General features: G+C 32.7%; 51 protein-coding genes (2 of these 51 running past the window's edge). 32 read left to right on the top strand and 19 right to left on the bottom strand.

Features of this window, described 5'->3' with window-relative positions:
- From WN975_RS01515 to WN975_RS01530, 4 genes are all read right to left on the bottom strand, one after another.
- Positions 1-1,000, bottom strand: the 5' portion of a protein-coding gene (locus tag WN975_RS01515; protein ID WP_337964894.1) for a TIGR00341 family protein. 311 nt of this gene lie to the left of the window's left edge; the window shows 1,000 of its 1,311 coding nt (coding positions 1-1,000); the start codon lies at positions 998-1,000; the stop codon falls past the left edge of the window.
- A gap of 207 nt (positions 1,001-1,207) precedes the next feature.
- Positions 1,208-1,981 carry a carboxypeptidase-like regulatory domain-containing protein gene (locus WN975_RS01520; RefSeq protein ID WP_099711520.1) on the bottom strand — a complete coding sequence of 258 codons (774 nt, stop codon included), beginning with the start codon at positions 1,979-1,981 and terminating at the stop codon, positions 1,208-1,210.
- 238 nt (positions 1,982-2,219) lie between these two features.
- Positions 2,220-4,139 carry a DEAD/DEAH box helicase gene (locus WN975_RS01525; protein ID WP_099711521.1) on the bottom strand — a complete coding sequence of 640 codons (1,920 nt, stop codon included), beginning with the start codon at positions 4,137-4,139 and terminating at the stop codon, positions 2,220-2,222.
- A 204-nt stretch (positions 4,140-4,343) separates the two neighbouring features.
- The gene (locus WN975_RS01530; RefSeq protein WP_099711522.1) at positions 4,344-4,922 is read right to left on the bottom strand and encodes a non-canonical purine NTP diphosphatase; all 579 of its coding nucleotides are present in this window, start codon (positions 4,920-4,922) and stop codon (positions 4,344-4,346) included.
- An 84-nt stretch (positions 4,923-5,006) separates the two neighbouring features.
- Between WN975_RS01530 and WN975_RS01535 the strand changes: the two genes are divergently transcribed.
- Positions 5,007-6,785, top strand: a complete 1,779-nt coding sequence (locus WN975_RS01535) for an ABC transporter ATP-binding protein (protein ID WP_337964895.1) — start codon at positions 5,007-5,009, stop codon at positions 6,783-6,785.
- A 211-nt stretch (positions 6,786-6,996) separates the two neighbouring features.
- Here the strand turns inward: WN975_RS01535 and WN975_RS01540 are convergent, their stop codons facing one another.
- Positions 6,997-7,311 (bottom strand): DUF2809 domain-containing protein, encoded by a 315-nt coding sequence (locus tag WN975_RS01540; protein WP_337964896.1) that lies wholly within the window; start codon positions 7,309-7,311, stop codon positions 6,997-6,999.
- Positions 7,312-7,493: 182 nt separating this feature from the next.
- Here WN975_RS01540 and WN975_RS01545 point away from each other — a divergent pair, with 182 nt between their 5' ends.
- From WN975_RS01545 to WN975_RS01555, 3 genes are all read left to right on the top strand, one after another.
- Positions 7,494-8,672 (top strand): glycoside hydrolase family 88 protein, encoded by a 1,179-nt coding sequence (locus tag WN975_RS01545; RefSeq protein WP_337964897.1) that lies wholly within the window; start codon positions 7,494-7,496, stop codon positions 8,670-8,672.
- A gap of 5 nt (positions 8,673-8,677) precedes the next feature.
- Positions 8,678-9,082, top strand: coding sequence for a hypothetical protein (locus WN975_RS01550; protein WP_337964898.1), 405 nt, complete (start codon positions 8,678-8,680; stop codon positions 9,080-9,082).
- A 197-nt stretch (positions 9,083-9,279) separates the two neighbouring features.
- Entirely contained in the window at positions 9,280-9,717 is a 438-nt protein-coding gene (locus WN975_RS01555) for a hypothetical protein (protein WP_337964899.1), read from the top strand.
- Between the two features lie 72 nt (positions 9,718-9,789).
- Here the strand turns inward: WN975_RS01555 and WN975_RS01560 are convergent, their stop codons facing one another.
- Both WN975_RS01560 and WN975_RS01565 read right to left on the bottom strand, forming a co-directional pair.
- Positions 9,790-11,301 carry an FMN-binding glutamate synthase family protein gene (locus WN975_RS01560; protein ID WP_337964900.1) on the bottom strand — a complete coding sequence of 504 codons (1,512 nt, stop codon included), beginning with the start codon at positions 11,299-11,301 and terminating at the stop codon, positions 9,790-9,792.
- A 37-nt stretch (positions 11,302-11,338) separates the two neighbouring features.
- Entirely contained in the window at positions 11,339-12,121 is a 783-nt protein-coding gene (locus WN975_RS01565; RefSeq protein WP_337964901.1) for an NYN domain-containing protein, read from the bottom strand.
- Between the two features lie 200 nt (positions 12,122-12,321).
- On the opposite strand from WN975_RS01565, the gene WN975_RS01570 reads away from it, so the two are divergent.
- The 4 genes from WN975_RS01570 to WN975_RS01585 all read left to right on the top strand — a co-directional run bounded on the left by WN975_RS01570 (position 12,322) and on the right by WN975_RS01585 (position 15,469).
- A complete protein-coding gene (locus WN975_RS01570; RefSeq protein ID WP_337964902.1) occupies positions 12,322-12,771 on the top strand; it encodes an Rrf2 family transcriptional regulator in 450 nt (149 codons plus the stop codon).
- A 37-nt stretch (positions 12,772-12,808) separates the two neighbouring features.
- Complete coding sequence (azu, locus tag WN975_RS01575) at positions 12,809-13,324, top strand: azurin (protein WP_337964903.1); 516 nt, start codon at positions 12,809-12,811, stop codon at positions 13,322-13,324.
- 108 nt (positions 13,325-13,432) lie between these two features.
- Entirely contained in the window at positions 13,433-14,155 is a 723-nt protein-coding gene (gene ric / locus WN975_RS01580; protein WP_337964904.1) for an iron-sulfur cluster repair di-iron protein, read from the top strand.
- A gap of 99 nt (positions 14,156-14,254) precedes the next feature.
- Complete coding sequence (locus tag WN975_RS01585) at positions 14,255-15,469, top strand: hypothetical protein (RefSeq protein ID WP_337964905.1); 1,215 nt, start codon at positions 14,255-14,257, stop codon at positions 15,467-15,469.
- Positions 15,470-15,509: 40 nt separating this feature from the next.
- Here the strand turns inward: WN975_RS01585 and WN975_RS01590 are convergent, their stop codons facing one another.
- From WN975_RS01590 to nirK, 3 genes are read right to left on the bottom strand one after another with little or no spacing between them, the layout of a single operon-like run.
- On the bottom strand, positions 15,510-16,112 hold the full coding sequence (locus WN975_RS01590) for an SCO family protein (protein WP_337964906.1): 603 nt from the start codon (positions 16,110-16,112) through the stop codon (positions 15,510-15,512).
- Between the two features lie 16 nt (positions 16,113-16,128).
- A complete protein-coding gene (locus WN975_RS01595; protein ID WP_337964907.1) occupies positions 16,129-16,899 on the bottom strand; it encodes a formylglycine-generating enzyme family protein in 771 nt (256 codons plus the stop codon).
- 13 nt (positions 16,900-16,912) lie between these two features.
- A complete protein-coding gene (gene nirK / locus WN975_RS01600; protein ID WP_337964908.1) occupies positions 16,913-18,361 on the bottom strand; it encodes a copper-containing nitrite reductase in 1,449 nt (482 codons plus the stop codon).
- A 291-nt stretch (positions 18,362-18,652) separates the two neighbouring features.
- On the opposite strand from nirK, the gene WN975_RS01605 reads away from it, so the two are divergent.
- Positions 18,653-19,915, top strand: a complete 1,263-nt coding sequence (locus WN975_RS01605; protein ID WP_099711537.1) for a pyridoxal phosphate-dependent aminotransferase family protein — start codon at positions 18,653-18,655, stop codon at positions 19,913-19,915.
- A gap of 133 nt (positions 19,916-20,048) precedes the next feature.
- Positions 20,049-20,522, top strand: coding sequence for a hypothetical protein (locus WN975_RS01610; RefSeq protein WP_337964909.1), 474 nt, complete (start codon positions 20,049-20,051; stop codon positions 20,520-20,522).
- 341 nt (positions 20,523-20,863) lie between these two features.
- Here WN975_RS01610 and WN975_RS01615 read toward each other — a convergent pair whose 3' ends face one another.
- Together WN975_RS01615 and WN975_RS01620 are read right to left on the bottom strand one after the other, a co-directional pair.
- Positions 20,864-21,982 carry a GTP cyclohydrolase gene (locus WN975_RS01615; RefSeq protein ID WP_337964910.1) on the bottom strand — a complete coding sequence of 373 codons (1,119 nt, stop codon included), beginning with the start codon at positions 21,980-21,982 and terminating at the stop codon, positions 20,864-20,866.
- Positions 21,983-22,033: 51 nt separating this feature from the next.
- Positions 22,034-23,011, bottom strand: coding sequence for a transporter (locus WN975_RS01620; protein WP_337964911.1), 978 nt, complete (start codon positions 23,009-23,011; stop codon positions 22,034-22,036).
- A gap of 124 nt (positions 23,012-23,135) precedes the next feature.
- Between WN975_RS01620 and WN975_RS01625 the strand changes: the two genes are divergently transcribed.
- From WN975_RS01625 to WN975_RS01660, 8 genes are all read left to right on the top strand, one after another.
- Positions 23,136-23,420 (top strand): DUF4834 family protein, encoded by a 285-nt coding sequence (locus WN975_RS01625; RefSeq protein ID WP_089352697.1) that lies wholly within the window; start codon positions 23,136-23,138, stop codon positions 23,418-23,420.
- A 51-nt stretch (positions 23,421-23,471) separates the two neighbouring features.
- Positions 23,472-25,907, top strand: coding sequence for a YfhO family protein (locus WN975_RS01630; RefSeq protein WP_337964912.1), 2,436 nt, complete (start codon positions 23,472-23,474; stop codon positions 25,905-25,907).
- A gap of 74 nt (positions 25,908-25,981) precedes the next feature.
- Positions 25,982-26,149 (top strand): hypothetical protein, encoded by a 168-nt coding sequence (locus WN975_RS01635; RefSeq protein WP_337964913.1) that lies wholly within the window; start codon positions 25,982-25,984, stop codon positions 26,147-26,149.
- Complete coding sequence (locus tag WN975_RS01640; RefSeq protein WP_099711542.1) at positions 26,146-26,610, top strand: DUF6036 family nucleotidyltransferase; 465 nt, start codon at positions 26,146-26,148, stop codon at positions 26,608-26,610. Before WN975_RS01635 ends, WN975_RS01640 begins: the two co-directional genes overlap by 4 nt.
- A 45-nt stretch (positions 26,611-26,655) precedes the next feature.
- A complete protein-coding gene (locus tag WN975_RS01645) occupies positions 26,656-27,942 on the top strand; it encodes a glycosyltransferase family 4 protein (RefSeq protein WP_337964914.1) in 1,287 nt (428 codons plus the stop codon).
- Between the two features lie 81 nt (positions 27,943-28,023).
- Positions 28,024-29,493, top strand: coding sequence for a polysaccharide biosynthesis C-terminal domain-containing protein (locus tag WN975_RS01650; protein ID WP_337964915.1), 1,470 nt, complete (start codon positions 28,024-28,026; stop codon positions 29,491-29,493).
- A 96-nt stretch (positions 29,494-29,589) separates the two neighbouring features.
- Positions 29,590-31,245 (top strand): mechanosensitive ion channel family protein, encoded by a 1,656-nt coding sequence (locus WN975_RS01655; RefSeq protein ID WP_337964916.1) that lies wholly within the window; start codon positions 29,590-29,592, stop codon positions 31,243-31,245.
- A gap of 245 nt (positions 31,246-31,490) precedes the next feature.
- Positions 31,491-31,790: a hypothetical protein gene (locus tag WN975_RS01660; RefSeq protein WP_099711546.1), complete on the top strand. Its 300-nt coding sequence runs from the start codon at positions 31,491-31,493 to the stop codon at positions 31,788-31,790.
- Between the two features lie 218 nt (positions 31,791-32,008).
- Here the strand turns inward: WN975_RS01660 and uvrA are convergent, their stop codons facing one another.
- Positions 32,009-34,804, bottom strand: coding sequence for an excinuclease ABC subunit UvrA (uvrA, locus tag WN975_RS01665; protein ID WP_337964917.1), 2,796 nt, complete (start codon positions 34,802-34,804; stop codon positions 32,009-32,011).
- Between the two features lie 353 nt (positions 34,805-35,157).
- Between uvrA and WN975_RS01670 the strand changes: the two genes are divergently transcribed.
- The 9 genes from WN975_RS01670 to WN975_RS01710 all read left to right on the top strand — a co-directional run bounded on the left by WN975_RS01670 (position 35,158) and on the right by WN975_RS01710 (position 49,586).
- Entirely contained in the window at positions 35,158-37,926 is a 2,769-nt protein-coding gene (locus WN975_RS01670; protein ID WP_337968976.1) for a triple tyrosine motif-containing protein, read from the top strand.
- A 241-nt stretch (positions 37,927-38,167) separates the two neighbouring features.
- The gene (locus WN975_RS01675; RefSeq protein WP_337964918.1) at positions 38,168-41,233 is read left to right on the top strand and encodes a TonB-dependent receptor; all 3,066 of its coding nucleotides are present in this window, start codon (positions 38,168-38,170) and stop codon (positions 41,231-41,233) included.
- A gap of 11 nt (positions 41,234-41,244) precedes the next feature.
- Positions 41,245-42,744 (top strand): RagB/SusD family nutrient uptake outer membrane protein, encoded by a 1,500-nt coding sequence (locus WN975_RS01680; RefSeq protein WP_337964919.1) that lies wholly within the window; start codon positions 41,245-41,247, stop codon positions 42,742-42,744.
- Positions 42,745-42,756: 12 nt separating this feature from the next.
- Positions 42,757-44,310 carry a hypothetical protein gene (locus WN975_RS01685; protein WP_337964920.1) on the top strand — a complete coding sequence of 518 codons (1,554 nt, stop codon included), beginning with the start codon at positions 42,757-42,759 and terminating at the stop codon, positions 44,308-44,310.
- Between the two features lie 12 nt (positions 44,311-44,322).
- Complete coding sequence (locus WN975_RS01690) at positions 44,323-45,984, top strand: family 16 glycosylhydrolase (RefSeq protein WP_337964921.1); 1,662 nt, start codon at positions 44,323-44,325, stop codon at positions 45,982-45,984.
- Between the two features lie 84 nt (positions 45,985-46,068).
- The gene (locus tag WN975_RS01695; protein ID WP_337964922.1) at positions 46,069-46,827 is read left to right on the top strand and encodes a glycoside hydrolase family 16 protein; all 759 of its coding nucleotides are present in this window, start codon (positions 46,069-46,071) and stop codon (positions 46,825-46,827) included.
- A 328-nt stretch (positions 46,828-47,155) separates the two neighbouring features.
- Entirely contained in the window at positions 47,156-47,740 is a 585-nt protein-coding gene (locus WN975_RS01700; RefSeq protein WP_121325886.1) for a sigma-70 family RNA polymerase sigma factor, read from the top strand.
- A 50-nt stretch (positions 47,741-47,790) separates the two neighbouring features.
- A complete protein-coding gene (locus WN975_RS01705) occupies positions 47,791-47,934 on the top strand; it encodes a hypothetical protein (protein WP_165877215.1) in 144 nt (47 codons plus the stop codon).
- A 587-nt stretch (positions 47,935-48,521) separates the two neighbouring features.
- Complete coding sequence (locus WN975_RS01710; RefSeq protein WP_337964923.1) at positions 48,522-49,586, top strand: tetratricopeptide repeat protein; 1,065 nt, start codon at positions 48,522-48,524, stop codon at positions 49,584-49,586.
- Between the two features lie 24 nt (positions 49,587-49,610).
- Here the strand turns inward: WN975_RS01710 and nth are convergent, their stop codons facing one another.
- Complete coding sequence (gene nth, locus WN975_RS01715; RefSeq protein WP_337964924.1) at positions 49,611-50,261, bottom strand: endonuclease III; 651 nt, start codon at positions 50,259-50,261, stop codon at positions 49,611-49,613.
- A 224-nt stretch (positions 50,262-50,485) separates the two neighbouring features.
- Between nth and WN975_RS01720 the strand changes: the two genes are divergently transcribed.
- Together WN975_RS01720 and bcp are read left to right on the top strand one after the other, a co-directional pair.
- Positions 50,486-51,166, top strand: coding sequence for a hypothetical protein (locus WN975_RS01720; RefSeq protein WP_337964925.1), 681 nt, complete (start codon positions 50,486-50,488; stop codon positions 51,164-51,166).
- An 11-nt stretch (positions 51,167-51,177) separates the two neighbouring features.
- The gene (bcp, locus tag WN975_RS01725) at positions 51,178-51,630 is read left to right on the top strand and encodes a thioredoxin-dependent thiol peroxidase (protein WP_337964926.1); all 453 of its coding nucleotides are present in this window, start codon (positions 51,178-51,180) and stop codon (positions 51,628-51,630) included.
- 538 nt (positions 51,631-52,168) lie between these two features.
- On the opposite strand, the gene WN975_RS01730 is transcribed toward bcp, so the two are convergent.
- A complete protein-coding gene (locus WN975_RS01730) occupies positions 52,169-53,629 on the bottom strand; it encodes a TonB-dependent receptor (protein WP_337964927.1) in 1,461 nt (486 codons plus the stop codon).
- A gap of 90 nt (positions 53,630-53,719) precedes the next feature.
- Between WN975_RS01730 and WN975_RS01735 the strand changes: the two genes are divergently transcribed.
- From WN975_RS01735 to WN975_RS01745, 3 genes are read left to right on the top strand one after another with little or no spacing between them, the layout of a single operon-like run.
- Positions 53,720-54,484 carry an MBL fold metallo-hydrolase gene (locus WN975_RS01735; RefSeq protein ID WP_337964928.1) on the top strand — a complete coding sequence of 255 codons (765 nt, stop codon included), beginning with the start codon at positions 53,720-53,722 and terminating at the stop codon, positions 54,482-54,484.
- Positions 54,485-54,497: 13 nt separating this feature from the next.
- Positions 54,498-55,001 carry a hypothetical protein gene (locus WN975_RS01740; protein WP_337964929.1) on the top strand — a complete coding sequence of 168 codons (504 nt, stop codon included), beginning with the start codon at positions 54,498-54,500 and terminating at the stop codon, positions 54,999-55,001.
- Positions 55,002-55,049: 48 nt separating this feature from the next.
- A complete protein-coding gene (locus tag WN975_RS01745; RefSeq protein WP_337964930.1) occupies positions 55,050-55,481 on the top strand; it encodes a hypothetical protein in 432 nt (143 codons plus the stop codon).
- A 120-nt stretch (positions 55,482-55,601) separates the two neighbouring features.
- On the opposite strand, the gene WN975_RS01750 is transcribed toward WN975_RS01745, so the two are convergent.
- The 4 genes from WN975_RS01750 to WN975_RS01765 form a co-directional block, all read right to left on the bottom strand.
- On the bottom strand, positions 55,602-56,171 hold the full coding sequence (locus tag WN975_RS01750; protein ID WP_337964931.1) for a cysteine hydrolase family protein: 570 nt from the start codon (positions 56,169-56,171) through the stop codon (positions 55,602-55,604).
- Between the two features lie 147 nt (positions 56,172-56,318).
- Positions 56,319-56,468: a hypothetical protein gene (locus WN975_RS01755; protein WP_337964932.1), complete on the bottom strand. Its 150-nt coding sequence runs from the start codon at positions 56,466-56,468 to the stop codon at positions 56,319-56,321.
- A gap of 59 nt (positions 56,469-56,527) precedes the next feature.
- Positions 56,528-57,172, bottom strand: coding sequence for an alpha/beta hydrolase-fold protein (locus WN975_RS01760; protein WP_337964933.1), 645 nt, complete (start codon positions 57,170-57,172; stop codon positions 56,528-56,530).
- 228 nt (positions 57,173-57,400) lie between these two features.
- Positions 57,401-57,671 carry the 3' portion of a hypothetical protein gene (locus tag WN975_RS01765; RefSeq protein WP_099711565.1) on the bottom strand. 56 nt of this gene lie beyond the right edge of the window, so 271 of the gene's 327 nt are visible here — the last part of the coding sequence; its start codon lies off the right edge, out of view — the gene reads right to left on this strand; its stop codon occupies positions 57,401-57,403.

The raw sequence follows: 57,671 nt of genomic DNA on the forward strand, positions 1-57,671 counted from the left end.
GATTCATCATATCTTTTCTTAAGTTAATTGTGTCTTGTCTAATAATCAATTTTGTATTTGGTAAATCATAATTGACTAGTTTTTTATTAAGATCAGCAATTTCGATGTCACTAAATTTTTTTGCTAAAAAAGCCAATTCGATTCTTTTTGGATCTGTATTGTATCTTATTTTTTTATAAATAATAGGATAATCATTGTCAAGAAATTCTTTTTGGATAAAAACTTCTGTTCTGGAATTATAGCTTTTTTGAATGTATAATTGGTATGCAAAATAAATACTGGGAATTATCAAAAGTAAAATCATAATGGTAATGCCATATTTTACACGCTTTTGATGTTTTAGATTTAGTTGTTTTGTAATTGGATAATTCAGATATTTTACGATAACAAAAGTGGCAATACAAATAAATACACAATTGATTGTATAAAGATATAATGCGCCAAAAAAATAAAGATAATTACCTAAAGCCAAACCATAACCGGCGGTACAAAGCGGAGGCATTAATGCGGTTGCAATGGCAACACCAGGAATTGGATTTCCTTTTTCGACACGAGTTACAGCAATTACACCTACTAAACCGCCCAAAAAGGCAATTAAAATATCATAAATATTGGGAGAAGTTCTGGCTAATAACTCAGATTGTGCTTCTTTAAAAGGACTTATATAAAAATAGATCGCCGACGTTGTTAAACTAACAACTGTCGCGATCAATAAATTTTTGACTGATTTTTTGACAAGTTCAAAATCATACATTCCTAAACCAAAACCAGCGCCAACAATTGGCCCCATTAATGGTGAAATTAACATAGCGCCAATAATCACTGCCGTAGAATTTACATTTAATCCTACTGATGCAATAATAATTGCGCAAGCTAAAATCCAAATGTTAGAACCTCTAAAAGATACAGCACTTGTAATATTTTCAATTACTAGTTTTTTATTTTCTTCGCCTTTATGAAGATCAATAAAGTTTAGGATTTTTTGTGTAATATCAGTCATTGTAAGCTTTGTAATTATATTCGGAATCTAAAATTTGATAGAAGTAAGGGAATCTAATTTAGTCAAAAAAAACGTGAAAGCCTACATTTATTAAGCTAAGTGTTAAAATGTAATAAAGTGAGATGTTTTTATTATTTCGAAAAAGGCATAAAAAAATCCTCAATTTTAAAGATTGAGGATTTGTATATTTTGATTTAAAAGTAAAGTTTAATTCCTTTTCAAGACTTTATATTGTTCGTAACAACCACTAATTGCATCCATAATTTGTAAATCATTTGCTGATTGAATAAAAGAATCAGAATAATTACAACGCTGTAAAATTTCAGGGATTTCATCTTTGCTAATACCTAAAAGTACAGAAATGGTTTCGCGATCATACTTTGATTCTAATAAATTTCGAATCGTATCATCTTTCTTCATATCCTTTAATTTCCTGAGTTCTTTTCCATTTTTTCCGAAGAAACCATAAAGTACATCGGCAGGATTAAAGATAGATCCTAATACTTTTCCAAATGCATTTGGAGAATATTCACCCGCTTCATAACCTTGTGTAAGACCAGAAATACTATAACGATAGTTTTCTTTTGTTGGAATCAATTTTGAATCGACTTCAAGATATCCTGTTAGATTAAAAGGAGCAATTACAACTTCTTCAAGTGCGATTGCTTTTTCAGTAAGCTGAATTCGCGTTACTTTATTTTTTATCCAGTCATTCGTAACTCTAATTCTTAGAGATTGAAATCCAAGTATAGAAAAATGAATAGTATCATTTGGTTGTACATCAATTTCAAAATATCCTTTAGCATCAGACATAGCACCCCGCACTTTGTTAGTGTTGATGATATTTACGTTGGCAAGAGGTTGTTTACTATTATCGTTAATGATGTAGCCGGACACTCTTTGCGGAACTGTAGATTCTGTGTCTTGCGCAAAACCAACGGCTGATAGTAGTGTGAAAAAGAAAACTGCGAAATATTTCATATCCTGATTTAAAGCACTAAAAGTAGTAAATCAGGATTAAATATTTTGCAGTCTTCGAATATAATTATCAGAAAATTAACAAAGGTTGTGGCGTTACTTTTAGTATTTCGATAAAAGGGATAAGGAAGATTAAAATACAAAACTCATTTATAGAGCGTAAGATTCTTAATGTAAAAAAAAATCCCAAATTCCAATTATGTCTGGAATTTGGGATTTTGTATTTTAAGATATTAAAGAATTAATCTCTTCTTGGTCTTCTTGGTCTTGGTGAATCACCAAAGCTTTCAGAACGTCTTGGAGCTCTGTCTGAACTTCCTTCGCTTCTTGGAGCTGAACTTCTAAAACCACCTTCTCTTTTTGGAGCAGATGAATTTCTGTCGCTTCTGAAACCACCTTCTCTAGGAGCAGAGTTTCTGTCGCTTCTGAATCCGCCACCACCAGAACCTTCACGTCTTGGACCGAAACTTCCTCCGCCTTCACGTCTTGGACCTCCAGAAGAACGTCCGCCACCGCTACGACCATTATGGTCACGTCTTCCGCCACCATCATTTTTAGAAATTTCAACATTAATACGACGTCCTTCTAATTGTACGTTGTTTAATACTTCCATTACTTTATCAGTATGCTCAGGATCAGTGTTAAAGAAAGAGAAACCTTCTTTTACATCTACTTTGAAAACGTCATCACGACCTAAGTCTAATGTTTCTTTCAAGTAATCTTTAAGTGTCATCCAATCGAAGTTGTCTCTTGAACCGATGTTTACAAAATAACGAACTGCTCCGTTATTATTGAATTCTCTTGGCTCAGAATCAGTTCTTTCACGTCTTTCAGAAGATTGATTAGAGATATCTCTGTTCTTTTTGTAGTAAGCAATAAAACGGTTAAATTCTACTGAAACCATTTTCTTGATCAACTCTTCTTTAGATAAACCTTCAAGAACATTGTTGATAGCTGGTAAATAGTTGTCAATTTCGTGATCAACTTCAGTATCTTTAATTTTGTTTGCTAAGTGCAACAATTGAATTTCGCAGATTTCGATTCCAGAAGGAATAGATTTTTCTTCGAATTTTTGTTTGATGATTCTTTCGATAGAAGAAATTTTACGCAACTCACTTTTTGTAACAATTACAATAGAAGTTCCTAATTTTCCAGCTCTACCAGTACGTCCAGAACGGTGATTGTAAGTTTCAATTTCGTCAGGAAGTTGGTAATTTACTACGTGAGTAATATTATCAACGTCAATACCACGTGCAGCAACGTCAGTAGCAACAAGCATCTGAATTTGTCTTCCACGGAAAGATTTCATTACACCATCACGTTGCGCCTGAGATAAATCTCCGTGCAATGCAGCAGCGCTGTATCCATCTTCAATTAATTTTTCAGCTACAGCTTGTGTATCTCTTTTAGTACGACAGAAAACCACAGAGAAAATATCTGGATTAGCATCGGCTAAACGTTTCAAAGCTTCGTAACGATCACGTGCATTTACTAAGTAAAATTCGTGAGAAACTGTTGCAGAACCTGAGTTTTTAGCTCCAACAGTAATTTCAACTGGTTCGCTCATGAATTGTTTTGCAATTCTGGCAACCTCTTGTGGCATAGTTGCAGAGAACAACCATGTACTTTTTTGATCTGGAGTATCTGATAAAATAGATACGATGTCTTCATAGAATCCCATGTTCAACATCTCATCAGCTTCATCAAGAATACAGTAATCTATATTTTTAATGTTAACCAAACCTCTGTTGATCATGTCTTGCATTCTCCCCGGAGTTGCCACAATAATTTGTGCACCTCTTTTAATTTCTCTGGCTTGCTCTGTAATACTAGCCCCGCCGTAAACTGCTACCACATTAATACCTTTTTCGTATTTTGAGTAGTTTTTAAGTTCGTTGGTAATCTGTAAACAAAGTTCTCGTGTTGGCGATAAAACTAATGCTTGTGTGTTTCTATTGTCAGCATCAATTTTTTGAATTAGCGGAAAACCGAAAGCTGCCGTTTTCCCTGTCCCTGTCTGAGCCAACGCAACCATATCTGTGTCTTTTTCCAATAATAGGGGAATCGCCTTTTCCTGTACCTCTGACGGATTTTCAAATCCTAGATCTAAAATCGCCTTCAGTAACGATTCATTCAATCCTAATTGTTCAAATTTATTCATATGTGTTTTTAAAATAGGGTGCAAAATTACTGTTAATTATTCAGATAAACTAATGCTATTTTAAGAATTATGTATTTGTTATGATTTGATTATCAAAAAGTTATGTTTATTGTAAAATGATTTTTACAAGATATTAGAGAAATTTCCCAAAAAAAACGTCGCGAAATATAAAATTCCGACTCTAAAATGTTGTATTTTAAACAATTATTTTGTGGAGTTCAGAAAATCAATTAGTTGCTGAGTTGCTTTTCCGCGGTGACCAATTTTATTTTTGATTTCCAAAGGTAATTCGGCAAAAGTTTCAGTATAATTTTCCGGTTGAAAAATTGGATCATACCCAAAACCTTGATTTCCTGTTTTTTCCAAAGTAATATTTCCTTTAACGATTCCGGTAAATAAATGTTGTTCTCCTTTTATATTTAATGTAATAACGGTCTTGAACTGTGCACTGCGATCTGATTTATCTTTTAAAGCATCCAGAAGTTTATTCATATTATCATCAGCATTGCGTTGTTTACCTGCATATCTGGCCGAATATACGCCTGGTTCTCCATTCAAAGCCGTAACTTCCAAACCTGAATCATCAGCAAAACAATCATAACCATATTTTTCAGTTACATAATTGGCTTTCAAAATCGCATTTCCTTCAATAGTATCTGCAGTTTCTTCAATTTCTTCAAAACAGCCAATATCTTCAAGACTTAATAACTGTATAGATCCGTTTAGAATACTTTGAATTTCTTTGATTTTATTTTGATTGTTTGATGCGAAAACGAGTTTCATAATATTGAATTTAAAGGTACGACTTTTTTGAAACACAAATTTAGAATTCTTATATTTGATAGTTGCCCAAAAATTAAAAAATAAATGGAAGTATCCGCCCTATATAAAAAAATTACGCCTTTCGTCAGACCCTATCGAAAAATGGTAATTGCAACGCTGCTACTAACTTTTTTGGGCTCATTTGCAGCACAGGTAAATGCATTGATATTAAAATATACAGTTGATACTATCAGTAATTTAATGGTGGCACACGAACCATTATCAAAAGGATTTCATTTATTAGGTATAATAAGTATTGTTTTACTTTCTAAAGAATTGATTTATTCAGTAGTACAATTTGGACAGAAATTCTACGGAGAAAAACTGCGAATCTTTATAACCCGAGATATTTCGCAAACCATTGTTGAGAAAATTCTAAGCTATAGAATGGAATTTTATACGTCAGGCGAAAATGAAAGCGGAAAACTTCAAACCCGAATTGATTTAGGAATCAGCAGTTTGACAAAATTGGTTCAGAATTTCTTCATTGATATAATGCCTTTGTTTGCTAATGCGTTTGTGGCTTTAATTTTGATGTTTTATGCCAATGTTTATGTCGGCTTGGTTAGTTTGTTCATTATTCCAATTTATTTCTATGTAAGTCAGTTACAAGCCAGAAAATTAAGTGGTTTTAGAAGAAGAATGCGTAATTATCGCGAAACAAAGAATAACGGAATCATCAGTTTAATTGAATCCATAACAGTGATTAAATCCTTTGTGCGAGAACCAATGGAAGCAGATCGGCATCAGAAAATTCAATTTGAGATGACCGAAAATCAATTGGCGACAAGAAAAACCAGTTTTATTTTTGAAAGTATAAAAGGTTTTATCGAGCAAATAGGTGTTGTAATTATCATTATTCTTACCGCTTATTTTGTTTTGAATAATAAAATGACAATTGGTGCGATCATGTTTCATATTATGTTGTTTAATAATGTTTCGTCACCGATCAGGCAATTGCATCGTATTTATGATGAAGTAAATGATGCCTTGATTTATTCAGAAGGTTTCTTCGATATTTTAGAATCAGAAAATGAAAAAGAAACCAGCGGAACTTATATTCCAGAAAAAATCGTTGGATTAATTGAAGTCAAAAACGTAGATTTTGCTTATCCAAATGGAACCAAAGCACTTTCGGATATTAATTTCACCATAAAACCAAATGAAACAACTGCTTTGGTTGGTTTAAGCGGTGCCGGAAAAAGTACTGTTATTAATTTATTGGATAAGTTTTATTTGCCTTCTTCAGGTAAAATTTATTTAGACGGAGTTGATTTAAATGACTACGATACTGATTTTCTGCGAAAAAATATTGGATTGGTTTTGCAGAAGAATCACATTTTTAAAGGTACAGTTGCAGAAAATATTCTCTACGGAAATCCTGAAGCCAAAGAAAATGAGGTTATAGACGCTGCAAAACAAGCTTATATTCATGAACAAGTGATGCAATTGCCAAAAGGTTATGATTCTGATGCGCATTTGCTTTCCGGCGGACAACAACAACGAATTGCGATTGCAAGATTGTTTCTAAAGAATCCGCCAATTATCTTTTTAGACGAACCCACAGCAAGTTTGGACGCGATTGCAACAGAGCAAATTAAGAAATCATTAGACGCAATAAAAAAAGACAGAACTGTGATTATTATTTCGCATAGTATTTCTCAAATTATTGACGCTTCGCACATTATAGTTCTAGAAAAAGGAAAATGTATCGAACAAGGCGCGCATGAGGAACTTTACGATAATAAATCTGTGTATTATGATATTTTTACCGCAATGGCAAATAGTTTGAATATTGATAAAATCACGCAGACATTGGATTAATCAATCTTTTTAGGAGCTAATCCCGCTATCCGTTGCAATCTTTTGTGGCGAACCCCGCCACAAAAGGATTTTCACTTCTATCGGGGCTAGGGCAATCATTTTCAGAAGAATATTTTCGTTTAGTTTGTTCTTTCTGTAGAGCCAAACCCGACAGGTTTTTAAAACCTGTCGGGTTTACGAGGGTGTAAAGAACTTTGATAAAGATGACGATCTATAAAGCTTTGTATTTCAAAACAATTCTTTCAATACTAGAAACAACGGCAACCCCAAACGTATAAGCCAGAATATCACTCCAAAGAAAACCTTGCCCAAGGACATATCTTCCAAAAAGTGTTTTTCTGAGTTCTATCATCCAGTTTCCTTGATAAAGTTGCAGAAACTCGATGCTGTAACAAACTAATAAAGCCGTAATTATAATGTATAAGATTTTCTTCTCTGGAAATAGGATTCTTATTAAAAAGTAAATCATAACAGCATATAGAAAATCGCCAGTAATTAAAGGTACTTGAGGAATTTTCCGTGACATAATTCCAAGAAAAATTGTCATTAGAAATAAAACGGAATAATAGACTCTGGATTTTCTCAAGTTGTAACTTTAATTGGTATCGTTAGTACATTTTTGGGTAAACAAAAATACAAAGATTCGGATTGGTTCGACTTATTTTATAAATTTATCGATTCTATAAACTTCTATCAAAAAATAACCACATGAATACAAGATTTACGGCGCTGATTTTGACTTTGTTTCTTCTGGGAAATATAAGTTATTCTCAAAAAGACAATTCCTTTAATATTAAAAAGCAGTTTGAATATTGCGCAACTCAGGCTTCTGAAACTTTAAAAGTGATTCCGAATGATGGAACTTCTCCAAGAAGTATTCCAACAGGAAGCAAGGAATGGAAATTTGTTGATTATAAAGATTGGACAAGTGGTTTCTGGCCAGGAGAATTGTGGTATTTATATGAAGCAACAGGAGATAAAAAATGGGAAAAAGAAGCCGATAAGTTCAGTCAGTTTTTAAAACCATTATCTGTAAGCAAAGCAAATGATCACGATTTAGGTTTTCAGATTTTTAATAGTTTTGGAAACGGATATCGTTTGACTAAAAATCCTGCTTATAAAGATGTTATCCTAAAAACAGCCGATACTTTGGCAACACTTTTTAATCCAAAAGTTGGAACAATTTTATCATGGCCGCATAATAAATATGGCGGACATAATACGATTATAGACAATATGATGAATTTAGAATTGCTTTTTTGGGCTTCTAAAAATGGAGGAAATAAAAAGTTGTATGATATTGCTGTAAAGCACGCCGAAACTACTATGAATAATCATTTCAGACCGGATAATTCTTCATATCACGTATTGATTTACGACTATGAAACGGGTAAGAAAATAAAAGGAATTACAGCTCAGGGTTACAGTGACGATAGTATGTGGGCGAGAGGTCAGGCGTGGGCGATTTATGGTTTTACTATGGTTTACAGAGAGACAAAAGATCCTAAATTTTTAGATTTTGCTCATAAATTAGCACGAGTATATCTGGATAGATTAAAAACAGATGATTTAATTCCGTATTGGGATTTTAACGCACCTGGAATTCCAAATGAACCAAGGGATGCTTCGGCGGCTGCAATTGTATCTTCGGCACTTATTGAATTGAGTTCATATACAAAAGATAAAAGTTTGAAAAACGAATATTTGACCAAGTCTAAAAAAATGATTGTTTCACTTTCAGATCATTATCAAAGTCACGATGTTAATTCTGCTTTTTTGCTTCATTCAACTGGACATAAACCTGCAGGAAGCGAAATTGATTGTTCTATAAATTATGCGGATTATTATTATCTTGAAGCGCTTTTAAGACTTCAGAAACTAAAATAAATATTATGATTAGAAAAATAACACAAATTTCGTTTGCCATTATTCTTGTTTTAATGCTGATTAGCTGCAAGAACACAAAACAAAAACTTCAGGAATATGTTGTTTCTTATAATGCTGCTGCCAAAAGTTTTAAGGCTGATCATGTTACGCTTACAACTGCGAGAGGATATATAAATGACAATAAAATTGAATTGCGTTTTGAAACTGATTTAGAAAAAAAAGCAGCAAATGAATTAGTTGCTGATAAAGATTTTCCTGTGTTATTGAAAGAAATGATTGCTAAAAATCAGATTCCAAAGGAACTAGTTGAAGAAGGAGTACAATTTGATGCCTATTTTTTAGCCGATGATAACACAGTCTTATCAAAGAAAATAATTAACAAAGAAGAATTGGCTGAATTAATGAAATAATAAGTCGATTTATGTTTATTAAAAGTCTCTTTAATTTTTTTAAAGGGACTTTTTTTATTTTTAATAATACTTTGCATTTTGGTTGTAATTAAGTTGTAGTCAAATAATTACATTTTTTATTTTTTGCAACGAATGTTGTTTTTGTGTTGTAAGTTTGTTATGTTTGAGTTAAAAAATAACCTAAAAACCAAAAAATTATGAAAAAAATTACCCAAATCGCATTTCTTTTTGCATTTGTATTGTTGCTTGTAAGTTGTAAAAACACGAAGCAAAAAATTCAGGAACATGTGAGCAATTATAATACTACATCTTCTATAAAAGGTGGAAATGTAGTTAGCACAAGTGCCAAAGCATTTTTGAATGACAGTAAAATTGAAATTAGAATTGAAACCAATTTAGAAGGAACACCTGCAAACAAACTGGCTTATCAGGAAACTTTTCCGGGTTTGCTGAAAGAAATGATTAAAAATGATCAGATTTCTCCGGAATTAATAGAAGAAGGAGTTAAGTTTGATGTGTATTTTTTATCTTATAATAATATTATTCTTGCTCAGCAAATGGTCGATAAAGAAGAATTAGCAGTTTTAGAAGGTAAAGCTGGAACTACAAACGGTAAGGAGACGGCAAAACTTTAGCTTAAAATAAAAATATAAAAACTTTAAATAAAAAAGCCTCTTTGCTAAATTTCAAAGAGGCTTTTTTGTTTTCTAATGCTTCGTAACATTTGTTAGAATATCAGGGAAATAAAGGTCTGAAAGGTGTGCAAATTCGTCTCCACGCATAAAAATACTCGGATCAACATCTGAGAAGTTCTTTTTGCCGGCTGCAGCCAAAAGTTCGTTTGCAGAATGTAGTGTGTTTTTATGAAAATGATAAACACGATCTGATTTATCGGTGACAACCAAACCTTTCATCAGCATTTTATTTTGAGTAGCAACTCCAGTTGGACACTCGTTATTGTGACAACGCAATGCCTGAATACAGCCAAGTGAAAACATAAAACCACGTGCACTATTACACATATCTGCTCCTAAAGCGATAGCATGCAAAATAGAATAACCCGAAATAATTTTTCCACTACCAATAATGCGTATTTTATCACGGATATTTAAGCGAATCAAAGTTTTGTTTACAAATATTAAAGCAGGCTCAAAAGGCATTCCAACTCCATCTGCAAATTCCAGCGGAGCAGCTCCGGTTCCTCCTTCGGCACCATCAATAGTTATGAAATCAGGGAAGATATCTTCGGCAATCATTTCGTGGCAAATCGCTTCAAATTCGGCTGTATTTCCAATGCAAAGTTTGAATCCAATTGGTTTTCCGTTTGATAATTCACGCAATTGTGCAATAAAATGAATAAGTCCTTTTATGTCTGAAAAAGCATGATGTCCCGGAGGCGAAAGAATCATGGTATGAGGTTGAACTCCTCTTATTTTTGCAATTTGTTCTGTATTTTTAGCTGCCGGAAGTACACCACCGTGACCAGGTTTTGCACCTTGCGAAAGCTTAATTTCTATCATTTTAACATTAGGAAGATTGGCTTTTTCTGAAAAATTTTCAGGACTAAAATTCCCTTCGGCATCACGACAACCAAAATATCCTGTACCAATTTGCCACGTAATATCTCCGCCGCCGGCAAGATGAAATTCGGTTAAACCACCTTCTCCTGTATTTTGATAGAAGTTTCCTTTTTTAGCACCAATATTAATGGCGCGAACGGCATTTTCGCTAAGCGAACCAAAACTCATTGCCGAAACATTAAATAAAGAAGCCAAATATGGTTGTTTGCAATCTTTTCCTCCAACTAATACGCGAGGTAATTCTTCGTTTACTTTTGCCGGAAAAATAGAGTGTTTTATACCTTCGTAACTGTCATGATTTAGATTTTGTTGTGTTCCAAAAGGCGTACTTGAATCTATATTTTTGGCTCTTTGGTACACTAAAGAGCGTTGATTTCTGGAGAAAGGTTTTCCGTCAGTAGATCTTTCGATAAAATATTGCTGAATTTCTGGTGCAATCATTTCAAACAAATATCTGAAATATCCTAAAACAGGAAAATTTCTTAAAATAGCATGCTTTTTCTGTAGCGTATTATAAACTCCAATAACCAAAAGTATTGGTATTATAATAACCAATAAAAAACCTCGATCAGTATAATAATAAGTTGTAGCAACGATTAGAAACAATAAGAATCCGTAGATAAAGAATTTTTTTCTCATGTTTTCAAAATTTTAATAGGTAATAATAATTTAGTAATTAATTGAATCGTAATCTAACGTAAACATGTTTAATGCCTTTCTTATCAGATTCTCTTTCGTCGATTTCAAGAATATCAGTCAACGATTTTAGCATTGGCGTAAGCTTAGAAAAACCATAATTTCTTGGGTCAAATTCCGGTTTTTTCTTTACGATTAAGTTTCCAACATCGCCTAAAAAAGCCCAGCCATCGTCGTCTTCAATGTCTTCGATCGTGGCTTCGATAAGTTCTATGGTTTGTTTGTCGATTTTGTGCAACGCTTTTTCGGCAGGTTTTTCAACCGGTTTTTTAGCATCTGTTGTAGTCGTAACTTTTGGTTTTTTCTTTTGAATTGCTCCGTCCAAAACCTCAATGTAAATAAACCTGTCGCAGGCAACTATAAAGGAGTTTGGAGTTTTCTTTTCTCCAATACCAATAACTTTCATACCGGATTCTCTCAATCGAATCGCCAGACGTGTAAAATCACTGTCGCTTGAAACAATGCAAAATCCATCTAGTTTGCCGGAATAAAGCAAATCCATTGCATCGATAATCAGGGCAGAATCTGAGGAATTTTTTCCAACAGTATAACTATATTGTTGAATAGGAGTAATGGCATGTTCTAGTAAAACACCTTTCCAACCATTAGAATTCGGTTTAGTCCAGTCTGCATATATACGTTTTGTGGTTGGTGTTCCAAACTTTGTTATTTCTTCCATCATACCTTTTACGTTGCTGTATGGAACGTTGTCGGCATCAATAAGAACGGCTAATTTTAAATCTTTGGAGGTGCTTAAAGCCATTATTTATGTATTAAAAAATTAGATACTTCCAAAGGTAAAACTAAAATTGGTTTTATGGGAATTTGATCTTAAATAAGTCTTTTTACGGATATTAATTATTTTGATTATAAATAAGATATTTTTTATAAAAACTAATTAAAGATAAATTTGTCTTTTAATAAAGGTTTAAATATATTTGTAATGAATTTAATCCTTTTTATATGTTTTCAAAAGCGTGTGAGTACGGCATTCGGGCTTCTATATTTATTGCGACCAAATCTTCAGAAGGGATTCGGGTTGGAATAAAAGATGTGGCAAAAGAAATTGATTCTCCGGAACCTTTTACGTCCAAAATAATGCAGATTCTTACGAAGAATAATATCATTGTTTCGGCAAAAGGAGTAGGTGGTGGTTTTGAAGTTTCGAATGAAGCTGTAAAAACGATAAAGTTAATACAGATTGTCGACGCAATTGATGGTGACACTATATATAAAGGTTGTGGTATTGGGCTAAAAGAATGTTCAGAAACGCATCCTTGTCCGGTTCATAATGAGTTTAAAAAAATCCGTGAATTGTTATTGGCAATGCTCACCAATACTACATTAGAACAGTTGGCTTCGGGCGTAAATTCTGGAGATTTTTATTTGAAAATATTGAATAAAAGCGAATAAAAGCGAATAAAAGATTATAATTTAAATACTTAATATAATGAATAAAAGAATCAAAATTTCGATGATAATGCTAATGGGGTTTTTAGCAATAACTTCTTGTGGAAAAAAAGAAACAACACCAACAGATGATCAAACAGAAGTTAGTGAACCAACTGGAGAAGGAGAAACTCCAGCTGTAAGCAATGTTATTGTTATTGAAGGAAACGATCAGATGCAGTTTAATAAAACGGAATTACACGCTGTTGCCGGAAAACCAATTACGTTAACGCTAAAACACGTTGGACAAACGCCAAAAGAAGCGATGGGACATAATGTTGTGATTTTGCAAGAAGGTACAGACGAAGCTGCTTTTGCTTCAAAAGCAATCGCTGCAAAAGACACTGACTATATTCCTGCTTCAGAAAAAGCATCAATTATTGCTCATACTAAGTTAATTGGTGGAGGTGAAGAAGATACAATCGAGTTTACAATTGATAAAAAAGGAACTTACAACTTTTTATGTAGTTTTCCTGGGCATTTTGCCATGATGAAAGGCGTTTTAATAGTAGAATAAAGTATAAACTCTAATGCTTTTGAGTGTTAGAGTTTTTTAATATTACAATAAAAGATAAATTTATCTTTTATTGTTGATTCAAGTAAATAATAATTAAATAAAACTAAAATGGAAAATTTAAAAAATAAAACGGTTGGTTCATTTGTAGCCCAGGATTTTAGAACAGCTGCAGTTTTTACAAAATATCAAATTGATTTTTGCTGTAAAGGCAACAGAACTATTGATGAAGTTTGTGAAAAACAAGAAATAGACGCAGATATTTTACTGCAAAATGTTTATGATGTTCTTCAGTCTGAAAGAGGTAATACAATTGATTTTAATTCATGGCCTTTAGATTTATTGGTAGATTATATCGAGAAAACCCATCATCGTTATGTTGAAGATAAAACGGGTGTTCTTGTGAAGTTTTTGGATAAATTATGTAGTGTTCATGGCGGAAGTCATCCGGAATTATTCAAAATAAATGAATTGTTTACGGCGGGTGCGGGTGAGCTTTCTCAACATATGAAAAAAGAAGAATTGATGTTATTTCCTTTTATCAAAAGAATGGTAAAAACTAAAGAATCTAACGGAGTTTTATCTCAGCCATCTTTTGGAACTGTTTCAAATCCAATTGCGATGATGATGCAGGAACATGATAATGAGGGAGATCGCTTTAGAGAAATTGCACTTTTGACGAATGATTATACTCCGCCAAGCGATGGATGTACAACTTATAAAGTAACTTTTGCAATGCTAAAAGAATTTGAAGAAGATTTGCATAAACATATTCATCTTGAGAATAATATTTTGTTTCCAAAAGCTGTCATTTTAGAAGCAGAATTCGCTTAAAAATAAAAAAATGTAATTAAGAAAATGCACTAATTGAATCATATTTAAATTGATTGCTTTTGGTGCATTTTTATTTAAAAGAAATAAAACTAAATCGATATGAATTCTCGAAAAAGTTGGATAGTATGTTGCTTTTTTAATTTTCTGATAGCATCAATTATGGGATTATTGATGCGTTTTTCATATTTGTTTCCACTAAAAAGCATAAATTATATTTATCTGCTTCATGCACATTCTCATGTTGCGATGTTGGGTTGGGTTTATTTGATGATTTACGTTTTGGTTGTTCATTTTTTTATTCCAAAAAATAAAAGTCAAAAACCAATTTATAATCAATTATTCTGGATTACTGAATTTAGCGTTATCGGCATGATGATTTCTTTTCTAATTCAAGGATATGCTTTGTTTTCGATTGTATTTTCGACGTTGCATATTTTCTTAAGTTATGTTTTTTGCTGGTTGGTTTGGCGAGATTTTTCTATTGGCAGAATGTGCGACAGAATACTTTTGCAAACGGCAATTTTATTCATGGTTTTTTCAACTTTTGGAGTTTGGTGTTTAGGACCAGCAATAAATATGTTAGGAAAGCAAAGTTCTTTTTATCAAATTGCGATTCAATTCTTTTTGCATTTTCAATTTAATGGTTGGTTTTTATTTGCGGTTTTGGCTTTGTTTCTAAAACAATTCAAAAGTAAAATAGCTGTAAATGAGTTTAAAATATTTTGGGTATTGCTTATTCTTGCTACTTTTTTTAGGGTTGCATTTCCTATAAGTTGGTACATTAAAAGTAATATTTTAAGAGCAATTAATACATTTGGAGTTTTGCTGCAATTGCTCTCTTTTGTTTATTTCTATAAGATGCTTAAACCTCAAATAAAGGAATTCAAAACAAATTTAGATTCAACAGCAAAATGGGTTTACGGTTTAGCATTATGGTCTTTATTCTTGAAAATCGGAATACAATTAATGTTGGTATTTCCTAATCTTGCTGAGGTTTCGCATCAAATAAGAAATTGGGTTATTGGATTTATTCACTTAACAACTTTAGGAATCATCACAGGATTTTTATTGGGAATATTGATTCAGAATAAACTTTTGCCAAGCCAATCTTATTGGTTTAAAATTGGAATTAAATCTTTCTTTTTGGGATATGTTTTAACTGAAATATTATTGTTTTTGCAAGGTTTACTTTTTTATAAAAATATGGGATTGCTTTTAGGATATTATGAAAGTATTTTTGGAACTAGTGTTTTTATAATCACTGGTTTGATGTTGATTATTAGTTCGATAATGAATAAAAAAAGCAAGAGTTAATTAAATCTTCTCTTGCGTTTTTACGAATCAGTCTTTTAATTTATATTTTTTGAGCTTCTTGGTTTATTTTTTCTATTGTTTCATTATTATTTACGCCTAAACCTTCTTGCTGAAATATCAATTCGCCATCAGTATTAAAAACACTTATAATGTTTGAATGTGAAAATTCCATAGGAGATATTTGTTTGTAATTTACTGCCAGAACCGCAGCAAATTCTCTCGTATTATCTTCTGTCGAACGAAGAAAAATCCAAGGGTTTTGATTCATATTATTGGCTATCGCAAAAGCTTTTAATTTTTGTGGAGTATCTGTTTTTGGATCAATACTTACCAGAATAAGTTTGACATTTTTTTTGGTTTTCCGATCTAGTTTTTTTTCAATATCTCTCATGTCTGCGACTAATCTTGGACAAGCGGCTTTGCAGGAAGTGTAAATCATAACCATAACAAGAATATTTCCTTTAAGGCTTTTGAGTTCGATGTTTTTTCCATCCTGAGTAGTCCATTGCGAAGGCAAGTTATAAATTGATAAATCGGTGATTTCTTTGGTTTTTGCTATAGGTTTAGTTACTTCTTTCTTGGGATCTTTACAGCTTTGTAAAGTAAAAAGAAGAATAAAAAACGTAATTATTGATTTTTTCATTTTAATGATTTTGTTGTTATAGTTTTGTTGTACTGGCGCATCGAAATCCTAAATTCCGCGTCGAATATTGAGCTTTAAGACTTCCTCTAAACGCGTATCGCATAAAAGCGGCATAATCCATTAAATCCGTTGCATTGACAGAAGCAGCGCCACAGAAAAGATTTTTATCCGCACTTTTGTCTTTTCTCGATTCTCCGGATAAAAAAATGCTGTTAAAATCAGCGGTCCATTCCCATACTAATCCGTGCATGTCATAAACGCCCCAATAATTTCTGAAGGTTTTGCCAATTGAATTTTCGTATGTTTTTGATCTTTCATACCAGAACAAAATGTATTTGTTGAATTCTGCTTTGGTTCTGGCATCGATTTTTTTTTCATCGGCCATGGCCACATATTCCCATTCATCCATTGTTGGTAAACGTTTTCCCTGACATTCGCAATATTTTTTGGCGGCAAACCATGAAACATTTGCGACGGGAGATTTTGGATTTGCATTTCCAAAATCAAAATCAGATTTCCAATATGATAAATAACTTTTATCGGCAAAAATTCCTTTTATTTTGGATTTACTAAAGTTTGGATTATTTTTAAGAAAGCTCAAATACTCGGCATTCGTTACAGGAAATACATCAATATAGAATGATTTGACGTTTACAGGTTTTTTTGCTGTAGCTCCGTAAAGAGGGATAAAAAAGCCCTCTTTTATCGGAACCATTTTCGATTCCTGCCCACTTATAGATGGAATTTGAGCGAGAAAAAGAATAATTATTAAAATGCTTTTTTGCATGTTATTCAGGTTATTATCGTTGTGATTTTACCATTTCAGGAGTCACTTCAGTTTTGTTATTTCCCCAACTGTTATAGATGTACGTCATAACATTGGCAATTTCATCATCAGATAAGTTTTGCGCTGGCATAATACTGTTGAATTTCTTCCCGTTTACGGTTATTTCGCCGCTTAAACCATGCAAAATTGTTTTAATAGCACGTTTAGAATCAGCGTTTAGATAATCTGATTTTGCAAGAGGAGGAAAGGCATTTGGAATTCCTTGTCCTTCAGATTGATGGCAGGCAAAACAGGTTGTCCCGAAAATTTCTTTTCCAATTTTTATTTTTTCAGCCATTGTTCTCTTCGGAATTGCTATTTTTGCTGTTTTAACGGCAGGCATATTTTGGATCGTTCCACCTTCAGGCAAATAAATTCCTTCCTGGATTGTTCCGGAATAAATCTTTTTATTTTCGTTGCCTTCAACTTTCAGAATTCCTAAAGCACCTTTATTAAATGCTCTAAATATGGAGTGATCTACCAAAATGAAATTCCCGGGAGTCTCGACTTTAAAATCAACAATAGCAGAACCTCCGGCCGGAATTAAAGTCGTTTGGACATTTTTATTGATTAGTGCGCCGCCTTCTACGTGAACATTATCGAATATTTCGCCAATAACGTGAAAAGAAGAAACCAGATTTGGACCGCCATTTCCAACAAATAAACGGACTGTTTCGCCTACTTTTGCGGTAAGCTCATTTCCGTTAGTCAGAGAGCCAACTTTACCATTAAAAACTACATAATCAGGAGTTTCTTTAACTGCTTTATTCATATCAAACGGCTGAAGTCCTTTTGCGCCATATTCGCCTTGCGTATAAAAATCACCTTGCATAACATAATATTCTCGATCAACGGGAGGAAGTCCGCCTTCTGGTTCAACCAAAATTAAACCGTACATTCCGTTCGCAATGTGCATTCCTACAGGTGCAGTCGCGCAATGATATACATATAAACCAGGATTTATTACTTTAAAACTAAATACCTTTTCGTGACCCGGAGCTACTAATGAAGAAGTTGCTCCACCACCGGGACCAGTAACGGCATGTAGGTCAATATTATGAGGCAATTTATTGTCAGGATGATTTTTTAGGTGAAACTCGACTTCATCTCCAACGCGAGTTCTAATGAAACTTCCCGGAACAGAACCGCCAAATGTCCAATAAGTATATTTTACACCATCAGTCATCGTGCCTTCCTGCTCTTTTATTTCCATATTAACCTTTAATTTCATCGCAGATCTATTGCCAATAGGTTTAGGAACTTTGGGCGGTGCCGTAAGTTCGGCTTCCATTTGTCCGTTTGTAATAATTTTAGTGTAATCGCTTTGAGTTGTTTCTTTTTTACAGGATGTAACAATCATTATGGTGCAAATTGTAAAAAGGAAAATTCGCATTTTACTGGAAATTTTGTACTTCTTTTTCATAATAGTTTGGTTTTATTTTAGTTTTAAATCTAAAGTAAATTTAAAAGACAGTTTTGTCTTTTATTATGATAAAAGTCATGTATTACTTATTTTTTTGATCATTATTTTGCTATAAGTGATTTTTTAGTAAGTTTTAACTTGTAAAACGAGGATTGTGAAAACGCCTTTTTTTCTTGTAACCGACGAATGGCAATATTTTTTAATAAAAATAATTACCTGACTCTATTTTAGAATAATAATCATTATTTTTGCACCCTGTATAAATAAAAATTATTACTTCAAAATATATTTATGGTAAAAGATTTATTCGAAAGAATTCAGAACAATAAAGGGCCATTAGGAAAATGGGCTTCACAAGCTGAGGGTTATTTTGTATTCCCTAAATTAGAAGGTGAACTTGGTCCAAGAATGAAATTTGGTGGAAAAGATATTTTAAATTGGAGTTTGAATGACTATTTAGGTCTTGCAAATCATCCGGAGGTTCGTCAAGCGGATATTGATGCTGCAACACAATACGGAGCAGCTTACCCAATGGGAGCTCGTATGATGTCCGGACATACTAAATACCACGAACAATTAGAAAATGAATTGGCTGAGTTTGTTATGAAACCAGCGGCTTATTTATTGAATTTTGGTTATCAGGGAATGGTGTCTATTATTGATGCTTTAGTGACTAAAAACGATATTATTGTTTATGATGTAGATTCTCATGCTTGTATTATTGATGGTGTTCGTTTGCATATGGGTAAACGTTTTACATACAAACACAATGATCTTGAAAGTATGGAAAAAAACCTGCAACGTGCTACTAAAATGGCTACAGAAACAGGTGGTGGAATTCTTTTTATTACCGAAGGTGTTTTTGGAATGAGAGGACAACAAGGAAAATTGAAAGAAATTGTTGCTTTAAAAGAAAAATATAATTTCCGTTTATTAGTTGATGATGCGCACGGTTTTGGTACTCTTGGTAAAACAGGAGCTGGAGCAGGTGAGGAGCAAGGAGTTCAGGACGGTATTGATGTTTATTTCTCTACGTTTGCAAAATCAATGGCTAATATTGGAGCTTTTGTAGCTGCAGATCAAGATATTATTGATTATTTAAAATATAATTTACGTTCTCAAATGTTTGCAAAAGCATTACCAATGATTCAAACAATTGGTTCTTTGAAGCGTTTAGAATTATTGCGTAATCACCCTGAATTGAAAGATAAACTTTGGGAAAATGTAAACGCATTACAAAACGGATTACGTTCTAGAAACTTCAATATTGGAGACACAAATACTTGTGTAACACCAGTTTATTTACAAGGAAGTGTTCCAGAAGCAATGGTAATGGTAAACGATTTAAGAGAAAACTACGGTATTTTCTTGTCGATTGTAATTTATCCAGTAATTCCAAAAGGAATTATTTTGTTAAGAATGATTCCAACAACTTCACATACACTTGCTGATATTGATGAAACGTTAACAGCATTTGAAGCTATTCGTGAAAAATTAGAAAACGGTACTTATAAAGAAATTGCAAGCAGAACTACAGTTGATTTAGATGCTTAATTTCTAAAAACTAAATTCCTATATGGGAATTATGTAAAAAAATCCATTCGTTATGCGAATGGATTTTTTTTATTTAAAGTAAATTTATAATTATAAACCACAGTAAAAATAACCCACAGTAAAAAATAGCATTATGAAAAAAGTATTAGCAATAACAGTAATTATTTTAGTTGTTTTAGTTTCTTGCAAAAAGGCAGAGCCTGCACCTGTAATTACGCCAGATCCTCCAAAAGAAGCTGAGGTTGTAGAACCAGCTGGAGATCAGTGTTTTGCATCAAGATTGAATGGTAATATCGTTGCATTGAGTTTTAATGTAAATTCACATCAGGAAGTAAATGGGAAATTAAGTTACAACTTAACCGGAAAAGATAAAAATGAAGGGACTTTAATAGGTAACATGAAAGGTGATACCTTGGTTGCAGATTATACTTTTGTATCTGAAGGAGTTTCATCTGTTCGAGAAGTAGTTTTTTTACAAAAAGACGGAACTCTTATTGAAGGATATGGAGACGTAGTAGATGCAAATAATAAAGTAACTTTTAAAGATAAAAAGAAATTAAAATTTGACGCAAAAAATACTTTGACAAAAGTTGATTGTCCTCAATAATAAAGAAATAAAAAAATTGTAGAAAAAAGAAATCCCATTCAATACGTTGAATGGGATTTTTTATACCTATTTCTAAAGGTTATTTTTTATTTTATTCAAATATTCACTTGAACTTCCGTTCCAATAACATTTTGAGCAATGTTTTTGATCTTTAAATTCGTGTTGACAATTTTCATATCCGTATAAAGTATGAGCACATTCTGGACATAAACTTTCCATTAAAGAAGAGTCTTTGTAAAAATCGCTTTTACATTCATCACATACTTTTATCAAAGATTTATTTAAATCCATTTTATAAGGAAACTAAAAGACAATTTACTTTTTACAGCTCACCTTTTACATTATAGATATTTCAAATATGTTTTTCTTCGGCAATGAATTTTTGGATCGAAGTTTTTCCATAATAAATGAATCGCAGTATTTTCGGCTAATTCCGGAGTTCTGATGCAATTCTGGATTCCTTTTTCAGAGAAAGTTTTAAAATATTCATCAAAGATAATCGCTGTAACACCTTTGTTTTGGTAATCAGGATGAACTCCGATAAGGTAAAAAACAACATCTTTACTCTTTTTACGGGCTTTCAATAAATGAATAAATCCAAATGGGAATAACTTTCCTTTTGCTTTTTGTAAAGCTTCAGAAAAACTTGGCATTACAATACTAAAAGCAACCAAATTATCCTCTTTATCAACCACAAATTTGATGTATTCCGGATTGATAAAACTGATGTATTTCTTTTTAAAATATTCTTTCTGAACATCTGAAATAGCGACAAACGAAGCTAAACTTGCATAAGATTCATTAAACAAATCAAACATTTTGTCAACATGTGGCATAATGTCTTTTGTCTTGGTGAAAGTCAGAGCGCGTAAACCGTATCTTTTCTTGATTAATTCTTGTGCTTTCAGAAAAAATTCAGGTTTAACATTCGAAAAAGGAAATATGCTTTCTATATATTCTTTTTCCATTTTGAAACCTAATTCTTCAAAATGAGTTACATAATACGGATTATTATACCAAGTAATCATCGTTCCCATTTGGTCGTAACCTTCAGTAAGAACTCCAACTTTGTCCAGATTTGAGAATCCCATTGGACCTTCAACATGCTCAAGATTGTGTTGTTTTCCTAATTCATAAACTTTTTCAAGTAAAGCTTTTGTAACTTCAATATCGTCAATAACATCAAACCAGCCAAAACGAACTTTTCTTTTGTGTTGGTTATTAACTTCAGCCCAATTTATAATAGCGGTAATTCTACCAACGATTTCATTGTTTTTGTATGCCAGATAAAAATAAGCTTCGGCACTATCAAAAGCAGGATTTTTTGTTTTGTCAAATGATTCTAATTCATCTGCAATTATAGGCGGAACCCAATATGGATTGTCTTTGTATAACGAAAACGGAAATTTTATATACTCGGTTATTTCTTTTTTAGACTTGGCTTCTTTTATTGTAATCATTCAAATGGTATTATAATGTGTTTCTTTTGGAGAAGTTTGATTATTAAATTCTTATTCGTATTTAGACTTACGTTTTCTTTCTTTTTCCTGATAATCGATTTCTTTTTGCTCTAATTCGTTATCCTTATTCTTTTTAGCTTTTTCGTTGCTTTTAAATTCTATTTCTTTCTCTTTGTAACGACCGTCATAACGCCATGAAACACCAACGCCTCCATATAATATAGAAGGAGTATTTTTGAAGTTAGTACTTATAGATGCGTCAACCTGAAGATTTGGATTAATTAAATAAGCAGCTCCTCCACGAAGAATGGCGTCGCTGTAAAAATCACTTTTATAACCTTGGTTTTCGATAAAACCAGACCATTTGTCATTAAATCCATGAGTCAAAGTCAATACGTAACCATAACTAGGATAATCAGTTCCGATGTAATCAGCTATAATATTGGTTACAAAAACCCATTTTCCGCCTCCAAAAAGATTTTGAGTAATCAATGCTACTTTTGGAGAAATAGCAGATTGAGGAGAAAAATAATAAGGATTGTCAGCGCCAACAAAATTTGCTCCTGCAAACAATGAAACCGCCGGAATTAATGAATGCCAGTCAAAACTGCGATTGGCTTTATAACTGTATATATTATCAGTTCTTTTATAGTTTTTATAAGGATCGTAAATCAAATATTTAGCTCCCAGAACAGTTTGTCTGAAGTTGTTTTTTTTATAAGTGGTATAAGGAGTATCAAAATTTTCCATTTGATATTGAACATCAAGAATAAATTCCAGCTTTTCAAGAAATGCACCATATCGCAGTGTTAAATCGGTACCAAAACCATTTGCGTTATAGTTTAGTAAATCGTGTTTTTCTTTAATTCCGTAAATACCAAGTTCTGCTTGAAATACGGTTTTTCCAACAGCGTATGCAGACATTGTTTCGCCTGGACGATTAGAATTGATGACATCGGTATATTGAGCGAAAAAAACTTGCGGTACAAAGAAAAGAGCTGTAATAAATAAGTTTTTAGTTTTTAACATAAATGTATTTTTTGATTAAAAAGTAATAACGCATTTCAAATGTACTATATTTTATTATTTATTTAAGATTGATATTTTAATTTTAAACAATGGATTTATTAATTTTGGAAAAAATTATATGATTATGCAAGAAGCATCTTTTACAGGTTTAATAAAAGCCATATGCTATATGGTGGCATTTTATTATATTTTTAAGTTTTTGGCTAGAATCTTTTTACCGGTATTGGTAAAGAAAGCGGTTGAAAAAGCAGGGGAGAATTTTCAGAGACAACAACAATATAGTCAGGATAATACATGGCAAAAAACGCGTACAAACAATGATGAGATAATCATCAATACTGCCAATGCAAAAAATCCTCGCGAAACCAAAAAGGTTGGCGATTATGTTGATTACGAAGAAATAGATTAAGTTTGTGTCCTAAAAGTTGTAGGATTCATCATTTAACCAAACCAGCCTAAATTGAAAATAGTAAATAAGTTCTATCCGCATGCCCTTGTTATATTGGGGTTTATTCTCGTTTCTTTAATTTATTTTTATCCTGTTTTACAAGGAAAACAAATTTTCCAATCGGATATTGCTCAATATACCGGAATGGCAAAAGAGCAAAATGACTTTAGAGCAGCAGAACATTCTGAACCCTATTGGACAAATTCAGCATTTGGTGGAATGCCAACATATCAATTAGGAGCAAATTATCCTAATGATTTAGTAGGACATGTAGACGATATCTTACGTTTTTTACCTCGTCCTGCAGATTATCTATTTTTATATTTCTTAGGTTTTTATGGTTTATTATTAGTTTTAAAAACTGATCCTCTAAAAGCTTTTATTGGGGCAATTGCCTTTGGTTTTTCTACCTATTTAATCATTATTCTTGGCGTTGGTCATAATGCAAAAGCACATGCAATTGCATATATGCCATTGGTTATTGCCGGATTTATAATGGTTTTTCAGAAAAAATATATTTGGGGAGGTTTGCTCACGATGTTTGCGGTTGCACTTGAAGTGAATGCGAATCACTTTCAAATGACTTATTATTTATTGATCTTCTTATTGATACTTTCAGGATATTTTGCCTTTCAATTTATCAAAGAAAAAGAATACAAGCCGCTTTTAATTGCAATAGGAACTTTGGCTGTAGCCGGAATTTTTGCAATTGGAGCCAATGCTACCAATTTAATGGCAACAAGCGAATACGCTAAATTTAGTACTCGTAGCAACAGCGAATTGACTTTTAATCCTGATGGAACAAAAAAGACTAACGAAAACGCTTTAAGCAGAGAATATATCACAGAATACAGTTACGGAATTGCCGAAAGTTTTAACTTGATTGCACCAAGACTTTTTGGAGGTTCAAATCATGAAAATGTAGGTACAGATAGCCGCATGTATTCTTTTATGATCGAACAAGGAGTTCCGTCAGAACAAGCTCAGGATTTTGTATCAGGAATGCCAACATATTGGGGAGATCAGCCTATTGTTGCTGCTCCGGCATATATTGGAGTCGTGGTTTTCTTTTTGGGAGTTTTGGCATTATTCATTGATGATCGAAAAATAAAATACGTATTTCTTTCCGGAGCATTAGTTTCTTTAGTGCTTTCATGGGGAAAAAACTTCGCATTACTAACAGACTTTTTTATTGATTACGTTCCAATGTATGATAAGTTTAGAGCAGTATCATCGATTCAGGTTATTCTTGAATTGTGTTTCCCTGTTTTGGCTATTATGGGATTACAGTCGTTTTTTAAAGCAAAAGAAGAACCTAAACTTCAACAGAAAGCATTAGTACAAACAGGAGTTTTTGGATTAGGAGTTATTTTGATTTTAGTAGTGGCTAAAAGTGCGTTTCACTTTACAGGAAGCAGCGATAGTTATTTCATGCAAACCTACGGACCAGCTTTTGTTGATGCTTTAAAAGAAGATAGAATGAGTCTGTATTCAGCAGATTTATTGCGTTCAGGATTTTTTATTGTAGTGACTTTTGGAATCTTATGGTTATTTATAAAAAATAAATTAGCTCAAAATACCACTTTAATTATCGTTGGTCTTTTAATGATTTTCGATTTGTTTTTTGTGGATAAAAAATATGTTTCTGCTAAAGATTTTGTGAGTCCTGCAGAAATTGCAGCTCCGTTTCAGGAAACACCTTCTGATGCTCAGATTTTAAAAGATACCTCACATTACAGAGTTTTTGAAGTAAACGGAAATCTTTCTAGTGCACGTGCATCTTATTTCCATCATTCGATAGGAGGATATCATGCTGCAAAACCTAGAAGAATGCAGCAGTTATTTGATTATCAAATTGCAAAAAACAATATTGAAGTTTTGAATATGCTGAATGTAAAATACATTATTCAGACTGATAAAGAAGGAAAAGAATTTCCTGTTGTAAATCCTGATGCAAACGGAAACGCTTGGTTTGTAAGTACCGTAAAATTGGTCAATAAACCAGACGATGTCATGAAAGCTTTAGATCATATTGATACTAAAACAGTGGCAGTTTTTAATGTTCGTGAGCATGAAGGTAAATTTAGAAATGCCCGATTAAAAAAACAATTGGATACAACTGGAACAATTAAAGTAGTAGAATACAAACCAAACTACATAAAATACCAATCTGATAACGGAAAAGACGGTTTGGCAGTATTCTCTGAAATGTACTATAAAAACGGTTGGAATGCTTACATAGATGGTCAGTTAACAGATCATTTTCCGGTTGATTACGTTTTAAGAGCAATGGAAGTTCCTGGAGGAAAACATACAATCGAATTTAAATTTGAACCTCAGGTTGTAAAAACCGGTGGAACAATTACTTTAGTAAGTTGCATTGGAATGCTTTTACTTTTAATTGGTGGAGTTTATTTCGAAAGAAAGAAATCTGGTGCTAAAAGTTAGAACTTTGATTTTCTTTCTTATTTAGGATTGTCTATCATTTATTATCTTTGCTATGTATTTTAAAAGACTGAACAATGAAAAAGAATGTGTTAAGTTTTGGTACTCCACAAGAACTGGAAGCTAATAGAATAGCTGAAATAAAATCGCTTTCCTACTTAGAAAGATTAGAAAGATTGATGACTCTTATTGAGCTTTCTTATACGCTGAAAACAGCTAAAGTAATCCAATCTAAAAAACGATGAATGAGCAAATAATTGCTATTTGGAATAGTTTTTTTGAAAACAAAGTTAAATATATAACTATTGGTGGATTTGCTGTAAATATTTATGGCTATAATAGAAGTACAGGCGATATCGATATTTATTTAGAGGATACAATTGAAAATCGAATTAATTTAAGAAAAGCTTTAAAATCAATTAATTTGGGAGATTTTGAAACTATTGAAACGATGCAATTTATTCCAGGTTGGACAGATTTTAGTTTAAGCTACGGTCTGAGGCTAGATGTTATGACTGCTGTAAAAGGTTTAGAAGATAAATCTTTTTCGTCATTGTTAGAAGATGCTACAATAGTAATGATAGGTGAAACTCCTGTTTATTTTATTGACTACGATAGTTTAATAATCGCTAAAAAAGCAGCAAATAGACCAAAGGATATTTTAGATATTGAAGAACTTAGAAAAGCAAATAACGATTCAGAATAAAATTCTTAATCTATATAAAACTGATATTTTCAGAAAATTAATAAATTGGAACAAAAAAAACTCTTAATCATTACCTATTATTTTCCACCAGCTGGAGGACCTGGCGTGCAACGTTGGTTGAAATTCGTAAAATATTTGCCTGAATTTGGTGTTCAGCCTATTGTTTATGTTCCGGAGAATCCAACTTATCCAATAATTGATCAAGGTTTAGTTAGTGAAATTTCTGATCAGGTAATTGTTTTGAAAAATAAAATTTGGGAACCTTATCAATTGGCTTCTATTTTTTCGAAAAATAAAACCAAGAAGATTAGTTCCGGAATTTTTCCACATAAAAAGAAGCAGACTTTTTTAGATAAAACTTTTCTTTGGGTTCGCGGAAATCTTTTTATTCCGGATGCTCGTGTTTTTTGGGTAAAACCATCTGTTTCTTATCTTGAAAAATATATCAAAGAAAATAATATAGATACGATTGTAACTTCCGGGCCACCGCACAGTTTGCATTTAATAGGTTTAGAATTAAAAGAAAAACTAAACGTAAAATGGTTTGCTGATTTTCGTGATCCGTGGACTACAATTGGATATCATAAAGCGTTGCGTTTATCCACTTACGCCGATAAAAAACATAAGCAATTAGAACATAAAGTTCTTAATACTGCAGATACAATTATTGTAACGAGTAAAACTACAAAAGCCGAATTTCAAGCCATTACAAACAAGCCAATTTCGGTTATTACAAACGGTTATGATATTGAAAATGTTGAGAAGCAAACTTTAGACACCAAATTTACTTTGGCACATATCGGATCATTTTTATCAGATAGAAACCCAAGATTTTTATGGGAATGTCTGGTTGAATTATTACAAGAAGTTCCAGACTTTAAATCACATTTAGAGATAAAATTAATTGGCGCCGTAAGTCAGGAAGTTCTGGATGCTATAGCAGAGTTTAATTTGAATGATTATTTGAATCTTTTGGGATATGTTTCACATCATGAAGCAATTGCCCATCAAAAAAAATCACAAGTTTTACTTTTAATAGAGATTAATTCAGAAGATACAAAAAGCATTATTCCAGGTAAATTATTCGAATATATGGTTTCAAATCGCCCAATAATTGCGATTGGACCACAAGGTTCTGATTTTTCCGATATTATAACAGAGACAAATACTGGAGTATTTTTTGATTATTCTGAGAAAGCGAAGTTAAAAAGTGTAATTTTGGACTTTTATAATCAGTTTTTGGAAGGGAAATTACAATCCTATGGAGTTGGTTTACAACAATATTCGAGAAAAAACCTCACCAAGCAATTAGCACAATTGATTAAAGAATAAAAGTAATTACAATTTAAAAAATCTATAGAGAGTAGAAAATCAGAAATCTAAACTCTACAATCTAAACTTTGCAATCAAAACATGGGTATTGTTTTAAACCAGTCTTTCAAAAATACAATCATAACTTACATCGGTTTCGCTATTGGAGCCATTAATACACTTTATTTATATCCAATTTATCTGGGCGCTACTTATTATGCTCTGACAAACTATATACTTTCGGCAGCAAATGTTATTATGCCTTTGTTTGCAATTGGAATGCAGAATACATTAGTCAAATTCTATTCGCAATATAAAACCGAAGATGAAAGAGAACAGTTTCTTTCTTTTACGGCATTATTTCCCATATTAATGTGTATTCCGCTGGGTATTATCGGAATCTTTTTCTTTGATGATATTACGGCATTTGTAACTAAGAAAAACCCTGTTGTAAAAGAGTTTATGTTTTTGATTCCTTTTATTGGAATTTGTATGGCATATTTCGAAATATTCTATGCTTGGGCAAGAGTTCACATGCATTCTGTTTTTGGAAATTTCATTAAAGAAGTTGGTCTGAGATTGTTTTCGACTTTTGCATTGGTAGGTTTGTATTTTAAATGGATGACACTAATTCAGTTCGTTTATGTAACGGCAGGAATTTATTTTGTCGCCTTTATAGTTACAATGTTTTATGCATTTTATATCAAAAAACCTAAATTTCAAATTAATATTCCGCAGAATGTAAAAGATGTAATGGAGTATACATTTTTCATTATTTTGTCAGGAAGTGTTGCCAATTTACTTTTAGACGGAGATAAACTGATGCTGAATCAGTACATGAAAATCGAGAATATTGCTTATTATTCTGTAGCAACATATATTGCTTTGGTGATATCAGTTCCAAGTCGTGCTATGCATCAAATTGTGTATCCAATTACGGCTAAATTAATGCATGAAAACAAACACGATGAATTGAATTTATTGTACAAAAAAACCTCAATAAATCTTCAAATTGTTGGTGGTTTTGTAATGTTATGCATTTTCGTCAATATCAATCAATTGTATGAATTAGTTCCAAAAGAATACAGCGGCGGAATCTCGGTTGTCTTTATGATTGGATTATCTAAATATTTCGATTTGATTTTAGGAAATAATAATGCCATTATTTTCAATACAAAATATTACCGAATGGTGTTGTATTTAGGATTGCTTTTGGTGTTTTTGACAGTAATCTTAAATATGATTTTTATTCCGATTTTTGGAATTAAAGGATCAGCATTTGCCACATTATTGTCGATTACTTTATACAGTTTAGCAAAGTTGCTTTTTGTTGTAAAAAAACTGCATTTGTACCCTTTTACAAAAGAAACCATTTATTCAATGCTGCTGACATTTGCATTGTTTTTGTTGTTTTACTTCTGGGAATTCCCTTTTTATCAGCTAATAAGTATTGCTTTAAAATCTGTTTTGGTTACGATTTTGTATTTATATCTAAATTATAAGTTTAATATTTCTCCGGATATTAATAAAGTAATTGATGGTATTTTGAAAAAGATAGGAATTAAAATTTAATACGATTTTATTGAGAAATCAAGAAGGAATTTAAATTCTAAGCTATTTTGTTTTTATATTTGTTAGAAAGGATAACCAATTTATTTCTAAGAGAATATGAAAAAGAAATTACTTTGTTTTTTAGGGTTCTTCGTTGTATTGTTTTCTTCACTGACTTTTGCTCAAGCCGATAGTTTAAAAAACTCAAAAACAATTACTGTTGATTTAAAACCAAAAGGATATCCTGTAAGTCCTTTTAAAGACACACTTTTTTATGTCTACAATAAAGTAGGTTCTTTTTCTGCAGAAAGCAGAGCAAATGCAATTACAGAGAAAATCAGAAAACTTTATGAAGAATCTTTTTTCGAAAAAGATTCTATTTCAGTTGTTCCTTCAGATATTTCGCAGGATATTATCTATAAGAATGATTTTGTGATCATGTCGATTTTGGATATAGATGCAAAAGCCGAAAATCAAACGGCAACTTATATCGCCAAAAGAAATTTGAATTTGATAAAACGAGCGATTATTTATCAAAACGAAAATTATTCAATGCTCCCAAAAAGGCTCGGATATACAGCATTGCTTATTCTTATTATTGGAATAGTTCTATATTTTGTAGGGAAGATTTTTAACCGAATAAAATTATACATCTTAAAAAACAGCGACAGGTATTTTAAAGGATTTAATTATAACAATATCAATATTCTTTCGCCGCAGAAACAGCAATCTCTATTGATGAAATTGTATAGTCTGATTAAAGGCATTACATTAGTTCTAATCGTTTATCTTTCGCTTCCTTTACTCTTTAGCATTTTCCCTGCAACAGAAGCTTATACGACAACTTTATTACGTTGGATATTAACGCCGGCAAAATCGGCAATTATGGGATTTATCGACTTCTTGCCAAGTTTTGTAACCATCGTCGTTATTTTCTTCATATTTAAATATGCAATTAAGGTAATCAAATTCTTTTTTGACGAAATCAAAAAGGAAAATATCAAAATTGATGGTTTCTATAGTGATTGGGCAATGCCAACATTCAATATTATCAGGTTTTTGTTGTTGGCTTTTATGGTAGTGATTATTTTTCCTTATTTGCCAGGATCAGATTCACCTATTTTCAAAGGAGTTTCGGTATTTGTTGGGATTTTATTTTCATTAGGTTCATCAAATGCCATTGCGAATATGGTTGCAGGATTAGTAATTACGTATATGCGTCCGTTTAAAATTGGCGATTTTATAAAGATTGGCGATGTAAGTGGGGAAGTTATCGAAAAAACAGCGTTGGTAACCCGAATCAGAACTCCCAAATTTGAAGACATTACAATCCCAAATTCGACTGTTTTATCGAGTACTTCAACCAATTATTCTTCAAATACAAAACAAGTCAACAATGGTTTGTTGATTCATACTACAGTTACAATTGGATATGATGTGCCTTGGAAAGACATTCACAAAGCCTTAATAGATGCTGCTTTAAAAACAGATATGATTGAGCAAACGCCGCCGCCATTTGTTTTGCAAACTGGTCTAGAAGATTTTTATGTTGCGTATCAAATTAATGTCTACACAAAGCAGCAACCTACCAAACAACCTCTTATTTATTCGTCGTTGCATCAAAACATTCAGGATTCATTTAATGCTGCAGGAATCGAAATTATGTCGCCGCATTATAGCGCATTACGTGACGGAAATATAACGACAATTCCTGAGAATTACTTAGGTAAAGATTATGAACCGCCAACTTTTAATGTTAAAAATAAAAGTTAAGTTATTGATACTTAGTTAAAATTTTTAACAATTTAACAGTACTTTACTTTGTAGTTTGATTTTTTAAAATTAAATTTATGTTCCAGAATTGAATATTGCTTTTTAGAATCTTGATTTTAACACGTTTTAAAATAACTAAAAAGTCAATATTGTAGTTTTTTAGATTGATAATTTTGCAGAAATTGTAAAATGAAAATGGATAAAATCGATGTGGTAGAATTTGGATTAATTTTAGTTAAATAATTATGAAGAACAATCGGCTCAGTCAGGAACAAAGCATACAAGTATTTTCTAATATGATATCGAATAAAGTTCATAACGGATTTACTCTTGAAGAAAGAAATGATGAGTTTCTTTTTGCGGTTCTTTCAAAAGGTGGAAAAGTTGTCAATCACGGTCTAAACTTTACGATTTTTTGTTTAACATTAGGATTATGGTCATTTGCATGGTTATACCTTACGTTTGAAGCATCAAAACAAAAAAAGATATTAGTTGCTATTGATGAAGATGGTTTTCCGTTTGAAGAAAAATGCTTAGTTGCTTAGTAGTATTATTAAATGAAAAATAGTAAAGCCCTAAATTCAAAATCTACATTTGAATTTAGGGCTTTATTATTAAAGACCTTTCCGATATGTTATGTTTATGTTAGACGCACTGCTGTGCGTCTCTACTGTAAATTTTTTATAAATCACAGAGTTACAGCCAGAGTATTAAGCGCCCAGAGATTAAAACCTTTGTACCTTTGCAACTCAGAACCTTTTCTCTAAAGTTTATCTTTCAAATAAATTCCGGTAACAGATTTCTTTTCTTTTGCAACTTCTTCAGGAGTTCCAACTGCTAGTAAATGTCCACCATTTTCTCCACCTTCAGGACCTAAATCAATAATCCAGTCGGCACATTTTATTAAGTCAAGATTGTGTTCGATTACAATTATTGAATGTCCTTTATCGATTAAAGCATCAAATGAAGCTAATAATTTTTTGATATCATGAAAATGCAATCCAGTTGTAGGTTCATCAAAAACAAATAAAGCTTTGTCTTTTGTTGCGCCTTTTACCAAAAACGAAGCAAGTTTAATACGTTGCGCTTCACCACCGGAAAGCGTCGATGAAGATTGTCCTAATTGTACATAACCTAAACCTACATCCTGAAGAGGTTGTAATTTTTGAGTAATTTTAGTTTGTTTATTTTTTTCGAAAAAAGCAATCGCATCATCAATTGTCATTGTCAGAATATCGTTGATGTTTTGATTGTCGAAAGTAATTTCCAGAACTTCTTTCTTAAATCGTTTTCCACCGCAAGTTTCACAAGGCAAAGAAACGTCAGCCATGAAAACCATTTCGACATTAATAGAACCTTCACCTTTACAAGTTTCGCAACGTCCGCCATCAACATTAAAAGAAAAATGTTTCGCCTGATAACCTCTTATTTTAGATAGTTTTTCTTTGGCATACAAATCACGAATGTCATCATAAGCTTTGATATACGTTACAGGATTTGATCTAGAACTTCTACCAATTGGGTTTTGATCAACATATTCGATATGTTTGATTTGCGAAAAAGAGCCTTTTATTTCACTAAACTGACCTGCTTTTTCGCCGGCATTTTCGAGTTTTTTCTGCATTGCAGGAAATAAAATTTTCTTAATCAATGTACTTTTTCCACTTCCTGAAACTCCCGTAATTACAGTTAAAACATCAAGAGGAAATGTAACATTTATATTTTTTAAGTTGTTTTCTCTGGCGCCAACAATGTCAATATAATTTTTGAATTTTCGTCTTTTCTTTGGTACAGAAATTTCTAAATCACCATTTAAGTATTTTGCCGTAAGCGAATCAGATTTTAAGATTTCCTCATAAGTTCCCTGAGCAACTAAATGACCACCAAAAGTTCCGGCTTCAGGACCAATATCAATAATCATATCGGCAGCTTTCATGATATCTTCATCGTGCTCAACTACAATTACAGTATTACCCAGATCACGAAGCGAAAGTAAAACCTTAATCAAACGTTCAGAATCTTTTGGGTGCAAACCAATACTTGGTTCATCGAGGATATACATCGAACCAACCAAACTACTTCCCAATGAAGTTGCAAGATTAATACGTTGCGATTCTCCTCCAGAAAGTGTTGCCGAATTTCTATTTAAAGTAAGATAATCCAAACCAACTTCTGTCAAAAATGACAAACGATTGTTGATTTCGACCATTAAACGTTTTGCGATTTGCTGTTCGTAAACATTCAAATCGATATTTTTGAAAAAAGTAACCAGATGTTTAATTGGTAAATCAACTAAATCTGAAACTGTTTTACCGTTAATTTTCACGTAAGATGCTTCTTCACGTAGACGTTTTCCGCGACAAGCGTGACATTTTGTTTTTCCGCGGTAACGAGATAACATTACGCGGTTTTGAATCTTATAATTTTTTTCTTCCAGTTCTTTAAAGAAATCATTTAGACCTTGAAAATATTGATTTCCTTTCCAGATCAAATCTTTTTGTTCGTCTGAAAGTTCAAAATAAGGTTTGTGTATAGGGAAATCAAACTTATAAGCATGTTTTATCAATTCGTCTTTGTACCAACTCATACTATCGCCACGCCAAGGATAAATTGCGCTTTCAAAAACAGATAAAGAAGTATTTGGAACCACTAAATCTGTATCAATACCAATAATGTTTCCGTAACCTTCACAAACCGGACAAGCTCCGTAAGGATTATTAAAGCTGAATAAATGTACGTTTGGCTCTAAAAATGTAATTCCGTCAAGCTCAAAATTATTCGAATAAGTAAACCTTTTATCAGAATTTAATTCCTGTAAATAGCAGATTCCTTTTCCTTCAAAGAAAGCAGTTTGTACAGCATCAGCAAGACGATTATAGAATTCTTCTTCGTCTTTGACAACGATTCTGTCAATGATCAGTAGAATATCTTTATTGTCTAATTTATGAAGTTCTGTAGGCGTAAATTCATCAAGACGCATTGTTTCGTTATCGACAAGAACACGAGAAAAACCTTGTTGCAAAAGCACTTTTAGTTTGTCTTCAAGTTGTCGTCCTTCTTCAAGATGAATAGGAGCAAGCAAAAGCCATTTACTGTCTAATTCAAGATTTTTTACATCAGAAACAACATCTGTAACGGTATTTTTTTTAACCTCCAAACCTGAAATCGGCGAATAAGTTCGTCCAATTCTAGCGAATAAAAGTTTTATATAATCGTAGATTTCAGTAGAAGTTCCAACTGTCGAACGTGCATTTGTTGTATTTACCTTTTGCTCAATCGCAATTGCAGGCGCAATACCTTTTATATATTCCACTTTTGGTTTGTCTAAACGCCCCAAAAACTGACGCGCATACGATGACAAACTTTCTACATAACGACGTTGTCCTTCGGCATATAAAGTGTCAAATGCTAAACTTGATTTTCCTGATCCTGAAAGTCCTGTAATTACAACAAGTTTGTTTCTGGGAATCACCACATCTACATTTTTTAAATTATGTACTTGTGCTCCTTTAATTATAATATTATGTTTTGGGTCGAGTGTCGAAAGATCGATTTGCATAAAAAAAGTCAATTTCTACAAAAGTAATCAATTTAGATTTGAGTTTTGTTAATCAGATTGTTCCAAATCTTAACTAATTTCTATGCTAGAGATTTCACAGATTAAAAAGATTTTATGAATTAGTACGTGTATAAAAAAGGTTTGCCACGAATTTCACTAATTAACGCGAATTGAATTTGTGTTAATTCGTGAAATTCGTGGCAAAAAAACATTTGCAGAATTAATCATTTTAATCTGTGAATCCCGATAGCTATCGGGAGTGACAAAAAAAAACACTATTTTAGGACTGTTTTTACATTAAATTAATACAATATATCGATTTGAAAACTAAACTGTCTTTACTGCTTTTTTTGATGAGTTTCTTTCTGTTTGCTCAGGAGTTTCCGCCAATTGTCAAATATTCATCGTCTGTTTATGGAGCCGGAAATCAAAGCTGGATGATTTCGCAGGACGATCAAAACTATTTGTATTTTGCTAATAATGATGGACTTCTGGAATATAACGGAACAAACTGGCAATTGTATCCTGCTCCAAATGAAACTATTATTCGATCTGTAAAAGTGATCGGAAATAAGATATATACGGGTTGCTACATGAATTTTGGCTATTGGACAAGACAAGCTAATGGCAAACTAAAATATACTTCGCTTAGCGATACTATCAAAAATAAAATATTAGACGACGAACAGTTTTGGAATATTTTGAAGTATGATCAATGGATTTTGTTTCAGTCTTTGAACCGAATCTATATATATGATACAAAAACAGGAACATTCAAGATTATTGCGCCAAAAAATGGTGTTGTAAAGTCGTTTGCGCCAAAAAATGCGATTTATTTTCAAACTATAAAAGAAGGACTTTTTGAAATTGAAAGCGGAAAAGCAAAGTTAGTTTCTGATCATCCTATTCTTAAAAAATTCACGATTGTGAATGTTTTTGCAATGGACGACGGTTTGTTGATTCAAACGCAATTGGATGGTATTTATAAATTGAACGGAAATACTCTGACGCGTTTTTCTACGGATGTTGATGCCGAATTAAAATCGAGTTTTGTTTATAGCAGCCAACATCTTCAAGACGGAAGTTTTGCATTGGGAACGGTTTCTAACGGGATTTTTATTTTATCGGATACCGGAAAACTCAAGTATCATATTTCGCAAAGCAAAGGTTTGAGCAATAATACGGCTTTATCACTTTTTGAAGATAAAGATCAAAATTTATGGGCTGGACTTGATAACGGAATTAATTGTATCAATATTCAGTCGCCTGTGCACAGTTTTACGGACGATACGGGAGTTCTGGGAACAGTTTACGCCTCGGCAACTTTTAATGGTTTGTTGTATGTGGGAACAAATCAGGGATTATTTTGCAAGAATATTCAAAGCAATTCTGAGTTTAAATTTATAAACGGTACAAAAGGTCAGGTTTGGTCGCTTTTTGTATATGATAATACGCTTTTTTGCGGTCATGATTCCGGTACTTTTATTATTACCAATGATTCGGCGAGAAGTATATTTTCGGGATCAGGAACCTGGAAATTTGAGGCTGTTCCAAATTCTAAAAATCAATTGCTTCAGGGAAATTATTACGGAATTTCGGTTTTGGAGAAAGTAAATAATCAATGGATTTTCAGAAATAAAGTTCAGGGTTTTGATTATTCGTCCCGATATTTTGAGGTTTCAAACAATCTTGATGTTTATGTAAGTCATGAATATAAAGGGATTTTTAGGCTTAAACTGGACAAAACGCTTTCAAAAACGCACGGATTTTATACTTATAAATCTCCTAAAAAGGGAAAAAATGCGAGTTTGACTAAATTCAATAATCAGATTTATTATGCTTATAAAGGCGGAATTTTTAAACTAAATCCTGCTACAAAACTTTTCGAAAAAGACAATTTACTGAGTTCTATTTTTGAAAAAGACGAATATACTTCGGGGAAATTAATTGTCGATAATTCGAATAAAATCTGGTTGTTTTCTAAAAATTACATTCATTATTTCTCGGCAAGCAAACTAAGCAATCAATTAAAACAGAATGTGATTCCGATTCCGTCTTCGTTGACGAATTCGATGTTGGGTTTTGAGAATATTACGCAAATTTCAAAATCAACGTATTTAATTGGTACAACTGATGGATATTATACCTTGAATATTGATGATTTGAGTTTTAAAAATTACACGGTTTTCATCACGGATATTTCAATTAATAAGCAGAATGAAACTTTAAAAAATGTTGCAATTCAAAGTGAAGGGAACTTTCGCTCGAGCGAAAATAATATCACATTGAATTACACGGTTCCGGAATACAACAAATACATCAATTCAGAATATCAATATTTATTAGAAGGTTTCCAGAACGAATGGAGTGAATGGAGCACAAAAGCGACGGTTAATTTTAAAAATCTTTCGCCTGGAAAATATACGTTTAAAGTAAGAGCAAAATACGCCAATACTATTTTAGAGAATACGGCGACTTATACATTCGTAGTTTTAAAACCTTGGTATTTGACCAATTTAGCGTGGTTTATTTATTTCTTGTTGATGTTTGTTCTGGCTTATTTTGTGAATAAAGCCTATCGAAATTATTATAGAAAACAAGAAGAGAAATTAATTGAAGAGAATAATCTTTTGCTGGAAATAAAAGAGTTAGAAAACGAACAACAATTAATGAAACTCAGAAATGAGCAATTGTCGCAAGATGTTGATAATAAAAATCGGGAATTGGCGGTTTCAACAATGAGTTTGAACAGTAAAAATGAATTACTGGCTTTTATCAAAGAAGATTTGAAAAAGACAACTCAAAATGACAGCAATAATATAAAATCAGTTATTAGTACAATCAACAAAAATATAACGGAAGATGATTCCTGGAATGTCTTTAAAGAAGCGTTTGATAATGCGGATAAAGATTTCCTGAAAAGAATCAAACAACTTCATCCGTTATTGACGCCAAACGATTTGCGTTTGTGCGCGTATCTGCGATTAAATCTTTCTTCAAAAGAGATTGCACCTTTATTTAATATATCGGTTCGAAGCGTCGAAATTAAAAGATATCGTTTGCGTAAAAAAATGGATTTACAGCATGAAGTTGGTTTAGTAGAATATATTCTGGCTGTATAGGAAGGAAAAAAACGGCGATAAAAAACTATACATTACCTCAACATTTGACATTTGTCGTGTTTTTGTTAAGGTAATGTTAAGGAAATTTGGATTCTGAAATTATATATAAATCGGTGTATTTTTTATGATATATTGATTTTTGGTGTATTTTTTTTGATATGTATGTTTTTTGTTGAGGTTAATTTTAACGTATTCTTAAGAGGATACGATAATTTTAACTTTCAATAAAAACTAACTAATTATGAAATCTAAATTATTACTAACCGTACTATTACTGTTTACATCGTTTGCGTTTTCGCAGTCTTTTGATGTAAGCGGTATAGTACTAGATGGCACAGGTTTATCATTGCCTGGCGTGAATGTAAAAGTTAAAACTTCGTCACAAAGTACAACCACAGACTTTGACGGATCTTTTAAATTATTAGGAGTTCCAAAAGGAACGACAATTGTTTTCAGTTATATAGGTTTTCGAACACAAGAAGTTGTGGTTACGGCGCCTAAGATTACGGTAAAATTAAGCGATGATACCAGATCGCTTGAAGAAGTTGTTGTAATTGGTTACGGATCTCAAAAGAAAAGAGAAGTAACCGGAGCTGTTTCTGTAGTAGACAGCAAAACGCTTGATATTTTAAAACCAATAAAGGTTGAACAAGCACTGCAAGGAACTGTTTCCGGAGTAAATGTTACTACACAATCTGGTGCGCCGGGAGCAAAATTAGATATCCGTATTCGTGGTATTGCCACTAATGGTGAAAACGGACCTCAGGCAATTATTGATGGTTATGTTGGAGATTTGAGTTTGCTTAATCCAAATGATATCGAAACAATTACTGTTTTAAAAGATGCTCAGGCAGCTATTTACGGTACAATTGCAGCAAACGGAATCATCTTGATTACCACTAAAATGGGTAAAAAGAATTCAAAAACTAAAGTCTCTTTTAATAGTTATACCGGATTTCAGGAAGCATCCAGAAAATTACCAATGTTAAATGCTACTGAATACGCTTTATTATTGAATGAAAGTTATGCTAATGGCGGAAAAGCGCTTCCTTATCCAAATGCAAGCGGTTTAGGAAGTGGAACAGATTGGCAAAAACAAGTTCTGGGTAAAAGCGTTCCTATATTAAATAGTGATATCACAATCTCTGGAGGTTCTGATAAAATTACGTATTCTATTAGTGGTTCTCACTTGGATCAGGAAGGAATTGTAGGTTCGGACAAATCAGGATTTTTAAGAAATACGGCAAGATTAGCTTTAGGAGCTGATTTGAGTGATAAATTCAAAGTAAAAACAAACGTAATCTATACCTATTTCGATAGAAAAACCATTAACGAAAACGGATTAGGTTCTGTATTGTTTAATGCGTTGAACGTTCCGGCAACTTTATCTCCATATGCTGCAAACGGTGATTTTGCTTTAGTGCCAAACACAACTGGTTTAGGTAACGAAATTATAAATCCGTTGGCGCAAATTGCGAATACATACAATGATTATAATTATAAAAAACTGAACGGAAACGTTGGTTTCGATTATAAAATCTTCAAAGGATTTACACTTTCAAGTTCTATAGGATTTAATACTTCAAATAGTGAGGGAAAAACTTTTGGAAAGAAAATAAGTTATGGCGGAAAAGTTTTTGATGTTCAAAGAAGTTTTGTAACTCAAACTGCTACAAACGATAATGATTACTCGTTTGACCTTTATGCAACGTATGTTACAAAAATAGGAGAGAACCATAATATCACGGCAACATTAGGAAATACCATTTATAAACAATGGGGAAATTCTGCCAATGGAACTGGTTTTGATGTTCCTAATAATTCATGGGATTATGCTGATCTTTCTTTGACAAAAGGAGTTCCATCAGCTTTGAATACCGGGGGTTATGTTTATGATCAAAGAAGGCTTTCTTATTTTGGAAGAGCACAATACGATTATAAAGGAAAATACCTGTTGTCTGCAATGATCAGACGTGACGCATCAACGAAATTTGGTCCGGATAATAAAGTTGGATATTTTCCATCATTTACCGGAGGTTGGGTAATTTCTGACGAAGGTTTCTTTGGAGAATCAAAAACATTTAATTTCTTAAAATTAAGAGCCAGTTATGGTACATTAGGAAATGATCAAATCCCGAATAATGGTTTCTTAAGTCTTTTAAACGGAGAAGCTACTTATGTGTTTGATGGCAATTTAGTAAGCGGAGTTGCAACTGGACAAATTCCTAATCCAAAGTTGAAATGGGAACAAGCAAAGAAGTTTGACGTTGGTTTAGACCTTAGATTATTAAGCGATAAAGTTTCTATCGTAGCAGATTATTTTATTGATACCAGAAAAGATTTATTGATACCGGATATTCCAGTTTCGGGAATTACAGGAGTTGGTGCTCCGGGCGCAAGTGCTCCAACTTTGAATGCTGGTACAGTTAGAAATTCAGGAGTTGAATTTGCAATAGATTACAAAGAGAAATTTGGAGATAATTTTAGCTTGAGCGTAGGTTATAATGTAACTTTTATCAAGAATGAAGTATTGGAAGTAAATAACGGAACCGGAATTATCGAGCTAGGTAGTTTTGGCGTAGGGCAATTACCGGCATCACGCATGCAAGCCGGAAATCCAATTGGATATTTCTACGGTTATAAAACGGATGGAATATTTCAAAATCAGGCCGAAGTTGATGCGCATCCATCGCAATTGGCTTTAGGAGCAAATGCTTCGCCGGGAGATATTCGTTTTGTCGATGTAAATGGTGATGGCGTAATTGATACTAAGGATAAAACCAATATTGGAGATCCAATTCCTGATGCTACAATGGGTTTCAATATACAAATGAGTTATAAAAGCCTTGATTTTGCACTTTACAGCTTTGCTTCAATAGGCAATGATATGGTTCGTAACTACGAGCGTGTACTTTCTGATGCTAATAGATTAGATTATGTTTTGGACAGATGGACAGGTCCGGGAACAAGCAATTCTGTGCCTAGAGTAACTACAGGAGCAACAGCAAACAATGTGCTTTCGGATTATTTTGTTGAAGACGCTTCTTATTTGAGAATTCAAAACATCCAATTAGGATATACACTTGATCCAAAAGTAACTCAAAAAGCAGGAATCACTAAACTAAGACTTTATACAGGAGTAAATAATCTATACACTTTTACGAAGTATAAAGGTTTTGATCCAGGCGCTTCATTTGGACCAACAAATAAAGATGGAGTTTCTCAATCACCAATTGGTGCCGGAATTGATTACGGGTTTTACCCAGTTCCAAGAACCTATTTATTGGGTTTAAACATTAATTTTTAATTTCAATAAAAATGAAAAAGTATTTAATTACATCCATTATAACACTTACGCTATTCTCGACAATAAGTATTTCTTGTTCAGATGAATTTGTAAGTCCAAAGCCTAAATATTCTATTGATTCTGAAAATTATTTCAATTCAAAAGAAGATTATAACGACGCCTTAGTTGCTGCTTACGATTTGCTGCAATCTACTTATGCAAATGCTTTATTAGGAGAAATTGCTTCTGATAATACATTGGCCGGAGGAGAAAGCCCAACAGACGTAATTGGCTGGCAACAAGTAGACGACATGATTCATACGCCGGTAAACAGCAATTTAAGAGATATCTGGAATTGGATGTTTGCAGGAGTTCAAAGAGCCAATTATATTCTTGAATTTAAAGATAAAACCGATTTTGAGGGAAAAACCCAGCTACTTGCAGAAACACGTTTTCTAAGAGCATATTACCAGTTTGAGTTAGTTAAATGGTTTGGGGGAATCCCGATGAAAGGAGATGCGAGATTTAAAGTTGGAGATGAAAAAACAGTACCACGCTCATCAGTTGCAGAAGTGTATGCTTCTATAGAAGCTGATTTGATTTATGCTACTGCTAATTTATCTCCACTTGCATCTCAAAAAGGACGTGTAACGAAAGGTGCAGCAGAAGCATTATTAGGTAAAGTTTATTTATACCAAAGTAAATTTGCTCAGGCAGCAACTTCTCTTAATAATGTAATCACTTCTGGAAAATACGGTTTAGTTGCAGATTATGATGCGATTTTTGAAATGGCGGGAGAAAACGGATCAGAATCTGTTTTTGAAGTACAATATACAGATGTTGAAGGAGCAGGTTTTACGTGTTTACAATGTAGTGAAGGAAACGTAGCCGTTGGTTTTAGCGGAGTAAGAAATTATTCAGGACCACTTTTTTCTTCAGGATTTAGTTTTAATGTTCCAACTGCAGAAGCTGCAAACTCTTTTGAAGCAGGGGACAAACGTAGAAATACTGCTATTCTTGATATCGCAGCTTGGGCTGAAGCCAATAAAAGTTACGACAATGGAAAAGGAGTTACGTTTGGAAAAGGAAACGAAGACACAGGTTATTTTAATAGAAAATATTTGCCAAGAAAAAGAAGCGATAATGCTCAGGGAGATTTGAATTTAACAAACCCAAATAACTACAGAGCAATTCGTTATGCAGATGTTTTATTAATGGCTGCAGAAGCTTATAACCGTGGCGGAATTGACGATGCAAAAGCAAGAACTTATTTAAATCAAGTTAGAAGACGTGCTTTTGGAGATAATAATCATGATATATCAGTTTCAGGAGCTGCGCTTACAGATTTTATCTGGGCAGAAAGAAGATCGGAGCTTTTTGGAGAAGGACAGCGTTTCTTTGATTTAGTAAGAACTGGAAAAGCAGTTGGAAAAATACCGGGTTTTACAGCAAATAAAAACGAGTTATTTCCGCTGCCAATTGAAGAAATTCAATTCGCAAATGGAAATTGGAAGCAAAACCCTGGATATTAAAAAAACATTATTATGAAAAAATTACATTTTATTATAAGTCTTTTCGTTTTGACAATACTTCTGGGTTGTTCAAATGACGATAATAGCAATATTGATTTAGATGCCGTAGGTGCGCCGTCAAAAATAGCTGCTTTGACCACTGTAACGCAGGATAATACCGGTAAAGTTACTTTCTTGCCTAAAGGCGAAGGCGTTACACAATACAAAATAAATTATGGAGACGGAACTCCGGAATCGGCTTATTTTGGGTCTGGCGGAACCGTAACACATACATATCCGGAAGGAGTTTACCATGCTAAAATTATAGCAATGGGAATCAACGGAAAAATAACTCAAGTAGATCAGGACGTAACTGTTTCGTTTTTGGCTCCAACAAATTTAAAAGTAACGTTGGCGCATGTAATTGGAGATAATTTATCAGCTTCAGTTACCGCAAAAGCAGATTTAGAAACGTACTTTAAAGTATATTTTGGAGAAACTCCTGATGAAGTTCCTGTAGATTTCATGGAAGGTCAAACCATTAAACATACTTATGCAAATGTTGGTGTGTATAATGTAAAAGTAATTGCGCTGAGCGGAGGTGTAGCAACTACAACTTACGAAGAATCAATTACGATTTCTAATCCTATTTTATTCCCTGTAGATTTTGAATCTCCAACGCTTAATTATGCCTTTAACAATTTTGGAGGAGCAAATACAACTGTAGCAAATAATCCAAGTGTAAACGAAGATAATCCAAGTGCAAAAGTAGCTAAGCTTAATAAAAGTGCAGGTTCTGAAGTTTGGGCAGGTTCGTTTTTAGAATTAGGAACACCAATTGACTTTTCGACTTTGAAAAAAATCAAAATTAAAGCGTGGTCTCCAAAAGCAGGAATTGTAGTTAAAATGAAATTAGAAAACTTAGCAGATTCTAATATTAATACAGAAGTTGATGTAACCAATACAGTTGCTAACGGCTGGGAAGAATTAACTTTTGATTTCTCTGCAGTAGATAATACTAAGAAATATCAAAGAGTCGTATTGTTTTTTGATTTTGGAAATAATGGAACAGGAGTAGATTATTATTTTGATGATATTGAATTGACTGCAGGCGTAGAAACTGTAAAATTGCCACTGTCTTTTGAATCTTCAGTATTGACGTATTCTTTTAACAATTTTGGCGGAGCAAATACAGTATTAGTCAATAATCCGGATAAAACAGGAATCAATACTTCGGCAAAAGTAGGCGCTTTGACAAAAGGAAGCGGTTCTGAAGTTTGGGCAGGATCTTTCATCGAATTAGCAAGTCCGCTTAATTTTTCTACTTTCAAAAAAATCAAAATGAAAGTATGGTCACCACAAGCAGGAATTATTGTTAAAGTCAAGTTTGAAAACATGTCAGATAGTACAATCAATAAAGAGGTAGACGCAACCACAACCGTTGCAAATGGATGGGAAGAACTCACTTTTGATTTCACTGGAGCAACAACAGCCAATCAATTTCAGCGATTAGTAGTGTTCTTTGACTTTGGAGTTAACGGCACAGGGAAAACCTATTATTTTGATGACATTAAACAATCCAATTAAAAAAACGTAATCATGAGTAAAAAGATAATTATAAATATAATAGCATTACTGTCAATATTCTTGACAGTAAGTTGCCAGAAAGATGATTATGCATTTGGCGATTTGTCAGCACCATCAAATCTTAAAGTAACAGCTCAAATTATTGGAAAAACTGCCGAAGCTCCGGACGGAGACGGTTCAGGAATGGTAAAGTTGGTTGCAACGGCAGATAATGCTGTATCGTATAAATATGTATTTAGCGACGGAACTTCGCAAAATTCTCCAAGCGGAGTATTTACGAAACGTTTTACCAAAACAGGTTTAAATACTTATACAGTAACAATAATTGCAAACGGAAAAGGAGGAATAGCTTCAAATACTACAGTTGAGGTTACGGTTCTAAGTAATTTTAGCGACGACGAAGCAGTTCAGTTCCTAACTAACGGAAGTTCTCAAAAATGGTATTGGTCAGCTTCAGAACCAGGACATTTAGGAGTAGGACAAAATGATGCAGATGCTACTAAAAACTTTTATCCAAATTATTATTCTGCAACACCTTTCGAAAAAGCAGGATCACCAACAAGTAGCTGTTTATACGAAAATGTATTGACGTTCTCACTTGTAGGCGGACAATTGAAATTTGAATTAGACAACGGTGGAGCAACATTCTTTAATGCGTCATTCAAAAATGTAGCAGGAGGAAGCGGAAGCGGAGATGCTTGTTTAACTTATGATGCGACTGGAGTTAAAACAGTTTCATTAAGTCCATCAGAATCAGTTGTAACCAAAAATCCTGATCATCAAACACAAACCAGAGGTACAATGTTAAACTTCTCTGACGGAGGATTTATGGGGTATTATATTGGTCAAAGTTCATACGAGATATTATCGATTACAGCAAACAGAATGGTTGTTAGAGCTATTATGGGCGGAGATCCTTCTTTGGCTTGGTATCATACTTTTACAACAACGCCACCAAATCAGACTCCTGATCCGGATTTTACAAACCTGGTTTTTTCTGATGAATTCAATGTTGATGGAGCTCCGGACGCAACAAAATGGGTTTATGATTTAGGAAAAGGAACAAACGGTTGGGGAAATAATGAAAAACAGAATTATACCAACTCGGCTACGAATGTAATAGTTCAGGGAGGAAATCTTAAAATCACAGCTAAAAAAGAAGCTTCAGGCGGAGCAGATTATTCTTCGGCGCGATTAAAAACAGACGGTAAGTTCTCCTTCACTTATGGAAAATTGGAGATAAAAGCCAAGCTTCCAACAGGAGCAGGAACATGGCCGGCATTATGGATGTTAGGGCAAAATTATGCAACTAAACCATGGCCAGCCTGTGGCGAAATAGATATGATGGAACACGTAGGAAACAATCAAAATGTTATTTTAAGCACACTTCATTATCCCGGACATTCTGGAGGACAAGGAAATACAGGCTCAAAAACAATAGCAAATGTTTCAACAGAGTTTCATGTTTATAAAACAATCTGGACAGCATCATCAGTCAAAACTTATGTAGATGACACAATGATTCATTCAGTTCCTAATGACGGTTCTCTTCCCTTTAATAGTGACTTTTTCTTAATTTTGAATGTTGCAATGGGAGGAAATCTGGGCGGTAATATTGATCCTGCTTTTACACAATCTTCGATGGAGGTTGATTATGTTCGAGTATATCAATAGAATACAAATTAATTAGTAAGAATGAAGTAAGAAGGTCAGTTTAAGGCTGGCCTTCTTAATTTTTAGCAATTTAAAAACGACATTATGCAAAAAGTAATTGTATTATTATTGATTACCAGTCTTGGTTTTGCACAGGAAGTAAAACGGAAACTAGTCTGGGAAGAAAATTTTAATAAAAAGGAAGTAAACGAATCAGATTGGAATTTTGAAATCGGAGATGGTTGTCCCAATCTTTGTGGTTTCGGAAACAATGAAAGACAGATTTACACCAAAACAAATCACGAATTTAAAGATGGAAATTTAGTTATCGAAGCCAGAAAAGAAGGCGATAAATACACATCAACAAAAATAACCACAAAAGGAAAAAAAGAATTTCTATATGGCCGAATAGAAGCCAGAGCAAAATTGCCAATAGGTCACGGTTTATGGCCAGCATTCTGGATGTTAGGCGCTAATATTGATGCCGTAAAATGGCCAAAAGCCGGAGAAATAGACATTCTGGAATACATTGGACGAGATCCGCACATGGTTTATACAACCTTGCACACACAAGATAGCCACGGAAACACAATTAATACAAAAAGAACCCCTTTTCCTGCCATAGAAGAAGGATATCATGTATATGCGATAGAGTGGACAAAAGACAAAATTGATTTTTTTGTAGACAAAACTTTAGTTTATACCTTCAATCCACAAGTTAAAAACGAAGACACCTGGCCATTCGATAAACCATTCTATATTATCCTAAATTTGGCCATAGGGGGAAATTTTGGAGGTCCTGAAGTAGATGATAAAGTACTTCCACAGAAATATTATATCGATTATGTACGTGTTTATCAATAAAAAAAGAATAGTTTAAAATGTTGTAATTTAAAACAGATGTAGAATGCTTAAGTCTTTAATTGTAAGTTATTTACATCTGTTTTTTGCTGTTAAAAATATGCGTGATTTTAAGTATTTTTAGCTATTTACAAGCAAAATTTAAGTTTATTTTATAAATGTTAACGTTTTCTTTTAATTATTATTTCTTTTATTTGTTTTTTAAAACATTTATTTGTTAAATTTGGTCACGATATTAACATAACTTAAAAAAGGATACGCCTATACAATAAAACTACTTTTTAGAAAAAATTACTTACGAATTTTATACAGAAACTAAAAAGGTAGTATTATGGCTGATCTGCATATTCCAGACGCTCTATTAGTAAAAAATTATGTCGAAGGCAACGAATCTGCTCTTGGTACATTAATAAAGAGACACGAATCTAAGATATATGGTTTTATATATTCTAAGATCGCTGATAGAGATATTTCAAACGATATTTTTCAAGACACTTTTATTAAGGTAATCAAAACCTTAAAAAGTAATTCCTATAACGAAGAAGGTAAATTTTTGCCTTGGGTAATGCGTATTTCTCACAATCTAATTGTAGATCACTTTCGCAAGACCAAAAAAATGCCAATGTACAGAGAGACAGAAGAGTTTTCGATCTTTTCTATAATGTCTGATGATTCATTGACAATAGAAGGTAAAATGATTGTTGATCAGGTCGAAATTGACTTAAAAAAGTTAATTGAAGAATTACCGGATGATCAAAAAGAAGTATTAGTAATGCGTATGTATCAAGATATGAGCTTCAAGGAAATATCTGAATTAACAGACGTTAGCATTAATACAGCATTAGGAAGAATGCGTTATGCGCTAATGAATTTGAGAAAAATAATCGACAAACATCAAATTATTTTGACCAACTAATACTATTTTGAATATTAGCTCGTTATACTATTATAAAACATTTTCATAGTATGGCGAAAATTTACTCGAAAAAGGCATTAGCTTCTAAAGATTTAAAACCTAAAAAGGAAGTTGTTTCTTTCTTGCTTAGTTATTCACAAGCATTAACAATTGTGAAAATCGAAGATAAAAGTTTTGAAATTATAGCTAATTAAACAGCCCACTACTTTGGTCGGATGTTTATTTCGAAAGAAAAACCAAATGGTCGTTTTGGTTGAAAGCTCACTATTTGTATGCAAATACAGGTAGTGAGTTTTTTTTATGCAGTAATCTTACGCATTTTGTATTTATCTTCAGTAAATGAAATCTATTCTATTGGCCTGACTACTTGGTTATTAAGTTCTTCTTTTGCGATCGATATGTTAAATTTTAATATTTTGTTCGCATTTTGTTTATTTATTCAATAATTAGTTTTATTTTGGTTAAAAAATAATTTTTTATTCAAGTAAATTGCTTAATTGAGGAGTTTTTCGTATTAAAAAGTTTGAATTTGTAATAAAATACCAATAATAAAGCCAAAAACCAAAATTTTAACCAATAACCAGATGATCTATGAAGAAAAATTACACTAATTTATTTTGTTTTATTTGTTGAGCATGACCACGTTGCCCAAAAAAGTATAAAAAACTAATGGCGTTTTTGTACTAAATATTTATTGTAGACAAAAAAGAGAAATTTTGTTCTGCATCATAAATATTATTTGTTCCAAAACTATCTAATCACTCAGCAAAACCGAAAAAACATGAAAAATAACCTAATGATGTTATCATGTCTACTATTGATAAACATTGGAGCATTTGCTCAAAAAGACCAAGTAAAAGAAGCGCAATCTTTATTTGATAAAGGAAACAGCCAGGACGCTTTAGCAATTTTAACCAAAACAGAATACCTTATTCTGAATGCATCTGACGAAGATAAATCTGATTTTTACTTTCTAAAAGGAAATGTATTAAAAGATTTAGCCGTAAAAAACATAGATGCAGCAAACAATTTCACACTCGCATCGCAATCTTATCAGGACGTATTTTTGTATGAAAATGAATCAGGTAAATTCAAATTTACTGTGAAAGCTAATAACGCGCTAAAACAAATGAAATCAAGTCTGGTAAATGGCGCCATGGCTGATTTTAATGCAGGTAAATTCAAAGAAAGTGCAGAGAAAAGTTACAAAGTTTATTTGTTTGATAAAAAAGACACATTAAATCTGTATAACGCCGCTGCATCATCTGTAAATGCTAAGGATTACGACTCAGCAACTAAATATTATGAAGCCTTAAAAAAGATTAATTTCTCAGGAAAAGCACTTTTATATCTAGCTTTTAATAAGAAAACAAAAGAAGAAGATATTTTTATTTCGCCAAAAGCAAGAGAATCAGCTATTTTACAAGGATTGTACGAGAAACCAAGAACAGAAGCAGTTCCTTCTAAGAAACTTGAGGTTAATAGCAATCTGGCATATTGCTATATGGAAAGGAAAGATTACGCAAAAGCAGAATCAACCTATAACTATGTTTTAGAACTAGATCCAAATTATATTGATGCTTATATCAATATGGCTTATCTGAAATTACAGATGAAAAAAGATTTAGCTGACGAAATTGCAACATTAGGAACTTCGGCTGCCGAAATGCAAAAATACGATAAGTTAAATGCCAGAAAAGACGACGTTGCCCGCAGTGCGATTCCGTATCTTAAAAAAGTGCTTTCAATTGAGCCTAAAAACGCAGATGCAACAAAAACACTATTAGGAGTTTACAGATCTTTGGACATGACAAATGAATACAATACACTGAAAAGTAGTATGTAAAAAATAAAAAGAAGCTGCTGAAAATTATTTTTTAGTAGCTTCTTCAATTATAGATTTCTTCCCAATAGTTTTAGTGATAATATCCTTGTCCAGACTCCACCCTCTTGCAGGCGAATATTCACGTCCGTACCAAATAATCTGAAGATGCAAATCGTTCCACAATTCCCTTGGAAATAGTCTTTTAGCATCTTTTTCAGTTTGCGTGACATTCTTACCATTCGACAAATTCCATCTGTACATCAATCTGTGAATATGCGTATCAACCGGAAAAGCAGGAACGCCAAAAGCCTGAGACATCACCACACTTGCCGTTTTATGTCCAACAGCCGGTAATTCTTCAAGAGCCTCAAAACTCTGCGGAACTTCACCATTATGTTTATCAATCAAAATATGCGACAAACCATGAATTCCCTTCGATTTCATAGGCGATAAACCACAAGGACGAATAATTTCTTTAATTTCTTCCACAGACATTTTAATCATATCATACGGATTATCAGCCTTTGCAAAAAGTAAAGGCGTAATCTGATTCACACGAACATCAGTACATTGCGCCGAAAGTAAAACCGCAATCAACAGCGTATAAGGATCTTTATGGTCAAGTGGAACGGGTATAGTTGGGTAGAGTTCTTTTAACGTATTTATAACAAATGTTACGCGAGCTTCTTTATTCATTTCCGTATTTTTAATCCTGTAAAAATAGCATAATTTTAATGATGTGCCTAATCCAGCTTTCCGTTACAACTCCTCATTGTGGCAATAACATTTTTAAGTATTTAAAAGAGCTTCCGTTGGTCGCTTTTTAAATACAAAAAATGTAAATTACCACAACTCCGGGGTTTTTACTTTAATCTGGGGCATGAAAACATCTACCTTTATTAATATAATTTGGTTGAACAATGAAAATTATAGTGACAGTTATTTTTATAATTATTTCGCAATTTAGTTTTGCACAAAATTGTAGTTGTAAAGAACAGTCACAATTAAATGAAATTATATCCTGCGAAAAAACAAGCTTTAAAAACGGAGCAAAAATTTACCGTCAGTTTAATTGTGATTCATCTTGGCTTGTTTTTGAAAGTAAAGCAAAAAAGAAAAAAATACTTTTTTCATTAGATAAAGATTTAATCGAGTTAACAGGAAGATTAGGTTATACAAGCTGGATTGAATATGATAACACATTCATGATCGAAAATCGCTTAGTTTCCGGGTGTTGTGATCCATTAGAGTATGTGTTATTTGATAAGAATAACGGAAGAAAAATTGCAGATCTTGGTCGGGAAATATATCATAGTGATAGTAAAAAATACCCTTATTTTGTTGCAATTGATTCAAAAAAGTCTAATTTTTTAAGTTTTTTAAATTTGACAACAAACAAGATTTTTAAAATTAATTTACCAAAAGGGAGAATAGAGAAAACCTTAAAAATTACTGATGGAATTTTTTCCGAGACCTTATTCAAAGAAGGAAAAATTAAAAATGGTTTTTTTGAGATTGAATATAGATATAAAACAAAAGACAAAGGAAAATGGTTGATTGGAGAAGTGAAAGTAGATTTAAATAAACAGATACTAATCTAAAATTAAAAAATATGACAACACTAAAAGCAGGTGATAAAGCACCAAATTTTTCAGGAATAGACCAAGAAGGCAAAACGCATAAACTAGCAGATTACGCTGGAAAAAAACTAGTAGTTTTCTTTTATCCAAAAGCAAGTACGCCAGGTTGTACAGCAGAAGCCTGTGATTTAAGAGATAATTTTGAGCGTTTCAAAGCTAATAATTATGAACTTCTGGGTGTAAGTGCAGACAGTCAAAAAGCACAAGAAAAATTCAAAGATAAATACGAACTTCCGTTTCCATTATTAGCAGATGAAGACAAATCTGTAATCAATGCATTTGGCGTTTGGGGACCTAAAAAATTCATGGGAAAAGAATACGACGGAATCCACAGAACAACATTCGTAATCAACGAAAACGGAATCATCGATGAGGTTATCGAAAAAGTAAAAACAAAAGAACACGCAGCACAGATCTTGAAATAGTATTTTTTGTTTCAGGTTTCAGGTTTTCTTTGTTTCAGGTTTTTAGCGTGTAATCTAGGCGTGTAATTTTACCGCAAAGCGCGCAAAGTTTTTTGTCCAGGATTCAGGTTAGTAAACACAAAGTTCGCAAAGCTTAATAAATACGAAGCGTTGCGAACTTTGCGATTTTATAAAACCACGCATAGGAAAAACTTAGCGCGCTTTGCGGTAAAATTTCACATGAATTTACAATCGTTTTTTACATGTAGAGGCGCACAGCAGTGCGTCTTCGTATTATGTTAGACGCACTGCTGTGCGTCTCTACGACAAAATATATTAAACAAAAAAAACAGAAGTTGCCTAAATAAAAAATCCGCATAAATCCGCGTTTTCGCAAAGCGAATCTGTATAATCCGCGTACCATTTACTACAATAAAAATCCCGCTAAGCTTAATCAACATAAAGCTTAGCGAACTTTGCGGTAAAATTTTTATTCATTTCAGAACCTGAAACATGAAACCTGAAACAAAAAAGTCCCAATTAAGGGACTTTTTTAATTCTAAGTATTTTGTTCTAATTCCTTCTGCGGATGATATCCAAAAAGGTGATGTTCTTTTATAATTTCGGCAATACCAGAAGGAAGCATATGTTCCCAACCAGTTTTTCCCTGATTGATCATTTTCAAAACCTCGCGAGAGAAAACCTCAAGATTATGCGGATCGTAATCAGCAATATCAACTACTTTTCCGTTGAATTTAAAGAATTTGTATAACTCTTTCATTCTTGGATGAACTTTTAAGTTAGTTGAATTCATAAGAACTCCGTTATCATCTAACATCGGATATAAGAAAACTTTCATATCTCTGTAGAATAATTTTCCAAAAGCTTCCAAAATTCCACCACTTAAGTGACGATAATATTTCTCATCAAAAATATCAACTAAATTGTTTACACCCATTGCTAATCCCATTCTGGCTTTGGTATAATTAGCAAAATATTCAACAACTTTATAATATTCCTGGAAATTCGAGATCATAACCGTTTGACCTAACGAACAAAGCAATTCGGCTCTGTCCATAAAATCGCGTTCATCAATTTCACCATCAGAACGTAAATTCGAAAGCGTAATCTCAAAAACAACCAAAGTATTGTCTTTTTCGACCTTATTTTCTTCGAGAAACATTTTAAGTGATTTCTCGTACATATCCATATTTACCTTCGTAACCGGACGGAAACTCCCTCTTAAAGCAAGAAGATTCTTTTTGTATAAAATGGCAGCCGGTAAAATATTTTTTCCTTCAGGATTAAACATTACGGCATCAGTCATTCCGTTTTTAACCAATTGCAAACTCATCAAACGATTATCAACATCAGCAAAACGAGGTCCTGAGAAGTTAATAGTATCAATTTCTAATTGGTCTTTGTCTAAGTGATCGTACAAATAACGAAGTAATCTTTTAGGATCGTTGTATTTGTAAAAAGCGCCGTAAATTAAGTTTACACCTAAAATTCCAAGCGTTTCCTGTTGCAGTCTTGCATCAGTTTCTTTAAAACGAATGTGCAGAATAATTTCATTATATGCTTCGTCAGGTTCAATTTGGTATCGAATTCCAACCCAACCGTGACCTTTAAATTGTTTGGCAAAATCTATAGTTGCAACCGTATTGGCATAACTAAAGAAAAGTTTAGTAGGATGTTTTTCTCTGCTTAAACGCTCTTCGATGATCTGACCTTCAAGAGTCAGCATTTTTTTTAAACGCTCTTCGGTTACATAACGGCCGTCACTTTCAATTCCGTAAATCGCATCACTAAAATCTTTGTCATAGGCAGACATCGCTTTTGCAATTGTACCAGAAGAACCTCCAGATCTGAAAAAATGTCTCACCGTTTCTTGTCCAGCGCCAATTTCAGCAAATGTTCCGTAGATATTTTCGTTTAAATTTATGCGTAAAGCTTTGTCTTTTATAGAAGGAATCTGTTCGATGACCTTGTCACCTTTGAGTTTTATTTCTGTACCCATTTTATTTTAAATAGATTTGTTACAAAGTTAGCAAATTAGGCTTCTAATGAAAGAGAAATAATCCTATTTTTGTAAAAAAAATAAGTTCAATTGAAGGTATATTTTTTAGGTACTGGTACATCACAAGGTATTCCGATTATCGGAGTCGATCATCCCGTTTGTAAAAGCACTGATGCTAAGGATAAAAGGCTCAGAGTAGCCATCTGGATTACATGGAACGAACATTCATACGTGATCGATTGCGGTCCTGATTTCAGGCAGCAAATGCTCTCGTGCGGATGCCGACATCTCGATGCAATATTATTTACGCACGAACACGCAGACCATACTGCAGGTTTAGACGATATTCGTCCGTTTAATTTTCGTCAGGGCGAAATTCCCGTTTATGCACATCAAAGAGTAATTGATAATTTGAAACGTCGTTTTGATTATGTTTTCGAAACCGTAAACAAATATCCGGGCGCTCCAAGTGTCAAAACCATCGAAGTAGTCAACAACGAACCATTTGCTGTTGGTGATAAAATGGCAATTCCTATAAATGTAATGCACGGAGATTTACAGGTTTTTGGATATCGCATCGACGATTTTGCTTATTTAACAGATGTTAAAACCATTGCAGAAGACGAAGTTAAGAAATTAAAAGGTCTTAAGGTTTTGGTTGTAAATGCTTTAAGAGTAGAACCGCACGATACACATTTTAATTTGCAGGAAGCACTTGATTTTATAAATTTGGTGCAGCCGGAAATTGCTTATTTAACACATATCAGTCACGTTTTAGGTTTTCATGAAGAAGTACAAAAACAACTTCCTAAAAACGTTTTCCTTGCTTACGACAATTTAGAAATTACAATTTAATTATACCACAGAAATGAAAAAATCCTTAATGCTTTACCTTTTTATCCTTGCAATATTAATGAATGTTTTTACTTATATGTTTTATAGCCGAGAAGTAAAATTTGAGCAAGAAAGATATGATAAAACGACCAAAAAGCTGAGAGACAGTATTAATTTAGTGACAACAAAACTGGCAGATGCAGATTATTTTTCGCTAGAACACAATGAAAATGCACAAAATTACTTTGATAATAGTGCTTCAGGCGGAAAAGTAATTTTATTCGAAAAATTGATTCCGGTTGTAACCGAAAAACTTTTAGATCTTAATTCAAATCCAAACGGAAATCCTTATACAGGACAAGATAAAATAGGTCCAAACAAATTTATCATCAACAAAATAAAAATCTTAAACCACAGATGGATTATTGCCGATTATAGTAATGGAGAATTATGGGGAGAAGTCTTGTTAAAATATTTTGTTGATCAGGATGAAAAGATTACTTTTGAAGTAAATCAGACTTGGTTATACCAAAAATAGGATCAAATAAGTTCTATTTTTAAGATAATCAACTAAAAAATAGAACTTATGAAAAAGATATTTTTGTTTTGCATACTTATAGGTCTTTCATTTTCTTGCGGAAAAAAAGTTTCAGAAGAAAATAAAACTCCGGATAAAAAAGTAGAAGCAAAACCCGTTGTTGTTGGAGGAGATTCTGACGCACATGGATGTAAAGCTTCTGCAGGTTATACATGGTCTACGCTTAAAAAAGAATGTATCCGTGTTTTTGAAGGTACAAAACTATCTCATGCAGAAGAAACAGGAAAAACTTATACAACAGCTGCTTTCGTAATTTTTGACGGAAATAAAGCAGAACTTTTTCTGGATACTCAAAAAGAATCCATCATCTTAGAAAGAAAATCAGAAGGTGATTCCTGGACTAAAGACGATTATCAGTTAATTCCCTGGAAAGGTTATGTTCTGAAAAAAGGAGATAAAATTATTTATACAGGAGAATAGAGTTTAAAAATCTATAGTTTTTAAATAAAAAAAAAGACCTAAAGGTGTAAGAAATACTTCTCTCATCTTTAGGTCTTTTTTATAATCTTCCGGAATAAATTGGAAGATTTATATTTATGATTAAACGATTTTTTTAATAAAATCAGAAGTAACAACCTGAGCAAATTCTTCATTTAAACTTGCTAAAGCAGTTTGGTGAATTATTTCAGCAGAAAAATTCTCTCCATTTATACCTTTTTTATCAAAAGTTGCTGTTGCATCAGAAATTAAATAAGTAGTATAGCCATAATTTCCTGCCATTCTAGTGGTCGTAGAAACGCAATGATCTGTTGTTAATCCTACAATGACAACAGTTGTGATTTTTGCATCATCAAGTTGTTCTTTTAGATTTGTTCCGATAAAAGCACTATTTACATTCTTTTTGATGATGGTTTCAAATTCAAGTGGTTTTACGATATCCTGAAATTCATTTCCCGGATTTGTTTCGTTTAAAATTGAATTTGGATTAGAAGAACAATGTTGAATATGAAAAACAGGCAATTTTTTAGTTCTCCAAATTTCAAGAAGTTCTCCGGCCTTTTGTTCTGCATTTATATTATTTCGCTCTTCGCCCCAATATAAAATATCATTAAATCCTTTTTGAATATCAATTAATATTAATGCTGGATTATCAAGTTTAGATACATTCATAATTTGAAAGGTTTTGAATTTTAGAAAATTTTGAAAATGCAAACTGAGATTGAAAACTATTTGTCAAAGCTGATATTTAAGTCTGATAATTCTATCTGAAATTTAATCTTGGCTTTTAATTATTAAAGTCTTTAATGTTATGTTTTCCTAGTTTCTTCCTAAGTTGATTTTTTGGTTTGTTTTTATGACATTTTCAGTTAAATCTATTTGCAAATCATATTCAAACTGATCTCTGTTTGTTGTTCCGATTTTTCCAATTATTTCATCTGTTACTTCTTCTAATGTGTATGTTTTCATTTATTTAAAATTAAAATAAGAAAGAATTTTTTTGAAAAACTGAGAACTGCGACTGAAAACTACTTAGCCAACCAATTCTTAAAATCAAAGAAATTCTGCGGAGCCACACCGTGACCAACAGGATATTCTTTGTAAGTAACAGGAATATTTAGTTTTTCCAGAATTGCAGGCGTTTTTCTAGCCCAATCAACAGGGATTACCTGATCTACAGTTCCGTGTGATGCGAAGAATTTTAGGTTTTTGAAATCGTTTTTCTCAAAACCTTCTTTAATGATTTCTTCATTAAAATAACCACTCATAGCTACAACTCTCTGAACTTTTTCTGGATAAGAAAGCGCTACAGAATAACTTAAAATAGAACCTTGGCTAAAGCCGACTAAAGTTACCTTATTAGCATCAATAGGGTAATTAGCAACCAATTCATCAATAAATTTAGCAATTAAATCACGTGAAGTTTTTGCTTGTTCATTATCTGAAAATTTATTCTGATCAGCATCAAAATTTATCGCATACCACGCATAAGCTCCATATTGTAAATCATAAGGCGCTCTTGCCGAAATAATGTAATAATTATCAGGAAGTTCAGTAGCAAACGAAAACAAATCAGCTTCGTTGCTGCCATATCCGTGTAATAAAAGTAAAACAGGATTTTTGTCTAAAATAACTTTTGGTTCTTGTATTTTATATTCTAAAGATAGATTCATTTTAATTGTGAATTGTAAGTTGTGAATTGTAAATTTTCAGTTTTGTCAAAGTTTCAAACTTTGATAAAGTTTATTATAATGAAAATCTGTTTTTATCCGCATTTTTGCTTGCAAATCCGCGTCATCCGTGTTCAAAAATTATACGCTGATAAAACAGATTCGTTAAAGCGAAAACGTGGATTTTAACGGATTTATTTATTTTTTGAATTTAAAAAACGGGAAATTTTACTATCCGATACTTTTAAACCATTTTTGAAAAAGATTTCCAACTAAAGGAATTGGTCTCATTTGCCCCTGTATAGCGCTAAAAATTCCATAAGTCCATAAAATAGAAATACAAATCCACATTGGAAAAGTAATCATAAAGCTGTCAAAATTGCTTATAATTGCTCCAAAAGAAATAAAAGTAAGTGACAATCCTAAAGCCTGACGAATATGAAAAGAAGCAAAACTATTTTTATTTTCAGAGTTCATCGACATCGCGATCAAAACACCAATA

Source organism: uncultured Flavobacterium sp. (assembly GCF_951805225.1).
Classification (GTDB): Bacteria; Bacteroidota; Bacteroidia; order Flavobacteriales; family Flavobacteriaceae; genus Flavobacterium.

Excerpts from the sequence above, each read along its gene's own strand:
- WN975_RS01595 (WP_337964907.1), bottom strand. The coding sequence starts at position 16,899 with ATGCAAAAAAGCATTTTAATAATTATTCTTTTTCTCGCTCAAATTCCA.
- ric (WP_337964904.1), top strand. The coding sequence starts at position 13,433 with ATGGAAAATTTAAAAAATAAAACGGTTGGTTCATTTGTAGCCCAGGAT.
- WN975_RS01690 (WP_337964921.1), top strand. The coding sequence starts at position 44,323 with ATGAGTAAAAAGATAATTATAAATATAATAGCATTACTGTCAATATTC.
- azu (WP_337964903.1), top strand. The coding sequence starts at position 12,809 with ATGAATAAAAGAATCAAAATTTCGATGATAATGCTAATGGGGTTTTTA.
- WN975_RS01545 (WP_337964897.1), top strand. The coding sequence starts at position 7,494 with ATGAATACAAGATTTACGGCGCTGATTTTGACTTTGTTTCTTCTGGGA.
- WN975_RS01730 (WP_337964927.1), bottom strand. The coding sequence starts at position 53,629 with ATGGGTACAGAAATAAAACTCAAAGGTGACAAGGTCATCGAACAGATT.
- WN975_RS01555 (WP_337964899.1), top strand. The coding sequence starts at position 9,280 with ATGAAAAAAATTACCCAAATCGCATTTCTTTTTGCATTTGTATTGTTG.
- WN975_RS01710 (WP_337964923.1), top strand. The coding sequence starts at position 48,522 with ATGAAAAATAACCTAATGATGTTATCATGTCTACTATTGATAAACATT.
- WN975_RS01560 (WP_337964900.1), bottom strand. The coding sequence starts at position 11,301 with ATGAGAAAAAAATTCTTTATCTACGGATTCTTATTGTTTCTAATCGTT.
- WN975_RS01540 (WP_337964896.1), bottom strand. The coding sequence starts at position 7,311 with ATGTCACGGAAAATTCCTCAAGTACCTTTAATTACTGGCGATTTTCTA.
- WN975_RS01685 (WP_337964920.1), top strand. The coding sequence starts at position 42,757 with ATGAAAAAATTACATTTTATTATAAGTCTTTTCGTTTTGACAATACTT.
- WN975_RS01525 (WP_099711521.1), bottom strand. The coding sequence starts at position 4,139 with ATGAATAAATTTGAACAATTAGGATTGAATGAATCGTTACTGAAGGCG.
- WN975_RS01720 (WP_337964925.1), top strand. The coding sequence starts at position 50,486 with ATGAAAATTATAGTGACAGTTATTTTTATAATTATTTCGCAATTTAGT.
- WN975_RS01620 (WP_337964911.1), bottom strand. The coding sequence starts at position 23,011 with ATGTTAAAAACTAAAAACTTATTTATTACAGCTCTTTTCTTTGTACCG.
- WN975_RS01750 (WP_337964931.1), bottom strand. The coding sequence starts at position 56,171 with ATGAATGTATCTAAACTTGATAATCCAGCATTAATATTAATTGATATT.
- WN975_RS01590 (WP_337964906.1), bottom strand. The coding sequence starts at position 16,112 with ATGAAAAAATCAATAATTACGTTTTTTATTCTTCTTTTTACTTTACAA.
- WN975_RS01670 (WP_337968976.1), top strand. The coding sequence starts at position 35,158 with ATGAGTTTCTTTCTGTTTGCTCAGGAGTTTCCGCCAATTGTCAAATAT.
- WN975_RS01520 (WP_099711520.1), bottom strand. The coding sequence starts at position 1,981 with ATGAAATATTTCGCAGTTTTCTTTTTCACACTACTATCAGCCGTTGGT.
- WN975_RS01625 (WP_089352697.1), top strand. The coding sequence starts at position 23,136 with ATGCAAGAAGCATCTTTTACAGGTTTAATAAAAGCCATATGCTATATG.
- WN975_RS01640 (WP_099711542.1), top strand. The coding sequence starts at position 26,146 with ATGAATGAGCAAATAATTGCTATTTGGAATAGTTTTTTTGAAAACAAA.
- WN975_RS01655 (WP_337964916.1), top strand. The coding sequence starts at position 29,590 with ATGAAAAAGAAATTACTTTGTTTTTTAGGGTTCTTCGTTGTATTGTTT.
- WN975_RS01605 (WP_099711537.1), top strand. The coding sequence starts at position 18,653 with ATGGTAAAAGATTTATTCGAAAGAATTCAGAACAATAAAGGGCCATTA.
- WN975_RS01680 (WP_337964919.1), top strand. The coding sequence starts at position 41,245 with ATGAAAAAGTATTTAATTACATCCATTATAACACTTACGCTATTCTCG.
- uvrA (WP_337964917.1), bottom strand. The coding sequence starts at position 34,804 with ATGCAAATCGATCTTTCGACACTCGACCCAAAACATAATATTATAATT.
- WN975_RS01570 (WP_337964902.1), top strand. The coding sequence starts at position 12,322 with ATGTTTTCAAAAGCGTGTGAGTACGGCATTCGGGCTTCTATATTTATT.
- WN975_RS01740 (WP_337964929.1), top strand. The coding sequence starts at position 54,498 with ATGAAAAAATCCTTAATGCTTTACCTTTTTATCCTTGCAATATTAATG.
- WN975_RS01675 (WP_337964918.1), top strand. The coding sequence starts at position 38,168 with ATGAAATCTAAATTATTACTAACCGTACTATTACTGTTTACATCGTTT.
- WN975_RS01745 (WP_337964930.1), top strand. The coding sequence starts at position 55,050 with ATGAAAAAGATATTTTTGTTTTGCATACTTATAGGTCTTTCATTTTCT.
- WN975_RS01550 (WP_337964898.1), top strand. The coding sequence starts at position 8,678 with ATGATTAGAAAAATAACACAAATTTCGTTTGCCATTATTCTTGTTTTA.
- nth (WP_337964924.1), bottom strand. The coding sequence starts at position 50,261 with ATGAATAAAGAAGCTCGCGTAACATTTGTTATAAATACGTTAAAAGAA.
- WN975_RS01755 (WP_337964932.1), bottom strand. The coding sequence starts at position 56,468 with ATGAAAACATACACATTAGAAGAAGTAACAGATGAAATAATTGGAAAA.
- WN975_RS01530 (WP_099711522.1), bottom strand. The coding sequence starts at position 4,922 with ATGAAACTCGTTTTCGCATCAAACAATCAAAATAAAATCAAAGAAATT.
- WN975_RS01650 (WP_337964915.1), top strand. The coding sequence starts at position 28,024 with ATGGGTATTGTTTTAAACCAGTCTTTCAAAAATACAATCATAACTTAC.
- WN975_RS01585 (WP_337964905.1), top strand. The coding sequence starts at position 14,255 with ATGAATTCTCGAAAAAGTTGGATAGTATGTTGCTTTTTTAATTTTCTG.
- WN975_RS01610 (WP_337964909.1), top strand. The coding sequence starts at position 20,049 with ATGAAAAAAGTATTAGCAATAACAGTAATTATTTTAGTTGTTTTAGTT.
- WN975_RS01760 (WP_337964933.1), bottom strand. The coding sequence starts at position 57,172 with ATGAATCTATCTTTAGAATATAAAATACAAGAACCAAAAGTTATTTTA.
- WN975_RS01565 (WP_337964901.1), bottom strand. The coding sequence starts at position 12,121 with ATGGCTTTAAGCACCTCCAAAGATTTAAAATTAGCCGTTCTTATTGAT.
- bcp (WP_337964926.1), top strand. The coding sequence starts at position 51,178 with ATGACAACACTAAAAGCAGGTGATAAAGCACCAAATTTTTCAGGAATA.
- WN975_RS01615 (WP_337964910.1), bottom strand. The coding sequence starts at position 21,982 with ATGATTACAATAAAAGAAGCCAAGTCTAAAAAAGAAATAACCGAGTAT.
- WN975_RS01660 (WP_099711546.1), top strand. The coding sequence starts at position 31,491 with ATGAAGAACAATCGGCTCAGTCAGGAACAAAGCATACAAGTATTTTCT.
- WN975_RS01700 (WP_121325886.1), top strand. The coding sequence starts at position 47,156 with ATGGCTGATCTGCATATTCCAGACGCTCTATTAGTAAAAAATTATGTC.
- WN975_RS01695 (WP_337964922.1), top strand. The coding sequence starts at position 46,069 with ATGCAAAAAGTAATTGTATTATTATTGATTACCAGTCTTGGTTTTGCA.
- nirK (WP_337964908.1), bottom strand. The coding sequence starts at position 18,361 with ATGAAAAAGAAGTACAAAATTTCCAGTAAAATGCGAATTTTCCTTTTT.
- WN975_RS01535 (WP_337964895.1), top strand. The coding sequence starts at position 5,007 with ATGGAAGTATCCGCCCTATATAAAAAAATTACGCCTTTCGTCAGACCC.
- WN975_RS01705 (WP_165877215.1), top strand. The coding sequence starts at position 47,791 with ATGGCGAAAATTTACTCGAAAAAGGCATTAGCTTCTAAAGATTTAAAA.
- WN975_RS01635 (WP_337964913.1), top strand. The coding sequence starts at position 25,982 with ATGAAAAAGAATGTGTTAAGTTTTGGTACTCCACAAGAACTGGAAGCT.